The organism is Microbispora catharanthi (assembly GCF_006334915.2).
GTDB classification, from domain to species: domain Bacteria; phylum Actinomycetota; class Actinomycetes; order Streptosporangiales; family Streptosporangiaceae; genus Microbispora; species Microbispora catharanthi.
In genome coordinates this window covers 399,142-455,104 of sequence record NZ_VDMA02000004.1, presented here as the reverse complement: position 1 = coordinate 455,104, position 55,963 = coordinate 399,142, and the positions used below count along the sequence as shown (strand labels likewise).

At 71.1% G+C, this 55,963-nt stretch carries 58 protein-coding genes (2 of these 58 running past the window's edge); 23 read left to right on the top strand and 35 right to left on the bottom strand.

Annotation, left to right across the window (positions count from 1 at the left end):
• The 4 genes from FH610_RS10385 to FH610_RS10370 form a co-directional block, all read right to left on the bottom strand.
• Positions 1–683, bottom strand: the 5' portion of a protein-coding gene (locus FH610_RS10385; protein ID WP_139574076.1) for a cytochrome c biogenesis CcdA family protein. It extends 49 nt beyond the left edge of the window; only the first 683 of its 732 coding nucleotides appear in the window; the start codon lies at positions 681–683; the stop codon falls past the left edge of the window.
• Positions 676–1,293, bottom strand: a complete 618-nt coding sequence (locus FH610_RS10380) for a TlpA family protein disulfide reductase (RefSeq protein WP_338104528.1) — start codon at positions 1,291–1,293, stop codon at positions 676–678. Before FH610_RS10380 ends, FH610_RS10385 begins: the two co-directional genes overlap by 8 nt.
• 76 nt (positions 1,294–1,369) lie before the next feature.
• The gene (locus FH610_RS10375) at positions 1,370–2,110 is read right to left on the bottom strand and encodes a histidine phosphatase family protein (RefSeq protein WP_139574075.1); all 741 of its coding nucleotides are present in this window, start codon (positions 2,108–2,110) and stop codon (positions 1,370–1,372) included.
• Positions 2,111–2,122: 12 nt separating this feature from the next.
• The gene (locus FH610_RS10370; RefSeq protein WP_139574074.1) at positions 2,123–3,031 is read right to left on the bottom strand and encodes a LysR family transcriptional regulator; all 909 of its coding nucleotides are present in this window, start codon (positions 3,029–3,031) and stop codon (positions 2,123–2,125) included.
• Between the two features lie 223 nt (positions 3,032–3,254).
• Between FH610_RS10370 and FH610_RS10365 the strand changes: the two genes are divergently transcribed.
• Positions 3,255–4,148 (top strand): EamA family transporter, encoded by an 894-nt coding sequence (locus FH610_RS10365; RefSeq protein WP_139574073.1) that lies wholly within the window; start codon positions 3,255–3,257, stop codon positions 4,146–4,148.
• Between the two features lie 52 nt (positions 4,149–4,200).
• Positions 4,201–4,797 carry a Uma2 family endonuclease gene (locus tag FH610_RS10360; protein ID WP_240808874.1) on the top strand — a complete coding sequence of 199 codons (597 nt, stop codon included), beginning with the start codon at positions 4,201–4,203 and terminating at the stop codon, positions 4,795–4,797.
• A 1-nt stretch (position 4,798) separates the two neighbouring features.
• Here the strand turns inward: FH610_RS10360 and hemL are convergent, their stop codons facing one another.
• The 7 genes from hemL to FH610_RS10325 form a co-directional block, all read right to left on the bottom strand.
• Positions 4,799–6,094, bottom strand: a complete 1,296-nt coding sequence (hemL, locus tag FH610_RS10355) for a glutamate-1-semialdehyde 2,1-aminomutase (protein WP_139574071.1) — start codon at positions 6,092–6,094, stop codon at positions 4,799–4,801.
• A 45-nt stretch (positions 6,095–6,139) separates the two neighbouring features.
• Positions 6,140–6,784, bottom strand: a complete 645-nt coding sequence (locus FH610_RS10350; RefSeq protein WP_139574070.1) for a bifunctional DNA primase/polymerase — start codon at positions 6,782–6,784, stop codon at positions 6,140–6,142.
• 121 nt (positions 6,785–6,905) lie between these two features.
• Positions 6,906–7,892 carry a porphobilinogen synthase gene (hemB, locus tag FH610_RS10345; protein ID WP_139574069.1) on the bottom strand — a complete coding sequence of 329 codons (987 nt, stop codon included), beginning with the start codon at positions 7,890–7,892 and terminating at the stop codon, positions 6,906–6,908.
• A 67-nt stretch (positions 7,893–7,959) separates the two neighbouring features.
• Entirely contained in the window at positions 7,960–9,549 is a 1,590-nt protein-coding gene (locus tag FH610_RS10340; RefSeq protein WP_139574068.1) for a bifunctional uroporphyrinogen-III C-methyltransferase/uroporphyrinogen-III synthase, read from the bottom strand.
• On the bottom strand, positions 9,546–10,418 hold the full coding sequence (hemC, locus tag FH610_RS10335) for a hydroxymethylbilane synthase (RefSeq protein WP_205825678.1): 873 nt from the start codon (positions 10,416–10,418) through the stop codon (positions 9,546–9,548). The genes FH610_RS10340 and hemC overlap by 4 nt, the downstream gene beginning before the upstream one ends.
• Positions 10,419–10,453: 35 nt before the next feature.
• A complete protein-coding gene (locus tag FH610_RS10330) occupies positions 10,454–11,752 on the bottom strand; it encodes a glutamyl-tRNA reductase (RefSeq protein ID WP_139574066.1) in 1,299 nt (432 codons plus the stop codon).
• 25 nt (positions 11,753–11,777) lie between these two features.
• The gene (locus FH610_RS10325) at positions 11,778–12,476 is read right to left on the bottom strand and encodes a redox-sensing transcriptional repressor Rex (RefSeq protein WP_139574065.1); all 699 of its coding nucleotides are present in this window, start codon (positions 12,474–12,476) and stop codon (positions 11,778–11,780) included.
• A 193-nt stretch (positions 12,477–12,669) separates the two neighbouring features.
• Between FH610_RS10325 and FH610_RS10320 the strand changes: the two genes are divergently transcribed.
• Together FH610_RS10320 and FH610_RS10315 are read left to right on the top strand one after the other, a co-directional pair.
• Positions 12,670–12,918: a glutaredoxin family protein gene (locus FH610_RS10320; protein ID WP_139574064.1), complete on the top strand. Its 249-nt coding sequence runs from the start codon at positions 12,670–12,672 to the stop codon at positions 12,916–12,918.
• A 125-nt stretch (positions 12,919–13,043) separates the two neighbouring features.
• Positions 13,044–14,138, top strand: coding sequence for a serine hydrolase domain-containing protein (locus FH610_RS10315; protein WP_139574063.1), 1,095 nt, complete (start codon positions 13,044–13,046; stop codon positions 14,136–14,138).
• Positions 14,139–14,148: 10 nt separating this feature from the next.
• Here FH610_RS10315 and FH610_RS10310 read toward each other — a convergent pair whose 3' ends face one another.
• On the bottom strand, positions 14,149–15,786 hold the full coding sequence (locus FH610_RS10310; RefSeq protein ID WP_139574062.1) for a hypothetical protein: 1,638 nt from the start codon (positions 15,784–15,786) through the stop codon (positions 14,149–14,151).
• A gap of 295 nt (positions 15,787–16,081) precedes the next feature.
• Here FH610_RS10310 and FH610_RS10305 point away from each other — a divergent pair, with 295 nt between their 5' ends.
• The 3 genes from FH610_RS10305 to FH610_RS10295 all read left to right on the top strand — a co-directional run bounded on the left by FH610_RS10305 (position 16,082) and on the right by FH610_RS10295 (position 18,456).
• Positions 16,082–16,621: a sigma-70 family RNA polymerase sigma factor gene (locus FH610_RS10305; protein ID WP_240808873.1), complete on the top strand. Its 540-nt coding sequence runs from the start codon at positions 16,082–16,084 to the stop codon at positions 16,619–16,621.
• A gap of 154 nt (positions 16,622–16,775) precedes the next feature.
• Complete coding sequence (locus FH610_RS10300; protein ID WP_139574060.1) at positions 16,776–17,531, top strand: DUF5667 domain-containing protein; 756 nt, start codon at positions 16,776–16,778, stop codon at positions 17,529–17,531.
• A 55-nt stretch (positions 17,532–17,586) separates the two neighbouring features.
• Positions 17,587–18,456, top strand: coding sequence for an HAD family hydrolase (locus FH610_RS10295; RefSeq protein ID WP_139574059.1), 870 nt, complete (start codon positions 17,587–17,589; stop codon positions 18,454–18,456).
• A gap of 50 nt (positions 18,457–18,506) precedes the next feature.
• Here FH610_RS10295 and FH610_RS10290 read toward each other — a convergent pair whose 3' ends face one another.
• Positions 18,507–19,970 carry an MFS transporter gene (locus FH610_RS10290; RefSeq protein WP_139574058.1) on the bottom strand — a complete coding sequence of 488 codons (1,464 nt, stop codon included), beginning with the start codon at positions 19,968–19,970 and terminating at the stop codon, positions 18,507–18,509.
• A gap of 126 nt (positions 19,971–20,096) precedes the next feature.
• Here FH610_RS10290 and FH610_RS10285 point away from each other — a divergent pair, with 126 nt between their 5' ends.
• Positions 20,097–21,095, top strand: a complete 999-nt coding sequence (locus FH610_RS10285) for an Lrp/AsnC family transcriptional regulator (protein WP_139574057.1) — start codon at positions 20,097–20,099, stop codon at positions 21,093–21,095.
• A gap of 7 nt (positions 21,096–21,102) precedes the next feature.
• On the opposite strand, the gene FH610_RS10280 is transcribed toward FH610_RS10285, so the two are convergent.
• The 12 genes from FH610_RS10280 to FH610_RS10225 all read right to left on the bottom strand — a co-directional run bounded on the left by FH610_RS10280 (position 21,103) and on the right by FH610_RS10225 (position 32,308).
• The gene (locus FH610_RS10280) at positions 21,103–22,137 is read right to left on the bottom strand and encodes an alpha/beta fold hydrolase (RefSeq protein WP_139574056.1); all 1,035 of its coding nucleotides are present in this window, start codon (positions 22,135–22,137) and stop codon (positions 21,103–21,105) included.
• A 93-nt stretch (positions 22,138–22,230) separates the two neighbouring features.
• Entirely contained in the window at positions 22,231–23,121 is an 891-nt protein-coding gene (locus FH610_RS10275; RefSeq protein WP_139574055.1) for a lysophospholipid acyltransferase family protein, read from the bottom strand.
• Complete coding sequence (locus FH610_RS10270) at positions 23,121–24,197, bottom strand: NAD-dependent epimerase/dehydratase family protein (protein WP_420813670.1); 1,077 nt, start codon at positions 24,195–24,197, stop codon at positions 23,121–23,123. The genes FH610_RS10275 and FH610_RS10270 overlap by 1 nt, the downstream gene beginning before the upstream one ends.
• 41 nt (positions 24,198–24,238) lie before the next feature.
• Positions 24,239–24,337, bottom strand: a complete 99-nt coding sequence (locus tag FH610_RS10265) for a 30S ribosomal protein bS22 (RefSeq protein WP_018654693.1) — start codon at positions 24,335–24,337, stop codon at positions 24,239–24,241.
• A gap of 155 nt (positions 24,338–24,492) precedes the next feature.
• Entirely contained in the window at positions 24,493–24,696 is a 204-nt protein-coding gene (locus tag FH610_RS10260; protein WP_030456159.1) for a helix-turn-helix domain-containing protein, read from the bottom strand.
• A 312-nt stretch (positions 24,697–25,008) separates the two neighbouring features.
• Positions 25,009–25,785 carry a phosphatase gene (locus FH610_RS10255; RefSeq protein WP_139574054.1) on the bottom strand — a complete coding sequence of 259 codons (777 nt, stop codon included), beginning with the start codon at positions 25,783–25,785 and terminating at the stop codon, positions 25,009–25,011.
• 42 nt (positions 25,786–25,827) lie between these two features.
• Positions 25,828–26,991 carry an acetoin utilization protein AcuC gene (locus FH610_RS10250; protein ID WP_139574053.1) on the bottom strand — a complete coding sequence of 388 codons (1,164 nt, stop codon included), beginning with the start codon at positions 26,989–26,991 and terminating at the stop codon, positions 25,828–25,830.
• Between the two features lie 89 nt (positions 26,992–27,080).
• Positions 27,081–28,265 (bottom strand): ABC transporter permease, encoded by a 1,185-nt coding sequence (locus FH610_RS10245; RefSeq protein ID WP_139574052.1) that lies wholly within the window; start codon positions 28,263–28,265, stop codon positions 27,081–27,083.
• Positions 28,262–28,921, bottom strand: coding sequence for an ABC transporter ATP-binding protein (locus FH610_RS10240; RefSeq protein ID WP_205825677.1), 660 nt, complete (start codon positions 28,919–28,921; stop codon positions 28,262–28,264). Before FH610_RS10240 ends, FH610_RS10245 begins: the two co-directional genes overlap by 4 nt.
• Before the next feature lie 80 nt (positions 28,922–29,001).
• On the bottom strand, positions 29,002–30,399 hold the full coding sequence (locus tag FH610_RS10235; protein WP_139574050.1) for an efflux RND transporter periplasmic adaptor subunit: 1,398 nt from the start codon (positions 30,397–30,399) through the stop codon (positions 29,002–29,004).
• Positions 30,400–30,526: 127 nt separating this feature from the next.
• Positions 30,527–31,321: a pyrroline-5-carboxylate reductase gene (gene proC / locus FH610_RS10230; protein ID WP_139574049.1), complete on the bottom strand. Its 795-nt coding sequence runs from the start codon at positions 31,319–31,321 to the stop codon at positions 30,527–30,529.
• A gap of 96 nt (positions 31,322–31,417) precedes the next feature.
• Positions 31,418–32,308: an NAD(P)H-binding protein gene (locus tag FH610_RS10225; RefSeq protein ID WP_240808872.1), complete on the bottom strand. Its 891-nt coding sequence runs from the start codon at positions 32,306–32,308 to the stop codon at positions 31,418–31,420.
• A gap of 27 nt (positions 32,309–32,335) precedes the next feature.
• On the opposite strand from FH610_RS10225, the gene FH610_RS10220 reads away from it, so the two are divergent.
• Positions 32,336–33,307: an AraC family transcriptional regulator gene (locus FH610_RS10220; protein ID WP_139574048.1), complete on the top strand. Its 972-nt coding sequence runs from the start codon at positions 32,336–32,338 to the stop codon at positions 33,305–33,307.
• 40 nt (positions 33,308–33,347) lie between these two features.
• Here FH610_RS10220 and FH610_RS10215 read toward each other — a convergent pair whose 3' ends face one another.
• A complete protein-coding gene (locus FH610_RS10215; RefSeq protein WP_139574047.1) occupies positions 33,348–34,082 on the bottom strand; it encodes an ABC transporter permease in 735 nt (244 codons plus the stop codon).
• Positions 34,079–34,807, bottom strand: a complete 729-nt coding sequence (locus tag FH610_RS10210) for an ABC transporter ATP-binding protein (protein ID WP_225898203.1) — start codon at positions 34,805–34,807, stop codon at positions 34,079–34,081. Before FH610_RS10210 ends, FH610_RS10215 begins: the two co-directional genes overlap by 4 nt.
• A gap of 85 nt (positions 34,808–34,892) precedes the next feature.
• Between FH610_RS10210 and FH610_RS10205 the strand changes: the two genes are divergently transcribed.
• From FH610_RS10205 to FH610_RS10175, 7 genes are all read left to right on the top strand, one after another.
• The gene (locus FH610_RS10205) at positions 34,893–35,351 is read left to right on the top strand and encodes an RAD23 family protein (protein WP_139574046.1); all 459 of its coding nucleotides are present in this window, start codon (positions 34,893–34,895) and stop codon (positions 35,349–35,351) included.
• Positions 35,352–35,539: 188 nt separating this feature from the next.
• Positions 35,540–37,405, top strand: coding sequence for a molecular chaperone DnaK (gene dnaK, locus FH610_RS10200; protein ID WP_139574045.1), 1,866 nt, complete (start codon positions 35,540–35,542; stop codon positions 37,403–37,405).
• Positions 37,402–38,043 (top strand): nucleotide exchange factor GrpE, encoded by a 642-nt coding sequence (gene grpE, locus FH610_RS10195; protein ID WP_139574044.1) that lies wholly within the window; start codon positions 37,402–37,404, stop codon positions 38,041–38,043. The genes dnaK and grpE overlap by 4 nt, the downstream gene beginning before the upstream one ends.
• A gap of 113 nt (positions 38,044–38,156) precedes the next feature.
• Positions 38,157–39,326: a molecular chaperone DnaJ gene (gene dnaJ, locus FH610_RS10190; RefSeq protein WP_139574043.1), complete on the top strand. Its 1,170-nt coding sequence runs from the start codon at positions 38,157–38,159 to the stop codon at positions 39,324–39,326.
• Between the two features lie 4 nt (positions 39,327–39,330).
• Positions 39,331–39,678 carry a heat shock protein transcriptional repressor HspR gene (locus tag FH610_RS10185; RefSeq protein ID WP_139574042.1) on the top strand — a complete coding sequence of 116 codons (348 nt, stop codon included), beginning with the start codon at positions 39,331–39,333 and terminating at the stop codon, positions 39,676–39,678.
• Positions 39,679–39,701: 23 nt separating this feature from the next.
• The gene (gene clpB, locus FH610_RS10180; RefSeq protein WP_139574041.1) at positions 39,702–42,293 is read left to right on the top strand and encodes an ATP-dependent chaperone ClpB; all 2,592 of its coding nucleotides are present in this window, start codon (positions 39,702–39,704) and stop codon (positions 42,291–42,293) included.
• A 160-nt stretch (positions 42,294–42,453) separates the two neighbouring features.
• Positions 42,454–43,851: a hypothetical protein gene (locus FH610_RS10175; RefSeq protein ID WP_139574040.1), complete on the top strand. Its 1,398-nt coding sequence runs from the start codon at positions 42,454–42,456 to the stop codon at positions 43,849–43,851.
• Positions 43,852–44,175: 324 nt separating this feature from the next.
• Here the strand turns inward: FH610_RS10175 and FH610_RS10170 are convergent, their stop codons facing one another.
• A complete protein-coding gene (locus tag FH610_RS10170; protein WP_205825663.1) occupies positions 44,176–44,715 on the bottom strand; it encodes a tetratricopeptide repeat protein in 540 nt (179 codons plus the stop codon).
• 163 nt (positions 44,716–44,878) lie between these two features.
• Here FH610_RS10170 and FH610_RS10165 point away from each other — a divergent pair, with 163 nt between their 5' ends.
• A complete protein-coding gene (locus FH610_RS10165; RefSeq protein WP_139574039.1) occupies positions 44,879–45,277 on the top strand; it encodes a hypothetical protein in 399 nt (132 codons plus the stop codon).
• A gap of 140 nt (positions 45,278–45,417) precedes the next feature.
• Here the strand turns inward: FH610_RS10165 and FH610_RS10160 are convergent, their stop codons facing one another.
• The gene (locus FH610_RS10160; RefSeq protein WP_139574038.1) at positions 45,418–46,068 is read right to left on the bottom strand and encodes a TetR/AcrR family transcriptional regulator; all 651 of its coding nucleotides are present in this window, start codon (positions 46,066–46,068) and stop codon (positions 45,418–45,420) included.
• 200 nt (positions 46,069–46,268) lie between these two features.
• The gene (locus FH610_RS10155) at positions 46,269–47,357 is read right to left on the bottom strand and encodes a CapA family protein (RefSeq protein WP_240808871.1); all 1,089 of its coding nucleotides are present in this window, start codon (positions 47,355–47,357) and stop codon (positions 46,269–46,271) included.
• Between the two features lie 118 nt (positions 47,358–47,475).
• Here FH610_RS10155 and FH610_RS10150 point away from each other — a divergent pair, with 118 nt between their 5' ends.
• The 3 genes from FH610_RS10150 (at position 47,476) to FH610_RS10140 (ending at position 50,349) form a co-directional block, all read left to right on the top strand.
• Positions 47,476–47,919: a Fur family transcriptional regulator gene (locus FH610_RS10150; RefSeq protein WP_139574036.1), complete on the top strand. Its 444-nt coding sequence runs from the start codon at positions 47,476–47,478 to the stop codon at positions 47,917–47,919.
• 69 nt (positions 47,920–47,988) lie between these two features.
• The gene (locus FH610_RS10145) at positions 47,989–49,437 is read left to right on the top strand and encodes a catalase (protein ID WP_139574035.1); all 1,449 of its coding nucleotides are present in this window, start codon (positions 47,989–47,991) and stop codon (positions 49,435–49,437) included.
• Between the two features lie 189 nt (positions 49,438–49,626).
• The gene (locus FH610_RS10140) at positions 49,627–50,349 is read left to right on the top strand and encodes a DUF6082 family protein (RefSeq protein WP_139574034.1); all 723 of its coding nucleotides are present in this window, start codon (positions 49,627–49,629) and stop codon (positions 50,347–50,349) included.
• On the opposite strand, the gene FH610_RS10135 is transcribed toward FH610_RS10140, so the two are convergent.
• Together FH610_RS10135 and FH610_RS10130 are read right to left on the bottom strand one after the other, a co-directional pair.
• Positions 50,346–50,552, bottom strand: coding sequence for a DUF397 domain-containing protein (locus tag FH610_RS10135; protein WP_205825662.1), 207 nt, complete (start codon positions 50,550–50,552; stop codon positions 50,346–50,348). The genes FH610_RS10140 and FH610_RS10135 overlap by 4 nt on opposite strands.
• A gap of 63 nt (positions 50,553–50,615) precedes the next feature.
• On the bottom strand, positions 50,616–51,473 hold the full coding sequence (locus FH610_RS10130) for a helix-turn-helix domain-containing protein (protein ID WP_139574032.1): 858 nt from the start codon (positions 51,471–51,473) through the stop codon (positions 50,616–50,618).
• A gap of 520 nt (positions 51,474–51,993) precedes the next feature.
• Between FH610_RS10130 and FH610_RS10125 the strand changes: the two genes are divergently transcribed.
• From FH610_RS10125 to FH610_RS10115, 3 genes are all read left to right on the top strand, one after another.
• Complete coding sequence (locus FH610_RS10125) at positions 51,994–52,200, top strand: hypothetical protein (RefSeq protein ID WP_139574031.1); 207 nt, start codon at positions 51,994–51,996, stop codon at positions 52,198–52,200.
• A gap of 296 nt (positions 52,201–52,496) precedes the next feature.
• Positions 52,497–53,048, top strand: coding sequence for an HD domain-containing protein (locus FH610_RS10120; RefSeq protein WP_139574148.1), 552 nt, complete (start codon positions 52,497–52,499; stop codon positions 53,046–53,048).
• Positions 53,049–53,151: 103 nt separating this feature from the next.
• The gene (locus tag FH610_RS10115) at positions 53,152–54,060 is read left to right on the top strand and encodes a Rieske (2Fe-2S) protein (protein WP_139574030.1); all 909 of its coding nucleotides are present in this window, start codon (positions 53,152–53,154) and stop codon (positions 54,058–54,060) included.
• A gap of 59 nt (positions 54,061–54,119) precedes the next feature.
• On the opposite strand, the gene FH610_RS10110 is transcribed toward FH610_RS10115, so the two are convergent.
• The 3 genes from FH610_RS10110 to FH610_RS10100 all read right to left on the bottom strand — a co-directional run.
• The gene (locus FH610_RS10110; protein WP_205830246.1) at positions 54,120–54,365 is read right to left on the bottom strand and encodes a hypothetical protein; all 246 of its coding nucleotides are present in this window, start codon (positions 54,363–54,365) and stop codon (positions 54,120–54,122) included.
• Positions 54,366–54,371: 6 nt separating this feature from the next.
• The gene (locus tag FH610_RS10105; RefSeq protein ID WP_139574147.1) at positions 54,372–55,121 is read right to left on the bottom strand and encodes a sulfite exporter TauE/SafE family protein; all 750 of its coding nucleotides are present in this window, start codon (positions 55,119–55,121) and stop codon (positions 54,372–54,374) included.
• Positions 55,122–55,299: 178 nt separating this feature from the next.
• Positions 55,300–55,963, bottom strand: the 3' portion of a protein-coding gene (locus tag FH610_RS10100) for an ABC transporter ATP-binding protein (RefSeq protein WP_139574029.1). Its footprint extends 125 nt past the window's final position; only the last 664 of its 789 coding nucleotides appear in the window; the start codon falls outside the window, past its right edge; its stop codon occupies positions 55,300–55,302.

The window sequence follows — 55,963 nt, the reverse complement described above, 5'->3', positions numbered from 1 at the left end:
ATCTCCGACCACTGCCCGGTCACGAGCAGCACGCCGACGGCCACGAGCATCGCGCCGCCGACCTTGGTGATCAGCGGGGTGTGGCGGCGCACCGCCTTGAACGTGTGGAGCGCCTTCCGGTAGGCCAGCCCCGCCAGCACGAACGGCAGGCCGAGGCCCAGCGCGTACGCGAAGGCGAGGGCGGCGCCGCGCAGCGCGCTGCCCTGGTTCACCGAGAGCGTCATCACCACCGCCAGCGTCGGGCCGATGCACGGCGTCCAGCCGAGGCCGAAGACGACCCCGAGCAGCGGTGCCGTCGCGATCCCTGCCGCGGGAAGCCGATGGATGCGCACGTCACGCTGGAGGCCCGGGACGATCCCCACGAAGGCCAGCCCGAGCACGATCGTCACCACGCCGAGAACCCTGGTGATCACGTCGGCGTTGCCGTGCAGCGCCGCGCCGAGGCCGCCGAACAGCGCGCCCCCCAGCACGAACACGACGGCGAACCCGAGCACGAAGAGCGCGCTGCCGAGCACCATCCGGCCCCGCTTCTGGTCGCCGCTCATGCCCGTGACGTACGACAGGTAGCCGGGGACCAGCGGCAGCACGCACGGCGAGACGAACGACACGAGCCCGGCGACCGCCGCGATCGGCGCGGCCAGCAGCAGCGACCCGGTCGCGACGGTGCTGCCGAGGTCACTCATCGGTCACCTTGGTGACGGCCGACAGCAGGTCGTCGTACTTGACCGCGCCGAGCGCGCGGGCGGCGATGCGGCCCTGGGCGTCGATGATCAACGTGGAGGGGATGGCGGCGGGCGGCACCGTGCCCTGGAACTGCAGCAGCACCTTGCCGCTCTGGTCGTAGATGCTCGGGTAGCCCGGCTTGACCGCCCGGTCGTACGCCTGCGCGGACGCCTCGAGGTCCTTGAAGTTGACGCCGAGGAACTCCACGCCCTTGGACTTGGTGGTCGCCGCGATGTCCTTGAGCGTGGGCGCCTCCGCCCGGCAGGGCGCGCACCAAGAGGCCCAGAAGTTCAGCACGTGGACCTTGCCCGCGGTCAGCGAGGCCGTGCCGCCGTCGAGGGTCTGCCCCTCGATCACGGGCGCCTTGTGGCGCTGCGCGGCGGCGAAGAACTCGACACGACCGTCCCCCGCGACGAAGCGCGTGTCGCCGGAGCGAGGCTGGGCCGCCTGACCGCCCGCGCAGCCGGCGAGGGTCGTCGCGGCCACGGCCGCGGCGACGAGCGCGGTCAGACGCTTGGCGGTGGCGCGGTTGGCGGTCACGCGGTTGGCGGACAGGCGCTTGGCGGACACGGGAGGAGGATCTCCTTGTACTACAACCGGTAGAGCTGTAAGCCTACCGACCGGTGCGGGTGCCCCGTTCGGCGGGTCACACGCCGGGGACGGATCGCGGTCCGGGCGTCTCCTCGTCCTCCGAGCCCGCCCGAAGGGCCTCCGGGAGCGCCTCGTCGGCCTTGTCGAACAGCGCGGCCTCACCCTGCGGCGGCGCACCGGCCCTGAGCAGCGCACCCGCGGGCTCGCTGTAGCCGACGCTGATGAGCCGATCGCCCTCGAAGGTCAGGCTGGTGAGGCTGGCGAGCGCGCACTGGCGGCGGCGTGGGTCATGCCAGAGCCGCCTGCCCTCGGCCGCCAGCCGGATGATCCAGATGGGCAGCTGGTGGCTGACGAGCAGTGCCTCGTGGCCGCGCGCCGCCGCCCGCGCGTCGTCCACGACCGCCTTCATGCGCGCCACGACCTCGGTGTACGCCTCGCCCCACGACGGACGGAACGGGTTCCTGAAGTGGCGGTAGGAGCGGGGGTCGCGGAAGACGTTGTCGCTCCCGGTCATCCGAAGACCCTCGAAGACGTTGCCCGCCTCGATCAGCCGCTCGTCGGTCGCCACCTCCAGACCCAAGGCCAGGGCGGCCGGCGCCGCGGTCTCCTGGGCGCGCTCCATGGGCGAGCTCCACACCGCGACGATGTCCCTGCCCCCGACGGCCTTGGCGACCACCTCGGCCATCCGGCGGCCGGTCTCGGACAGGTGGTAGCCCGGCAGCCTGCCGTACAGGACCCCACGGGGATTGTGAACCTCACCGTGCCGGAGCAGGTGAACGATGGTCATCTCTGTCATGACCTGGACAGCCTACCCGCCGAGCAGCTCTGAGCACGCGGAGCGCAGCGCGTCGGCGGCGGCGCGGATCGCGGGACGCCGGGCGGCGTCGGTGCGCCAGACCGCGTAGATGCGCCGCACCGGCGGCGGCTGGACGGCCAGGACGGCGACGCCCTCGGGCAGCGGTCCCCGGCCCAGCCGGGGGATGAGCGCGCAGCCGTGGCCCTCGGCGACCAGCGCGAGCTGGGTGGGGTACTCGTCGGCCATGCAGACGATCCGCGGCTCCCGCTCCTCGGAACGCAGCAGGAACACCAGGAAGTCGTGACACACCGTGCCGGGGGTCGAGCTGATCCAGTTGTCGCCGGCGAGGTCGCTCAGCCGCACCCGGTCGGCGTTCACCAGGGGGTGGTCGGCCGGCACGACGACGTCGGCCACGTCGTCGAGCAGCGCCGTGCGCGACAGGCCCTCGGGCAGCGCCATCGGCCGGTTGAGCCAGTCCTGCAGGACGGCGAGGTCGAGGTCGCCGCGTGCCAGTTCGCGGATCTGCCGCTCCGGCTCCCTCTCGTAGACGAGCAGGTCGAGATCGGGATGCTGCCTCTTGAGCGTGGTCAGGGCGCGCGGCACGATGCCCCGGGCCGCGGTGGGGAAGGCGGCCATGGTCAGCTTGCCGACCACCGCCCCGCGCAGCGCCTCGAAGTCGGCCTCCGCCGTCTCCACGAGCGCGAGGATGCGCTCGGCGTGCTCGGCGAGCAGCCCGGCGGCGTCGGTCAGCTTGACGCCGCGCCCGTTGCGCTCGATCAGGACGGCGCCGGTCTCCCGTTCGAGCTTCGCGAGCTGCTGGGAGATCGCCGAAGGGGTGACCATCAGCGCCTCGGCCGCCGCGCCCACGGAGCCGTAGACCGACACGGCGTGCAGTGCCTTCAACCGGTTCAGGTCCAACATGTAGACAGTCTAAACCGTGCTGCTTAGAAAAACTTGTTTGCGCTCAACTGTTTAGCGATGCGACGATATAGACATGCGAATCTTCAACAAGCTCTTCACGAAGTCCACCCGTTCCGAGCAGACCTCCTATCTGGAGACGCTGGCGAGGCAGGCCAGGCAGACCCGCGAGCGCCGTCCCTCGCGCTGATCTCCCGCCGATCTCCCGCTGATCTCCCTCTGATCCATGCGCCCCCGCCACCTGGCCCTCGCCGTCGCGCTCGCGGCCGTCTGGGGCGTCAACTTCGTCGTGATGCAGACGGGCCTGAAGCACTACCCGCCGCTGACGTACGCCGCACTCCGGTTCCTGCTGGCCGCCTTCCCCGCCGTACTGGTCGCCGGAGGGCCGCGCGTGCCCTGGCGGTGGGTGCTGGCCACCGGCGCGTCGCTGGGCGTCGCCCAGTACGGCCTGCTCCTGCTCGGAATGCGCGCCGGGATGCCTGCCGGGCTGACCTCCTTGGTCATCCAGGTGCAGGCCGTGTTCACCGCGCTGTTCGCGACCGCGCTGCTGGGCGAACGGCTCGGCCCTCGGCGGATCGCCGGGATGGCGGTGGCCTTCGGCGGCCTCGGCCTGATCGCGGCAGGCGTCGCCGCGAGGTCGGGGGCGATCCCCTTCGGGGCGTTCCTGCTGTGCGTCGGCGCGGCGGCCGGGTGGGGGCTCGGCAACGTCGCCACCCGCAAGGCCGCGCCGCCCGACTCCCTGCGGTTCATGGTCTGGGTCAGCGCGGTCTCGGCGCCGCCCCTCCTGGTGCTTTCCCTGGTGACCGAGGGACCGTCCTCGCTGACGTCGTTCACGGCCGAGGCCGTGGGGGCCGTGCTCTACACCGCGTTCCTGTCCACGCTCGGCGGCTTCGCCGTGTGGGGGTGGCTGCTGGCGCGCTACGACGCCTCGGTGGTCGCGCCGTACAGTCTGCTCGTGCCGGTCTTCGGCATCGCCTCCGCCGCGCTGTTCACCGGAGAGCCGATCTCCCCTCTCACGGTCGCCGCGGGCGTCCTCATCCTCGCCGGCCTCCTGCTCGCCAACTCACGCCGCCGTACGGCTCCCGCCTCCCAAAAGCACCCCCTCCCCGCCTCCCGCTGACCCACCCCCGGTCTACACGCGGAGTGACGGTCTCGTCACTACACTGCCTGACGTGAGCAGCGCGTTCGAGTACTGGCCGGCACCGCCTCCCTGGGGGTGGAGCGTGGACGACCTCGATCATCTGCCCTGTGAGGGTCCGAACGGCGAGCCCGACTTCTTCCGGCACGTGGAACTGATCGACGGAGCGCTCGTCTTCATGGCCCCGCAACAGCGGTTCCACCAGCGCTTGATCCAGGAGTTCACCAAGCGCCTCGACGACCAGGCTCCCGGCTATCTGGCGGCAGTCCATCGCATGGACGTCAAGCTGGGCCCTCGGACGCGTCCGTGCCCGGATCTGATGGTCATCGACGCCGAGGCCGCGGCGGACAACGCGCGTACTTTCTACGAGTCGCGAGAGGTCCATCTCGTGGTCGAGATCGTCTCCCCCGAGTCGGTGGAGCGCGACCGCAAACTCAAGCCGCTGCGGTACGCCGAGGCGGGCATCCCGCACTTCTGGCGGGTGGAGGAGAGCGACGGGCGTCCCGTCGTCTACGTGTACGAACGGGACCCCGCCACGGGCGTGTACACGCCGACCGGGATCCACCACGGGCACCTGGCGGTGCAGGTGCCCTTCCCTTTCGAGGTGGATCTCGATCAGCTGGTGAAGTGAGTCAGACCCCGGCGGCCTGGGCGGCGGCCTTGGCGGCCAGGGGCAGGGCCTCGGCCACCCGGGTGAGCGCCTCGTCGTCGTGGGCGGCCGACAGGAACCACGCCTCGTACGCCGACGGCGGCAGGTAGACGCCCTGGTCGAGCATGCTGTGGAAGAACGCGCGGTACGCGTCGGTGTTCTGCGTCCGGGCCGAGTCGAAGTCGGTGACCGGGGTGTCGGTGAAGAAGATCGAGAAGAGGTTCCCGGCCCGCTGGAGGCGGTGCGGGACCCCGGCGGCGGCCAGCGCGTCGGAGGCGGCCCTGCCGATGACCAGCGCGGACGCGTCGATCCTGTCGTACACGTCGTCGTCGCAGGCACCCAGCGTGGCCAGCCCGGCCGCGCAGGCGAGCGGGTTGCCCGACAGCGTGCCGGCCTGGTAGACGGGCCCCTCGGGGGCGAGCGCGGCCATGACCTCCGCCCGCCCGCCGAACGCGGCGGCGGGCAGACCGCCGCCCATGACCTTGCCGAACGTCATGAGGTCGGCCTCGACGGGGTCGATGCCGTACCAGCCGGAGGCGGACACGCGGAAGCCGGTCAGCACCTCGTCGATGATCAGCAACGCGCCGTGCTCGGTGCACAGCTCGCGCAGGCGCCGGTTGAAGCCGTCCGCGGGCGGCACGACGCCCATGTTCGCCGGGCACGCCTCGGTGATCACGCAGGCGACCTCGAACGTGCGGAACGCCTCCTCTACCGCCTCGACCGAGTTGTACGGCAGGACGATCGTGTCGGCCGCCGAGGCGCCGGTGACGCCGGGGGTGTCGGGCAGGCCGAAGGTGACGACCCCGGACCCGGCCGAGGCCAGCAGCGCGTCCACGTGCCCGTGGTAGCAGCCGGCGAACTTCACGACCTTCGCCCGCCCGGTGAAACCGCGGGCCAGCCGTACGGCGGACATGGTGGCCTCGGTGCCGGAGCTGACCAGGCGGACCTTCTCGACGGGGGCGACCCGGGAGACGATCTCCTCGGCGAGCAGGACCTCGCCCTCGGTCGCGGTGCCGAACGAGAAGCCGCGCGAAAGGGCCTCCTCCAGGGCCTCCACCACAGCGGGGTGGCGGTGGCCGAGGATCATCGGGCCCCAGGAGCACACCAGGTCGACGTAGCGGTTGCCGTCCACGTCGGTGATGTACGGCCCCTCGCCGGAGGCCATGAAGCGGGGCGTGCCGCCCACGGCGCCGAAGGCGCGCACCGGCGAGTTGACGCCGCCGGGAACGATCCGGCGGGCGCGGTCGAACAGGTCCTCGGAGGTCTGCGTGCGAGTCACGCCCTCCAGATTACGGGCCCACCCGTGCGGAGCCCCTACCGGGAACTACTCGCAGAAGTCGGCGAGCAGGTCGAGCACGCGCAGCGGGTCGGGCAGCGGACGCCCGTCGGGGGGCCTGATCCAGCTCACGACCCCGCCCGAGGGCGTGGTGGACGGCGGCGCGAGCACGTAGCTGTCCCGGCAGTGCCAGCGCAGCCCCGGCGTGCTGTCGATCGTCTCGGGTCCCGCGTCGAGGCTGCAGGACCACCACTCGTCCTCGTCCTCGGGAGCCCCACGCGTGGCCACGAAAAAAAGCACCCGGTCGCCGTTCTCGGCGACCGGGCCCGTGTCGAAGCCTGCGGCGTCCATGGCGGCCAGGGCGGGACGGCCCGCCGAGGCCGGTACGTCGAACACGTCGAACACCCTGCCGGTGGGCAGGATCACGTTCGCGTCCGGATCCTGTTTCCACCACCGCGTGAGCAGCGCCGTGTCCGTCGTGGCCTGCATCTGCCACGCGGGCGACAGCGGGTGCATGCCGGGGTCGGGACAGCCGACCCGGTCGCAGGAGCACGCCCTGCCTCCCTCGCTCAGCGGGTGGGCGCCCATACAGCTCGCCCAGCCCAACTGCGCGTACTCGAGCACCGACGTCATCTTGCGCGGCGCGTGATGCGCGCGCCGTTTCGCACGTCGGGCCAGCGGTACCCCCACCATGGCGCTCCTCCCCACAAGCGTCACACCCGCTGCCCTCCTGCGATACGCAAGATGCTCGCGGTACGTACCTGATAATGCCTTCTGCCCGATTGCGGCTTGGCAGGACCCCCCTGATGAGGTGTCAGGATAGTCCGCGGGCGACCTCGGTGGCCCAGTAAGTGAGGATCATGTCGGCACCGGCGCGGCGGATCGCGATCAGCGACTCCATGATCACCCGCTCCCGGTCGATCCAGCCGTTGGCCGCCGCCGCCTCGACCATCGCGTACTCGCCGCTGACCTGGTAGGCCACGACCGGCACCTCGACGGTGTCGCGCACCTGCCGCAGGATGTCGAGGTAGGCGAGGGCGGGCTTGACCATGACGGCGTCCGCGCCCTCGGCCAGGTCGAGGCGCACCTCGCGCAGCGCCTCGCCGATCGGACCGGCCGGGTCCTGCTGGTAGGCGCTGCGGTCGCCGAACTGCGGCGCGCACTCCGCGGCGTCGCGGAACGGCCCGTAGAACCCGGAGGCGTACTTGGCGGCGTACGCCAGGATCGGGATCTCGGCGAAGCCGCCGGCGTCGAGGGCCGCCCGGATGGCGCCCACCTGGCCGTCCATCATGCCGCTGGGCGCGATCATCCTGGAGCCGGCCGCCGCCTGCGCGACCGCCGCCGACGCGTAGCGCTCCAGCGTCGCGTCGTTGTCCACCTCGCCGTCGGCCGTCAGCAGGCCGCAATGGCCGTGGTCGGTGTACTCGTCCAGGCAGGTGTCGGTCATCAGCACCAGCGCGTCGCCCAGGTCGGAGGCGAGGTCGCGCAGCGCCACCTGGACGATGCCGTCCGGGTCGTCGGCGCCCGAGCCCCGGGCGTCCTTGTGCGCGGGAATCCCGAACAGCATGATCCCGCCCACGCCGGCCTCGGCCGCCTCGTGGGCCGCCTTGCGCAGCGACTCGCGGGTGTGCTGGACGACCCCGGGCATGGAGCCCACCGGCTGCGGCTCGGCGATGCCCTCCTTGACGAACATCGGCAGGATGAACTCGGCCGGGTGCAGCCGCGTCCCCGCGACCATCCGGCGCATCGCGGCGGTACGGCGCAGCCGCCGGGGCCGCGCCACCGGGTATTGGGCGTTCACAATGGTCTCCCCGCTCCGGATCGCGCAAGCCCGCCGGATGTCCCCGGCGGGCCGCCTGCGAATCAATTCATTTCACGCGTCGCCGCGCGCCCCTACGCATCTGGGACGGACGACGGGGCACCTCGCCCGCCGAGACGGCGGCGTGCCGCATCTTGGCACCATAGTCAGCCAGCGCCGCGGCGAGAGCCGAAGCGGACGGCTTGTCGGCCATCACGTCGACCCGCAGGCCGAACTCCTCGGCCGTCTTCGCCGTCTGCGGACCGATGACCGCGATCACCGTGACGTTGTGCGGCTTCCCTGCGATGCCGACGAGGTTCCGCACGGTCGAGGACGAGGTGAACAGCACGGCGTCGAATCCGCCGCCCTTGATCGCCTCGCGGATCGGGGCGGGCGGCGGCGCGGCGCGCACGGTCCGGTAGGCCGTCACGTCGTCGCACTCCCAGCCGAGCTGGGTCAGCCCCGCCACCAGTGTCTCGGTCGCGATGTCGGCCCGCGGCAGCAGCACCCGGTTGATCGGGTCGAGCATCGAGTCGTACGGCGGCCACTCGGCCAGCAGGCCCTCGGACGACTGCTCGCCCGTCGGCATGAGGTCGGGCTTCACACCGAACTCCACCAGCGCCCGCGAGGTGGCCTCGCCCACGGCGGCGACCTTGAGCCCGGCGAACGCCCGGGCGTCCAGGCCGTACTCCTCGAACTTCTCACGCACCGCCTTGACCGCGTTGGCGCTGGTGAAGGCGACCCACTCGTAGCGGCCGGTCACCAGGCCCTTGATGGCGCGGTCCATCTGCTGCGGCGTGCGCGGCGGCTCGACGGAGATCGTCGGCACCTCCTCGGGCACCGCACCGTACGAGCGCAGCTGCTCCGACAGCCCCTTGGACTGCTCCTTGGTGCGCGGCACGAGCACCCGCCAGCCGAACAGCGACTTGGTCTCGAACCAGGACAGGCGGTCGCGCATGCCGACGGCGTCGCCCACCACGACCAGCGCGGGCTCGGTCATCCCGGCGTGCTTGAGGTCGGGACCGAGCCGCCCGAGCGTGGAGACCACCGTGTACTGCTCGGTGGTCGTGCCGTCGCTGGTCACCGCCACCGGCGTCGAGTCGGGCTTGCCGCCCGCGATCAGCGCCTTGCTGATCGGGACCGCGTCCGCGACGCCGTTGTAGATCACCAGCGTGCCCTCGCACGCGGCGTGCTTGGCCCAGTCGTCCACCTGCGCGGCGTCCACGATGCGGAACTCCGGCACCGACGCCGCCGGCGGGATGCCGGCGTACGTCAGCACGGCCGTGGCCGGCGGCACGCCGGGCACGATCTCGAAGTCCACGTCCGCCTTGGCGCAGGCGGCCACCTCGTCGGTGACGGAGGAGAAGAAGGACGGGTCGCCCGAGCACAGCCGCACGACCGTGCGGCCCGCCTTGGCGGCCTGGATGGTCTTCAGCGACACCGAGTTCTCCGCCGCGTCGGCGGAGATGTCCACGACCTCGGCGTCCTCGCGGCAGTGGCGCAGCAGCGCGCCGTACGCCTGCCGGTCGAGCACGACGACGTCCGCCCTGCCCAGCAGGTCGGCGCCGCGCAACGTGAGCAGGTTCTCGTCACCGGGGCCGGCGCCGACGAAGGCGACGAACCCGGACCGGGTCTGCGTGCTGTGATTCGCGGGGCTCAACGGGCCTGCTCCCCCATCAACGTGTCGGCCCCCTCGGCGATCATGGCTGCCGCGAGTTCGCGGCCCATCTCCATGGCCGTCGTAGAGGGTCCGGAGGCGGACTTGCGCACCGACCGCGCGCCGTCGACGGCGACGACGGTGGCGGTCAGATTGAGAATGTGCCCGTCACCGGAGGCGAAAGCACCTACCGGGGCCGCGCAACCGGCCTCGAGGGCGGCGAGCACCGAGCGCTCGGCGTCCACCGCGGCCCGCGTCGGCGGGTCGTCGACGGCGCGCAGCAACTCGATGAGATCGTCGCGGTCGGCCAGGCACTCGACCGCGAGGGCGCCCTGCCCGGGAGCGGGCAGCATCTCGTCGACCTCGAACACCTGGGCGATCTCCCCGTCCCGGCCGATCCTGACCAGCCCTGCGGCGGCCAGCACGATGGCGTCGAGCTCGCCCGACGTCACCTTGCCGATGCGGGTGTCCGCGTTTCCCCTGATGGGGACGTAGTCGAGATCCGGCCGGAGCAGGCGCAGCTGGGCCACCCGGCGCGGTGAGCCGGTGCCGACGCGGGCGCCGGCGGGCAGGTCGTGCAGCTTGACCGGGCCGACGAGCGCGTCGCGCGGGTCGTCCCGCCGGGTGATCGCGGCCATCGCGATCCGCTCGTCCGGCTTGGTCGGCAGGTCCTTCAGCGAGTGGACCGCGAAGTCGACCTCGCCGGCGAGCAGCCGGCCGCGCAGGTCGTTGACGAACACGCCGGTGCCGCCGAGCTGGGTCAGGTGGGCCCGGGACACGTCGCCGAACGTGGTGACGCCGACGAGCTCCACCTCCCGGCCGGTCAGGGCGGTCAGCCGGTCGGCGACGATCTGCGACTGCGTGGTCGCCATCAGGCTCTTGCGGGTGCCGAGCCGCAGGGGGACGGTCACTGTTCCACCTCCAGGCTCGCGACGGCTTCGGGCGTCTTCGGGTCGAGGCCGAACAGCTCGCGCAGCGCCTCCGCGTACTGGTCGCCGCCCGGGGATGCGGCCAGTCGCTTGACCCGTACGGTCGGCTCGTGGAGCAGCTTGTCCACGACCCGCCGTACAGTCTGGGTGATCTCGTCGCGCATCCGCCCGTCGAGGTCCGGCAGGCGGGACAGCAGCCGGCCCATCTCCGTCTCGACCACCCCGGCGGCCTTGCTGCGCAGGGCCACGACCGTGGGGGTGACGAGCGCGGCGCGCGCCGCGTCGAGATAGGCGGCGACCTCCTCGGCCACGATGCGCCTGACCTCGCAGATCGCCTCGGCCCTGCCGCCGTCGGAGACGTCGTCGCCCACGCCGTCCTGCTGCATCGACTTCAGGTCGACCAGCGTCACGCCGGGCAGGTCCCGTACGCCGGGGTCCACGTCGTGGGGCAGCGCGAGGTCGAGGACGAACAGCGGCCTGTCGCGGTCCCCGATCGTCTCCGGGGTGATGGTGCGGGTTCCCGCGCCGATGCAGGAGATGACCAGGTCGGCCTCCGCCAGCTCTGCGGGGACGTCGGCCAGGTCCGCGGCCCGCCCGCCGACCGTCTCCGCGAGCCGTTCCGCCCGCTCGCGGGTGCGGTTGGCGATGACGATGTCGGTCACGCCCGCGCGGGACAGCGTCGCGGCGGACAGCGAGCTCATCGAACCGGCGCCCACGACCAGGGCCCGCCTGCCGGTGATCGGGCCGAGCACCCGCTCGGCGAGCGTCAGCCCCACCCCGACCAGCGACGCGCCGGCCCGGTCGATGCCCGTGTCGGCGTGCGCGCGCTTGCCCACGCGCAGCGCGTGCTGGGCCAGCTCGTTGAGCGTGGTCCCGGCCGTGCCCTCCTCCTGCGCCAGGCGCAGCGCGGTCCGGATCTGGCCGAGGATCTGCCCCTCGCCGATCACCATGGAGTCGAGCCCGCAGGCGACGGCGAACAGGTGCTGGACCGCCCGGTCCTCGTAGTGCACGTACAGGTGCCGCGCGAGCATCTCCTGCGGCAGGCCCGAGTGCGCGGCGAGCATGTTCGTCACCGCGGTGACGCCGCCGTGGAACCGGTCGACCACGGCGTAGACCTCGACGCGGTTGCACGTCGAGACGACCAGCGCCTCGGACACGTTCTCGTCGGACTGCACGTCGTGCAGCAGCTTGACGAGCGCGTCCCCGCTGACCGTGACACGTTCGAGCAGCGCGACCGGCGTGGTCCGGTGGCTCAGGCCGACGACGAGGACACTCATGAGCTCGCTCCGATCGATGGCTCACTCACATGACCACCCCGTCCGGCCACTCCTCGGCCATGATGGGCCCTCCATTAGCCTTGCGCTGCTCGTGGAACGCAAGTATCTGCAGTTCGATGGATAAATCGACTTTACGGACATCCACGCCGTCAGGCACAGCCAAGACGACGGGGGCGAAGTTCAAAATACTGGTGACGCCGGCCGCGATGACACGGTCGCAGACCTGCTGCGCCGCCGTGGCGGGGGTGGCGAGCACCACGATCGAGACTCCGCGCTTCTTGATCACCGACTCCAGCTCGTCGGCGTGCTCGACGACGAGACCCGCGATGCGATCGCCCACGACGTGCGGATCCGCGTCCAGCAGGCCCGCGATCCGGAACCCGCGGGAGGCGAACCCGCCGTAGTTGGCCAGCGCCCGGCCGAGGTTTCCCACGCCGACGATGGCCACGGCCCAGTCCTGAGTGAGACCAAGCTCACGCGATATTTGGTAGATGAGGTACTGCACGTCGTAGCCCACGCCCCGGGTGCCGTACGACCCGAGGTGGGACAGGTCCTTGCGGAGCTTGGCGGAGTTGACGCCGGCGGCGAGTGCGAGATCCTCCGAGCTCACCGTCGCCGTGCCCCGCTCGGCCATCCCGTTGAGTGCGCGCAGATAGAGCGGCAACCTCGCCACCGTGGCGTCGGGGATGCCGCGGTCGCGGGCCTGCGGGATACGGCGGATCACTTGCCGGGGCTCCAGGGGGACGGACGGCCGGTTGCGCCCCCGGCCGCATAGCGGATGCGACGGATGAGTACCAGGCTAGTGCCTTTGTGAAGCTATGCACAAAGTCGATCGTGCGGCTTCCCTCGCACTCAAGGGTCCCAGGAGGGGGCGGCGGTCTCCATTCCGGGCCGGAGGGATCGCGATAATCGAGAGCATGGCTCCTCGAGACCACCGGATCACGCTGCTCGGCAAGCCCGGCTGCCATCTGTGCGACGACGCCCGCGCGGTGATCGAGCGCGTGGCCGCGGAGCTGGGCGTCCCCTGGGAGGAACGCGACATCACCGCCTCGCCGGAGGACCAGGCCGAGTACTGGGAGATGATCCCCGTCGTGCTGATCGACGGCGTGCAGCACGACTACTGGCGGGTCAACGAGAACCGCCTCCGCGAGGCCCTGCGGCGCTGAGGCCGAGGCCGGAGTCGTCGCGGCCACCCTGATCCGGCTCAGGGTCGTCTCGTCCGGACGGATGAGCACGACCTTGGTCAGTGGGGACGATGCCGAGCTCGTGAACCGCTGCGAACCTCCTGCTTATGTCCATACGAGCACTGAGCGCGGCGATCGCGGGATGCATCGCGGTCTCTCTTCTGCCCCTGCCGGCGGCGGCAGCCGAGAACCATCCAGGGTTACGCCAGGCCCTCCGGCAACTGACCACCGGCGACGACGTGCCGGGAGCGCTGGCGGAGATACACGACCGGCACGGAGACGTGACGATCACCAGTGGGGTGCGGGACACGGTCACCAGACGACCGGTGCCGGCGAACAGCAGGTTCAGGATCGGCAGCAAGACCAAGACGTTCGTCGCCACTGTGGCGCTCCAGCTCGTCGCCGAGGGCAAGATCGAGCTGGACGCGCCGGTCGACCGTTATCTGCCCGGCCTGCTGGCGCCCGACATCACCGTACGCCACCTGCTCCAGCACACGAGCGGCCTGCCCGACTATCTGGCGCTGCTGAACCCCGCCGACATCGTGGCGCACCGCTATGACCACTGGAACCCGATGGACCTGGTCGAACTCGCTCTGCGGCACCCCTCGGAGTTCCCCGCGGGCACCGACTGGAGCTACTCCAACACCAACTACCTCATCGTCGCCTTGATCATCGAGAAGGAGACCGGCAACACCTACGGCACGGAGATCCGCAGGCGCATCCTGCGCCCGCTGCACCTGAACGCCACCTCCGTCCCCGAAGACGCGCTCGGCATTCCCGGCCCTCACCCCAGCGGATACCTCAAGACCGGCGAGGGCCTGCTCGACATCACCCGCCTCAACCCCACGGTCGCCGGAGCCTCCGGCGGGATGATCTCCAGCGCGTCGGACCTCAACCGCTTCTACGGCGCCCTCCTCCGCGGCCGCCTGCTGCGTCCCGCCGAGCTGAAACAGATGATGACAACCCGTCCGATAGGCCCCGACGGCAGCGGCTACGGCCTGGGGCTGATGAGCACACCGCTGCCCTGCGGCGGGGTGCTCTGGGGCCACAGCGGCGACATGCTCGGCTTCAGGACCAGCGGCGGGGCGACCCTCGACGGCAGGCAGATAACGGTGATGACCAACCTGTACCGCATCGACGGCGTCCACAACGCCGACCTCGACTCAGTGGTCACCGCCGCCCTGTGCGAGACCCCCTCATGATCGAGGGGGCCTAGAGGATCTGGCGGGTGGGGAGGGGGACCACCTTGGCGGCGTTGACGCTGAGCTCGATCACGTTGGCCGCCAGCACGTACCTCACCCGCTCGGTCGCGAACCGCTCCATGTGCGGCTGCCGCTGGTGCTCGCCGTAGCCGACCTCGTCCCGGTAGAGCTCGTAGACGATGCGCTGGAGCGGGGCCGACTTGACCGCGTGGCAGACGAACAGCAGCGTGTCGGGCTCGTTGCGCTGGACGGCCTCCACCGTCTCCTCCGCCAGCTTGTCGAACGCCTCGCCAGAACCGTCGAGCAGCGTGAAGACGGTCAGCAGGCCGTAGATGCCGGGGGCCGGCTTCACCGAGCCCCCCTGACCGGCGGGCCGGCCCGCCTGCCGCGGCCCCTGCCGGTCCCCCTGCCCGCCGTCCTGGCTGCTCATGGCCGGGCGGGACCTGCCGCCGAACCCCACGCCGAAGCTCGCGGCGAGGTCGGCCGGGTCGGGGACCTCCGTCCCGGGATAGAGGGCCCCCGTGGCGGGCATCGCCCGGTCGGGCTCGGCCGGAGACGCCGCGGGCATGCCGTACTCGGGCCGGCGGGGCTGGCCGTACTGGTCGGCGGCGAGAAGCTGTCCGGTCGCGGGCCCGCCGAACTCGTCGGCGCGCGAAGGACCGTCCGAGGGCCGCATGCGGGCGGCGTAGTCGACCTCGCCCTGCTCTCCCGCCCGGTATTCGGCCACCAGGTCGCCGAGCCCGGAACGGCGCGGCGCCCCCGGACCCCCGGCTCCCGGAACCCCGGCCGCTCCCGGCATCCCGGGTGGAACCGCGCCCGGTCCGGCGGGGCGGCCGCCCTGAGCTCCGCGCGGCGGCGCGGGCGGCCCGGAGGGCGCGGAGGGCACGCGGGTCTCGGCCCGCAGGGCGCTGTCGGCCCGGCCGCCGCGCCGCCCCTGCCACTCCTCCTCCGGGGCCTCGTCGTCCTCGCCCTCGTCGTCGTACGGCGCGAGCGGCCGGGCCACGGCGTACCAGACGCCTCCGGCGGAGGCGGCCAGCGCCACGACGACGACCAGTCCCGGGAGCCCGAACTCGAGCACACCCGAGACCGCCATTCCCACCGGGGCGAGCACGACGGTCGCGTTCATGTTGTCGACGTCGTACTCGTCGCCGTCCCGCCAGGCCATCACCGCCATGGCGAGGCAGAGCAGGAGCATGAAGACCACCAGGCCGTGGACGCCCCGCAGCAGCCACTCCGGCCAGAGGTCCCAATGGGTCGGCCCGTCGGGCAGCGACTTGCCGAAGCCCGCGGTGACGACGGGGTCGAGCACCATGATCACCGTGCCCACGACCGTCAGCGCGGCGCCGAGGAGCCAGCCGGCGAAACGGGCGCCGCCCTTCTCCGCGAGGAGCTGCATGACGCCGATCGCCAGCCAGATCGGCGCCAGCAGCGAGCCGGTGATCTGGTAGACCCGGAACGTCACGGGCCCGAACCCGGTGAGATGGCCGACGGCGATGGCGCCGAGCGACAGCGCGAGCGCGCCCGTGGCGATGCTCCACGCGATCAGCCAACCGGCCGGCTCGTCACGGAGACGCCCGACGAGGACGCCGGTGGTGATGCCGGCGAGCAGTGCGCCGGCGAACGCGAGGAGAGCGACGAGGACTTCCATGGTGGCTCCCATGCTGCCGGACATCGGCTTCCCACCGGTAGCCGGTCACCCTGTCCGGGAATGTCACCACCCGCGTCTCCACTCCTGAAGTCGATTCCTCCACCCGAACGGATTGTGTAATCTCCCGTTGATTTCTAGAGTGTTCGAGCACGCCGACTCCCCTTCCCCCATGGGATAACGGATGCCGAACACGTGGCCGTTGGCCGGGCTTTCCCCTCCGGTCGCAGCAGGAGCAGCGCAACCCGCGCGTTCCGCCGATCTCTCCGATCGCGAGCACGAGCACGAGCACGACGAGATGCGAAGCCTCGTGCTGCGCGCCAAGACCGGCGACAGCGAGGCGTTCGGCGTGCTCTACGACCACTACCTGGAGCTGGTCTACCGGTACGTCTACTTCCGGGTCGGCAGCCACGCGCTGGCCGAGGACCTGACGAGCGAGACGTTCCTGCGGGCGCTGCGGGGCATCGCCGAGTTCACCTGGCAGGGCCGCGACTTCGGCGCCTGGCTCGTCACGATCGCCCGCAACCTCGTCACCGACCACTACAAGTCGGGCCGCAACCGCCTCGAGGTGACCACCGCCGAGATACTCGACACGCCCCTGGACGGCCCGCACATCCCCGAGAACGCGGTCGTCACGAACATGGTCAACGAGCGCGTGATGCAGGCGATCAAGCAACTCAGCGCGGAGCAGCAGGAATGCGTGATCCTGCGCTTCCTGCACGGGATGTCGCTCGCGGAGACGGCGGTGATCATGGGCAAGAAGTCCGGAGCGATCAAGGCGCTCCAGTTCCGGGCGATCAGGGCGCTCGCCCGGGCGCTCCCCGACGATCTCGGCTGAGACCCCCGTAACCATTACCCATACCCCATCGTTGGGCATGTGGCAGGTCGGATCTTCAGGCGGATCTCGCGGGCCGGCCGGGAGGTGACGAACGCTTCCCAGGCCCCGCGAGCGGATCTCCGCTGGCGTCAAGCGGGGGATGGCGGGAGCGGTGATGGGCTGGTGGCGACCCTCGCGCCGCACGGGCGGCCGGTCGTCGTCCCGCACCCGCAAGGACGCCGGTCGCCGCTTCCCGCTGCGCGGCCGGCCGTCGTCCCGCACCCGCCGGGTCGCCGCACGTGTGGCCGGCCTCCGCTCCCTGCTGGGCGGCGGCCCGAGACCGGAGTTCCGCGAGGGGCTGCGGGCCGAGCTGATGCGGGCCCACGCCGCCGAGCGCGCCGCGGGCAGGCACGCGGCGGGAAAGCACGCGGTGCCCCCCGCCGCACCCCCGCGGCCCCGCCGGCCCCTGCTCGTACGGCTGCGCCCCGTGCTGGTGTTCTGCGTGCTGCTGGCGGGGATGTTCGGCACCGGTGTGCGCACCTACCACTCCGTGCCCGGCGAGGTGCTGTACCCGCTGAAGAGGATGGCGGAGTCGACGGTGCTCGACCTCGCGTACGACGAGGAGGAGCTGGCGCAGCGACAGATGGTCGCGGCGCGGCAGCGGGCGGCCGAGACCGCCTCACTGGTGGACAGGTCCACCCCGGAGCGCCGCCGGCTCATCGGGCAGACGCTCGACGACATGGAGACGACCACCAGGGCCGCGCTGAGCCGCGTCGCCCGGCAGGGGCGCGCCGACGGCGATGCGCGCGAGTTCGCCCGTGAGCAGCGCCATCTCGTGGAGCCGCTGCTGCCGAAGCTCGACCGGGAAAATCGCGACAAAGCCAACCAATACCTGAGTTATATCGATTCGTTCACTGGTTCCGGACGTTGACACGTCATGTCCCGCTCCCGTTCCGTACACTCTCCGGCGGTTAAGCTGATGAGTCATGAGGCGGCTATTGCGACGGCGGGAAGAGGCGGAGATCGCCGGCGAGGTGGCGGCCGCCGCGGCGGTGTCCGTCCCCGAGGTCGTCCCCGACCTCACGGCGGCGGCGTTCTTCGACGTCGACAACACCATGATGCGCGGTGCCTCGATCTACCACTTCGCCCGGGGGCTGGCGGCGCGCGGCCTGTTCACCAGCCATGACCTCATGAAGTTCGCGCTCGGGCAGGCGTGGTTTCGCGTGCGGGGCAACGAGAACCCCGAGCACATCGCCAAGGCCAAGGAGATGGCCCTCGCCTTCGTCGCCGGGCTGAAGGTGGACGAGGTCGTCCGGCTGGGCGAGGAGATCTACGACGACGTGATGGCCGACCGCGTGTGGCAGGGCACCCGCGCGCTGGCCCAGGCGCACCTGGACGCCGGGCAGCGGGTGTGGCTGGTCACCGCCACGCCGGTGGAGCTGGCCCGGGTCATCGCGCAGCGGCTCGGGCTCACCGGCGCGCTCGGCACGGTCGCCGAGACCGCCGACGGCGCCTACACCGGAAGGCTCGTCGGCGACCTGCTGCACGGCCCGGCCAAGGCCGAGGCCATCCGGGCGCTGGCGCGCCGCGAGGGCCTCGACCTGGCCCGTTGCTCGGCCTACAGCGACTCGGCCAACGACCTGCCGATGCTCTCCCTCGTCGGGCGCCCACACGCCATCAACCCCGACAGCGAACTGCGCGAGCACGCCAGGGAGAACGGCTGGGAGGTCCGCGACTTCCGCACGGGCAGGAAGGCGACGATGATCGGCCTGCCGATCGCCGCGACCGCGGGGGCCATCGCGGGCGGCGTCGCCGCCGGGATCGCCCTGCGCCGCCACTACCGCTCCGCTCTCTGACGCCGTCGCTCCGCTCTCTGACGCTGTCGCTTCGCTCTCTGACCACCCGGTCAGTGGCCCGCGGACTGCGCGGAGGACTCGCGTACGCCCATCAACACGGTCGTGACGGCCGTGACGGCGACGAGCGCCACGGCGATCCACAACGTGAGCTGGATCGCCCCCAGGGCCGCGCTGCCCGCGTCCACGTGCGACCGGACGTCCGCGGTGAACCTGTGGAGGAACGCGGTGCCGAGAACGGCGACGCCGAGGGTGCCGCCGAACTGCTGGACCGCGTTGAGCAGGCCGGCGGCGGAACCGGTCTCGTGCGCCCGCACCCGTGACAGGGCCGTGGTGAAGAACGGGACGGTGAACAGGCCGTTTCCTGCTCCACTGAGCGACAGCGCCGCGAGCAGGGGCCAGGGGTAGCCGTCGGCGGGTGCGGCCCGGTAGACGGCGACGGCGCAGACCAGCCCGGCGAACAGAGCGGCGAGCCCGACCAACATGATCTTCGCTCCGTGGCGGGGCACCAGACGGGCGCCGGCGTACCAGGAGGCGAGGGCCATGGCGGCCGACCACGGGAGCAGGGTGAGCCCGGCGGTCAGGACGTCGCTGCCCAGCCCCAGCTGCACCTGAAGGACGATCGCCACCATCAGTCCGTTCATCACCGAGAAGAACAGCGTGGAGGTCGCCAGCGCGGCCGGGAAGGCCCGGTCGCGGAACAGGCTCGGTTCGATCAGCGGGCTGCGGCCCCGCCGGGCGCGGTGACGCTGGTGCCACCCCAGGACCGCGAGGACGACGACGCCCGCGGCGAGAGCGATCCAGACCCAGGCGGGCCAGCCGGCGGCGTCGCCCTGGATGAGGGGATAAACGATCAGGCCGGTGCCGAGCACGGCCAGCCCTGTGCCGGGCAGGTCGATGCGGGGAGGGTGCGGCGACCTGCTCTCCCGCAGGGCCGGCGCGACGGCCAGGACGACGGCGGCGAGGGGAACGTTGACGAGGAACGCCGCCCGCCACGACAGGCCGAACAGGTCGACGCGGGTGAGAACCGCGCCGAGCACGGGCCCGCAGACGGCGGCCAGGCCCATCACCGGCCCGATGGACCCCATGGCCTTGGCCAGTTCGTCCCCCTCGAACATGGTGCGGATCAGTCCGATGGTCTGCGGAATGATGAGCGCGGCCGCCGCCCCCTGGACCGCACGTGTGGTGATGAGCGTTCCCGGACCGGTCGCGCAAGCGCAGATCGCCGACGCCAGCGCGAAGAGGGCGACCCCGGCCGCGAACACCCGCTTCCTGCCGACGAGATCTCCCAGGCGGCCGCCGGGCACCAGCAGCACGGCGAAGGGCAGGGTGTAGGCGGCGCTGAACCACTGGATGTCGGACTCGGCGCCGCCGAAATCGCCGTGGATCACCGGCGCGACCACCGTCGTGATCGTGGCGTCCAGCAGGTTCATCGCTTCGGCGACCAGCAGCGCGAGCAGGGCCGCCCACCGCCGTCGATATGCCGTCGTGGCGACGGCGTCCTCCAAAACGGGCATGACTTGTCCTTCCGGGTCGCGTCGTGGGCACGCAGCAGCCTGAGGCGTACGAATAGGACGTTCCAGCCAGAGAGCCGAATCTGCGGATTTCTTCCATCAACGGCGAAACGGCGAGAGAATCCGTCGATGCTGGATGAACTTGAGCGGGGTCTCGTCCATGCCCTGCACGTCGACGGGCGAGCACCGTTCAGCCGGATCGCCGAGGTCCTCGGCGTGTCCACCCAGACCGTGACGCGGCGTTACCGGCGGCTGCGCGCCGAGGCCGGGCTGCGCGTCGTCGGCCTGCCGGAGCAGGACCGCACCGGCCAGGCGCAGTGGGTGGTGAGGCTCACCACGACCCCCACGGCGTCTCAAACCCTGGGGTACGCGCTGGCCCGGCGCCCCGACACCTCCTGGGTCAAGCTGGCCTCCGGAGGCACCGAGATCTTCGCGATCGTCCACACGGCGGACGACAGCCGCCTGTCACGGTCGCTGCTGCTGCACGACATCCCCCGCACGTCCGGGATCACGGCCGTCTCGGCGCACCTGCTGCTCCACACCTATCTGGGCGGTCCGACCGCCTGGCGCGGACGGCTGCGAACCCTCAGCGACGAGCAGCAACGGTCACTCGCAAGACCCCCCGCGACCGGTCACCTCGACCAGGTGAGCCTGACGGACGGCGACCGCGCCCTCATCGACGCCCTGCGCCACGACGGCCGCGCCGGCTACGCCGAACTCGCCGCGGCCACCGGCTGGTCCCCGGCCACCGTGGCGCGCCGCCTGGCCGAGCTTCGCGCCGCCGGAGCCGTCTTCTTCGACGTGGAGATCGACGTCGCCGGCTACGGCGTCACCGCCCAGGCCCTGCTGTGGATGGCCGTCGCGCCTGCGCATCTGGACCAGGTCGCGGCCACCCTGGCCACGCACGACGAGCTCGCCGTCGTCGCGGCCACCACCGGCGCCACCAACCTGCTCGCCCACGCGCTCTGCGCCGGCCCCGCCGACCTGCACCGCTACCTCACCCGCAAGCTCGGCACGCTCGACCAGATCCGCACCCTGGAGACGGCCCCCGTCCTGCACACGCTCAAGGCGGCCGGACACCTCACCCCCGTGGCCGCGCGGCCGGGGCTCCGCCCGGCACGCACCTGAACGGAGGTCAGGCCGCGAACCGGCCCGGTGGGAGGCTCGGCGCGGCCCGCTCGATCAGGCCGGCCAGCTCTCGATTCACCAGCTCGGGGCGTTCGAAGCCGATCATGTGCCCGGCGCCGGGGATCCGGACGAACCGGGCGCCGGGCAGCGCCTCGGCGATCCGGCGGCTGTGGGCGAGCGGGGTGAGCCGGTCTCGCTCTCCCACCATGACCAGCGTCTGCGTCCGCTGGAGCGCCTGCAGCGCGGCGAACTTGTCGTGCACGCGGAAGTCGCGGAAGAACCCGACCATGACCTCCGTCGGCGTCGCCGCGGCCATCGCGTTCACCAGACGGATGTGCCGGCGGCTCGCCCCCTTGCCGAAGGCCACGTACCGGGTCACCGGCAGGTTCGTCCAGTCCTTCACGCGGGGCCGCGCGTCGATGACCGCGGCGCGGGCCAGCATGTTCTCGAACAGCAGGGGCGTGACGCGGGGAGCCAGCCGCCCGAGCGGCCCGGGGAGGCCGAAGGTGGTGGCGTCGAGCCCGCCGGACGAGGTGCTGAGCAGCGCCGCGCCGGCCACCCGCGACTCGACCAGGGCGGGGTGCCGGTCCGCGAGCGCCATGATCGTCATGCCGCCCATCGAGTGGCCGACGAGGACGACGGGCAGTCCCTCCGGCACGGCGGCCTCGATGACGGCGGCCAGGTCGTCGCCCAGCCGGTCGATCGTGCACGCCTCCAGCGCCCCGGCCGAGGAGTCGCCGTGCCCGCGCTGGTCGTAGAAGACGAGCGTGCCCAGGCCCGCCAGGGCCTCGCGCTGGAGCTGCCAGCACTGCCGGTTCATCAGCCAGCCGTGCGCGAAGACGACGGCGCAGCGGGGATCGGGGTGGTCGTCGATCTCCACGGCCAGGCGGACCCCGTCGTCGGTCGTGACCGTCGTCCGGCGCCCGGACGCGCCGTCCGGAGTCACTGCGGCCTTCGCCCGCCTGGTCTGGATGCGTCGCGCGGTGCCGATCGCCAGGCCGAGGGCGAGCCCGGCGAGGGCGGCGTTCCGCCCCTTGCTCATGGTGCTCCTCCGGGGGTGAGGGTGAGCACACCATACCGACCAGTAGGTCTCTTTGTTAGACTCCGAGCCCAATAAGTTGCGGGAAGCGTGCTGTCACAGCACGATCGGGGGAAACGCGGGGCCCCGGCGCAGCCGCAGCGCGTCGAGCTGCCGTTGCATCGTCTCCCGGACGTGGTCGGTCAGGTCGAAGACCAGCATGGGGTCGTCGGCCTCCTCCGGGGCGTACTCGTCGGTCCGGATCGGCTCGCCGAACTCGATCAGCCACTTGGACGGCAGCGGAAGCAGGCCGAGCGGCCCGAGCCAGGGGAACAGCGGCGTGATCGGCAGGTAGGGCAGGCCGAGCAGCCGGGCGAGCGCGGGAATGTCGCCGATCTTGGGGTAGATCTCCTCCGCCCCCACGATGGCGCACGGGACGATCGGCACGCCGGCTCTGATCGCCGACGCGACGAACCCGCCCCGGCCGAACCGCTGGAGCCGGTAACGCTCGGAGAAGGGCTTGCCGATGCCCTTGAAGCCCTCGGGGAAGACGCCGACGACCTCGCCCTTGCGCAGCAGCCGGTCGGCGTCCTCCGGGCAGGCGAGCGTGTGCCCGGACTTGCGGGCCAGGTGCCCGAGCACGGGAAGCTGATAGACCAGGTGGGCCCCGAGCAGGCGCAGCGGCCTGCCCAGCTCGTCGTGCACCGCGACCTGCAGCATGAGCGCGTCCACGGGCAGCGTGCCGGAGTGGTTGGCCACGATCAGCGCGCCCCTGTCGGCCGGCACATTGCCGAGCCCGAGGGCCTCGGCCCTGAACCAGTGCCGGTAGAGCGGGCGCAACGCCTCCAGCAGCACCTTCTCGTTGAGCTCGGGGTCGAAGCCGAACTCGTCGATCTCGTACTCGCCGGTGACCCTGCGCCGCAGGAACGCGAACAGCTCGGCGAGCCGCTCGTCGGCCGTGCTCCCCTCCGCGCTTTCGTGCGTACGCCGGCCCTGGAAGTCGTCCATCAACGTCCCGTTACGAAGTCGGCCAGCCAGTCCACCAGGGCGCGCGGCAGGTCGCCGGGACCGCCGCGCGACCTGAGGAAGTCGTCGAACGCCGCCGCCGTGCTGTACTTCGGCCGCCAGCCGAGCTCGGCGGCGAGCCTGGTGGTGTCCACCGCCCGGCCGTGGCTCATGAGCGCGAGCTGCTCGGGCGAGAAGTCCACCAGCCGCGCGCCCCGGGCGAGCCCGCTGACGAAGCGGAAGGCGGGGGACGGCATCGGGATCACCGGCCGGCCCGTGCGCCGCGCGCACTGCGACAGCAGCAGGACGCCGTCGCCCGCGACGTTGAACACGCCAGGGTGGTCGGCCCGCGCCGTACGGCACAGCACCTCGACGGCGTCGTCCTCGTGGACGAACTGCAGCCGGGGATCGAAGCCGAGCACGGTGGGCAGCACCGGCTGTGAGAAATAACTCGTCAGCGGCGAGTCGACGCGCGGCCCCATGAGGGTGGCGAACCGCAGCGTCGTCGTCGTCACGTCGGGCCGGCGCCGGGCGAAGCCCCGCACGTACGTCTCGACCTCGGTGGCGTCCCTGGCGTACCCGGAGTGCGACACCTCGACGGGCTCGGTGTCCTCCGTGAACACGGCGGGAGCGTGCGGCGAGGAGCCGTACACGGCCGTGGTGGACCGCACGACCACCCGGCGCACCGTGGCGGAGCGCTGACATGCCGCGAGCAGCTGCATCGTCCCGATGACGTTGTGCTCCTTCATGGCCGGCCGACCTCCGCCGGTGCCACTCACCCGGCCGCCGCCGGGGCCGCTGACCAGGCTGAGGTGCACGACGGTGTCGACGTCGGCGTCCCTGATGACCTTGATCAGGTCGGGACTGCGCAACGCGACCCGGACGAACTCGGTGCGGCCGAGCACCGCGCCGTCCTCCCCGGCAGGGGATGGCGGCGGCGCTGTGTCCACGCCGATGACCCGGTCGATCTCCGGGTCGGCCGCGAGCGCGATCGCCACACGAGCGCCGATGTGACCGGAGACACCGGTGACCAGCACAGTACGAGTCATCGACGCCTCGCCGGGGGTGTGCGTGTTCACGGTCGCCCGGTCCCTGAGGACCGGTGCGCGCTCCGTCTCGGCTACTTCTTGTTGCGCCGCTGGATGCGGGTCTTCTTCAGCAGCTTGCGGTGCTTCTTCTTGGCCATGCGCTTGCGGCGCTTCTTGATCACAGAGCCCACGGGACCCCCAGGTGAAGGTGTGACTGTCAGACCGGCGCGCGAGCGCACACCGGCTCAACAGACTACCGGCGATCCGTGGTAGATCGCTCCCCCGGGGGACCCCGCGTCGGCCGGGAGTCGGCCACGCCGCCGTCAAGCGTGGTCGCCTGCGTGGTTCACCCTGCTTCGATGAACGCGTCCCGCAAGTAGTCGTGGACCGCCTGCTCGGGCACTCTGAAGGACCGGCCGACACGGATGGCCGGTAACTCCCCGGAGTGCACGAGCCGGTACACGGTCATCTTGGACACCCGCATGACGGTCGCCACCTCGGCCACCGTCAAGAACTTCACCTCGCTGAGAGGTCTTTCGCCTGCACCCATCGGACGCCTCTTCCGCACGTGTTTCCGGGTTATCCCCACTGGTGCCATTGCTCACGCACGTGTACTGCCGTCAGCGTAAGTCCGGACTCCGAGTAGGCAAACCCCTCATTTCATCAGTCAACGGAGCCGTGAGCCGTCAAAATCGGGAAAGTCGCTGGCAGCAGCCGGGCCGTGCCCCTCGCCTCAATCTTGGAACGGACCAACTTCTCTCACATTAGAGTCGCCCAGGCACACAAAAAAGTTGGCAAACGGTCGACACACAGGCGCAAAAACGGGCGCGAAATGCCCGGTTTGGGAGGTCCGGAAGGGGAGTCAGAGACTGCGCGCGACCCGGGCGAGCAGGTACGCCGTCAACGGAGCGTAGAAGCGGGGAAGCACATTGTCATCCAGGGGAACGGTGACGGCGATCTTCCCCTCGGCCTCGCCCACGAACAGCGCGGGGTCGTTGCTGTCGGCGAAGCCCACGGTCTCGACCCCGGCCTCGCCCGCGGCCCCCGCCCAGCCGTGGTCGGCGATCACGAAGTCGGGCCGCTCCTCGGCGAGCATCGCCTCCATCGGCGCCGCCTCGTGGGTGTGCACGAACGTGCCCCGGTCCTCCAGCATCGCCACGCCGTCGAGGTAGCGGATCCGCCTGCGGCGGCCGAGACCGCCGACGTACGTCCACCCCTCGGCCGGGAAGAGCAGGGTCGCTCCGTTCTTCGCGAGGAACCGCGCCAGCGCGAGGTGGACGGTGAGCAGGCCGGTGGGGTGACCGGTGGCCAGCACGATCCGGGGCGCGCTGCGCCGCAGCACCTTGGCGATCCGCTCGCCCATCTCCTCGACGGCGTCGATGGTCCGCTCGGGGTCGATGGTGTCGGGGCCCTCGCGGTGGCCGGGATCGGCCGTCACCCCCGCCTTGTCGGCCATGAGCGCCAGCACCTCGCGGTAGGACCACTCGCCCTCGAAGGTGAGCCCGAAGAGGTAGTGCGGGTCGCGCAGCGCGAGCGACCGGTAGTGGTCGAGGTTGTTCTCGCGGCTGGTCGCCACGTCACCCGCGATGGCGGTCCGGACGAGGTGTTCGCGCAACTCGGCTCGGGTGGGAGGGGTCACGACAGGTACAGCGCTCCTCGGCTCGGCGTGATTCCGTACTGCTCAGGGCATGGGGTCCAGGCCGTGGAAGGGGAACACCGCCTTCCTGGTCGCGATGACGGCCCGGTCGACGGCGTCGGCTGGATCGTACCCTTCCGAGATGTCCCGCCATTGCGGGTGTCGCCCGTCGGTCATCGTCAGGGGTGGTATCTCCCCGGTGCGCTCCTCCACGTACGTCCGCCAGGTCGCGGGTGTGGCGGTCGACGGCTCGACGGGGCGCCCCAGCGTCTCGGCGATCAGATGCGTCCACGCCCGCGGCACGACCTGCACCAGTTCGTATCCCCCGCCGCCCACCGCGATCCACCGGCCGCCGGCGGTCTCGTGGGCCAGCCGGTGCAGCGCGGCGTAGGCCGTGCGCTGCCCGTCCAGGCTCAGCATGAGATGGGCCAGCGGGTCGAGGGCGTGGCTGTCGCAGCCCTGCTGGGTGACCAGGATCTGCGGCGCGAAGGCGCGCAGCAGCGGTGGGACCACCGCGTGGAAGGCGCGCAGCCACCCGGTGTCGCCGCATCCGGCCGGCAGCGCCACGTTGACCGCGGTGCCCTCCGCGCCCGTCTCCTGCGGGAAACCGGTGCCGGGGAACAGGGTGCGCGGGCTCTCGTGCAGGCTGATCGTGAGCACCCTCGGATCGTCGTAGAACGCCGCCTGCACGCCGTCGCCGTGGTGCACGTCCACGTCCACGTACGCGATCCTCGTCGCGCCCTGCGACAGCAGCCACGCGATGGCGACCGCCGGGTCGTTGTAGACGCAGAAGCCGCTGGCGGCGCCGGGCATGGCGTGGTGCAGCCCGCCCGCGACGTTGATCGCGTGCTCGGCCTCGCCCGTCCACACCGCCCTGGCTGCGGCCAGTGACGCGCCGGTGACCAGGGCGGACGCCTCGTGCACGCCCACGAAGGCGGGGTTGTCCTCGGTGCCGAGCCCGTAGCGTATGTCAGGGCGGCCGTCCTTGGAGACGTTCTTGACCGCCTCGATGTAGTCCCGGTTGTGCACCAGCGCGATCTCGTCCTCGGTGGCGGGGACGCAGCCGGTCATCTCGGCGCCGTCGAGCACGCCCAGGTCGCGGGCGAGCGCCATGGTGAGTTCCACGCGTACGGGCGCGAGCGGATGTCCGGGCCCGAAGTCGTACGAAACCAGAGCGTCGTCCCAGACGACCCGCACCGCCTGACTCATGCCGCGACGGTACCGCACGGGTCGTCACCGGCGTTCACCCGGGCGTCACACGCCCGATCAGTCCGTACCCCGTTCAGTCCGTACCCCTTTCAGTCCGTACGCAGCGCGACGACCGGGTCGAGCCTGGCCGCCCGCCGGGCGGGGGCGACGCCGAAGAAGACGCCGACGGCCGCGGAGACCCCGAAGGCGAGCACGATCGACCACCAGGTGATCGACGCGGGCACCGGCGAGACCGCCTGGATCAGCAGCGCCCCGCCGACTCCGGTGAGGATGCCGATCACACCGCCGATCGTGGTCAGCAGCACGGCCTCGATGAGGAACTGGCCGAGGATGTCGCGGCCCCGCGCGCCGAGTGCCTTGCGCAGGCCGATCTCCTTGGTGCGCTCCCTGACGCTGACCAGCATGATGTTGGACACCCCGACGCCGCCGACCAGCAGGGAGATCCCCGCGATGGCGGCCAGCACGCCGGTCAGCATGCCGAGGACCGTGCCGATCGTGCCGAGGAGCTGGGTCTGCGTGACGGCCGAGAACGTCTCGCCCGGGTAGCGGGCGTCCAGCGCGGCCACGACCCGCCGTCGCAGCGGTTCGATCTCGTCCGGGCCGGAGGCGCCGACGGCGATGCCGTTGATCCGCGGCAGCCCGATCAGCCGCTGGGCGGTGGTGACCGGCAGGTGCACCTCCTGGTCCCGCGCCACCCCGAACGTGGATCCGACGGTCTCGTAGACGCCGATCACCCGGAACCGCACCCCCGCGATCGTGACCTGGCGGCCGATCGGATCGACGTCCCCGAACAGCTTGGCCGCGACCTCCGAGCCGAGGATCACCACGCGCCGCCGCGTGTCCACGTCGGTCTCGGTGAGATAGCGGCCCCGGCGCAGCGGCCGGTCGAAGACGTGGGGCATGTTCTCGTCGGTCCCGGTGAGCGTGGCGAACACCTCCACGCGGCCCACCCGGACCGGCTCGCCGGAGTTCACCGCGACCGTCACCTTCGACGGGTCGCCGACCACGCGCCGCACGTACGCGACGTCCGCCAGGTCGAGGCGGCTCTGCGTGGGGGCCGCGCCCAGCCCCACCTGGCCGGGGACCACGAGGATGATGTTGCTGCCGAGCCCCGCGATCTCCTTTTCCACGGCGTTCTTGGCCCCGGTGCCGATGGCGACGAGGATCACGACCGAGAGCACGCCGATGATCACGCCGAGCATGGTCAGCATGCTGCGCAGCCGGTTGACCCGCAGCGCCTCCACCGCCATTCGCAGCGCCTCGGCGGTCCTCATGTGTCGCGCTCGATCCGGCCGTCGCGTACGCGGATCTGGCGGCGGGCCCGGGCGGCGACCTCGGCGTCGTGGGTGACGAGGACGACGGCGACGCCGCCCGCGTTGAGCCGTTCGAGCAGGCCCATCACCTCCTCGCCGTTGCGGGTGTCGAGGTTGCCGGTGGGCTCGTCGGCCAGCAGCACCCGAGGATCGCCCACCAGCGCCCGGGCGATCGCCACCCGCTGCTGCTCGCCGCCGGACATCTGGGACGGCCGGTGCGTGAGCCGGTGGCCGAGCCCGACCGCCTCCAGCGCCGCCCTGGCCCGCTCCCTGCGCTCGGCGCGGGACACGCCCCGGTAGACCAGCGGCAGCGCCACGTTGTCGAGCGCGGACGTGCGGGCCAGCAGATGGAAGGACTGGAACACGAAGCCGATCGTGCGGTTGCGCAGATCGGCCAGTCCGGCGTCGTCGAGCGTCGCCACGTCCACCCCGTTCACCCGCAGCGTGCCGGAGGTCGGCCGGTCGAGGCAGCCGAGCAGGTGCATCAGCGTGGACTTGCCCGAGCCGGACGGGCCCACGATCGCCGCGAACTCCCCCTGCCCGATGCGCAGGCTCACCCCGCGCAGCGCGTCGACCAGCACCCCGCCGTCCAGGCGGTAGGAGCGGGTGAGGCTGATCGCCTCGAACGCCGGGACGGGTGCGCCGGTCGCCCCCGGCGTCGCCGCTGTGGCGGGCCCGCCGGCACGCTCGTCGCGGCTCACGACAGCGACTGGCCGGGGCGTACGGCGTCGGCGCCCTTGACGACCACCCGCTCACCGGGGGACACCCCGCTGAGGATCTCCACGACCGCGTCGCCCTGCGCGCCCAGCCGGACGACCCGCCGCTCGGCCCTGCCGCCGCGCACCGCCCACACGATCGTCTCCCGGCCGCTCGTCACGATCGCCGACGCGGGCACGGCGGTGGCGTTCTCCGACCGGCGTACGGCCAGCCGCACCACGGCGCTCATCCCCGGCTTGGGCGCGGGGGCCGCACTCCCGTCGTCATAGGCGCCCCGGCCCAGGCGCAGCCGCACGGGATAGCTGACCCCGCCGGTCGCGCCCTCCTTGGGGGTGACCCCCACGCCCGTCACGCTGCCGGTGTACGTCGCGCCGGTCACCGCGTCGAACTCGACCTCGGCCGATGTGCCCCTGCGCACCAGCAGCACATCGGTCTCGTCCACGTCGGCGGACAACGTGAGCACCGACACGTCGGTCACCGTGACGATCGGATCCCCTGCGGCCACCGGGACCCCGGTGGCGATCGTCCCGCCGGAACGGCCCGCGGGAGCGGCCGCCGCGGCTCCCGCCTGACTCGCCAGCCCCGCCGGCAGCTGCGAGACCAGCGCGCCGAGGCCGGCCGCGCCCGCCGCCGGGGACGCGCCGCCGAGCGTGACCACGCCGCCGAACGGCGCCCTGACGACCAGGGCGTCCACGGTCTGCTCGGCCGCGTGCACGGCCGCCCTGGACTGCGACCTCGACGCGGCCCGCAGGGACGCCATGGACGCGCTCAGCCCGCTCATCCCCGCGCTCACCTGGCCGCTCACCTGCGACAGCGTCTGGTCGAGCGAGCGGGTCAGCCCGTCGAGCACCTCGCCGAGCGCCCGCCGCTGGGCCCGCTGACGCTTGTCCGCGGCGTCGATGGCGGCCAGCAGCCGCGCCCTGGCCGCATGGTCGCCGATCGACCTGGCCGCCTTCCTGGCCTGGGCGAACGACCGGGCGACGTGCGCGTCGAGCGAGCTCGGCAGCCGCGGGCGCGGCAGCCGTACGCTCACCGGGGCGCCGCCCGCGCCGCCGAAGGAGACCGGACGGGCGGCCTGCCTGTCGGCCTTCCGTGCGGCAGAAAGCTGCTGCCTGGCCTGGGGAGAGCTGATCCTGGCGAGGATCTGGCCCTTCTTCACCGTGTCGCCGTCCTGGACGTACAGGCGGGCGACCGTGCCGGAGGCGGGGGCGGTCAGGGTCGCCGTCGCACGCGCGCCCACCGTCGCCGGGGCCTCGACGACCTCGCTGACGGTGGTTCTGGTGACCACGGCCACCGGCGCTCTTTGTGGTTCTGAGGACGTGCACCCGGCGGCGAGCAGGACGGCGAGCAGCGGGACGACCCCGCGACGAGACGTCACCCGCCAATCGTAAAGCGATGGTCATCCGCCGTCCCGGGAATGCGGTCGGCACAGGGAATACCGGTCAGCACAGGGCATCAGCGCGGCAACCGGGGCACTGTCCGCGAACCGGGGTGAGCGTCTTGTGTCAGCCGGCGGCGAGACGGCGGCTGCGCTCGCAGGCCGCCTCGATGGCGTCGAGGAACGCGGCCCGCACCTTGTGGCGCTCCAGCTCGGCGATGGCGGAGATCGTGGTGCCTCCCGGCGAGGTCACGGCCTCGCGCAGGATCACCGGGTGCTCCCCGGAGTCGCGCAGCATGATCGCGGCGCCGACGATCGACTGGGTGACCATGTCGAGGGCGGCGGCGCGCGGCATGCCCAGCAGGATCCCGGCGTCGACCATGGCCTCGACCAGGTAGAAGAAGTACGCCGGGCCGCTGCCGGACAGGGCGGTGGCGGCGTCCTGCTGCGACTCGGGGATGCGCAGCACCTTGCCCACCGGGTTGAGCAGTTCCTCGGTGCGCTTGAGGTGCTCCTCGGAGGCGTGCGCCCCGGCCGAGATGACGCTCATGGCCTCGTCCACCAGGACGGGCGTGTTGGACATGACCCGGACGACCGCCACGCCGTCCCCGAGCCTCGCCTCCACGAACGCGGTCGTGATGCCGGCCGCCACCGAGATCACCAGCCGGTCGGCGGCCACATGCGGGGAGATCTCGGTCAGCAGCGCGCCCATGTCCTGCGGCTTGACCGCGAGGATCAGGGTGTCGGCCAGCTTGGCGGCCTCGGCGTTGCTCGCGACCCGCACGCCGTACCGCTCGCGCAGCGCCTCGGCCCGCTCGGGCCTGCGGGCCGTCGCCACGATCTCGTCCGGCCGCAGACCGGCGCGTACCAGCCCGGAGAGCAGGGCCTCGCCCATCTTTCCGGTCCCGAGAATCGCGATCATTCCTGCACCTCTTCTGGGCTTGGCCGGGATCTCCCCGCAGCTTACCGACCCTGCCGGACGGAGCCGAACGCGCTGCCCACGCGTCGGCGGAAAGGGTCAGTTCCAGTGTCCTGCGGCGGCGGCCTCGGCGACGTAGTCCTCGAACCTCCTGGGCGGCCGGCCGAGGGCGTGTTCCACGCCGTCGGAGGGCGCGGCGCCCCGCCCGTCGCGGATGTTCACGAGGAGGCCGGTGAGCAGCCGCGCGACGTCGGACGGAACGCCGTTCGCGACCTGGCGCTCCACGAAGACCTCGGGATCGACGTCGACGTGCCGGATCGTACGCCCCGTGGCCCTGCCGATGAGGTCGGCCGCCTCTCCGAAGGCGATGGCCCGCGGGCCGGTCAGATAGTAGATCCGGCCGCTGTGGCGCTCGTCCGTCAGCGCCGCCGCCGCGACCTCGGCGATGTCCTCGGCGTCGACGAAGGGGGTGCGTCCGTCGCCGGTGGGCAGGGCCAGGGTTCCGGCGAGGATCCCCTGCCGCCAGAAGGCCTCGCTGAAGTTCTGCGAGAACCAGTCGGGTCGCAGGAGGGTCCAGCCGACGCCCGACTCGCGCACGGCCTGCTCCGCGGACTTCAGAGGGTGATCGTCACCGGCCTCGCCCACGCCGTGGGCGGACAGCAGCACCAGCCGCCGCGCGCCCGCGGCCACCGCCTCGGCCACGAGAGCGGGGACGCGCGCCCGGCGGTCCAGGCCCGGCCGCAGGTCGGGCTCGACGATGTAGACGGCGGCGGCCCCGTCGAGCGCGCGAGCCCAGGTCTCCGGTCTGCCCAGATCGAAGGCGACGTCCCCGCCGGTGCGGGACGCCGCGCTCACCGGCATGCCGGCGGCCTTCAGGTGCCGGACGACGCGGCGACCCGTTTTGCCGGTGCCGCCGAGAACGAGAATCTTCTCCATGCCCTCCAGGAAACCGGGGGAAGCGCAGACGATCCATGGGAGAACGTCGTCCATCCATTTGTGATCGTCTACCGTCACGGCATGGACGTGCTGAGCGATCTGCTCCACCGGGCTCACGCCAGGAACGCTCTGGTCAGGCAGTTGATCCAGCGGCCACCGTGGGCGCTGGCCTTCACCGGTGCCCCTCCTCTCACCGTCGTGGCCGCGCTCGGCGGCCACGCGTCGGTCCGGCTCGACGACGCCGGTGTCGCCCCGGCGCGCCTGGCGCCCGGTGACATCGCCCTCATCGGCGGCGCACACGCGCACACGATCGCCGACAGTCCGGCCACCCCGCCGCAGGCCGTGATCCACGGGGACAGGAAACACGTCGTCGGCGGAGGCGAGGGGGCGGCCGGGGTCGGGGCGGCCGGGGTGGGGGCGGCCGTGCAGCGGAGTCTGGGCCCGCGCACCTACGGCGACGGCCTGCCCGGGGCCACGATCATGCTCAGGGGCGCCTGCGAACTGCGCGGCGAGGCCGGCGTCCGGCTGCTGCGCATGCTGCCGCCGCTGGCGGTCGTGCCGGCCGGGCCGCGCACCCGGGCGGCCCTGGATCTGCTCGCCACCGAGGTCGCCCACGACGAACCGGGCCAGGACGCCGTCCTCCACCGGCTGCTCGACCTCGTGCTCGTGCTGGCGTTGCGGGCCTGGTGCGCCGGACCGGAGGCTCCGCTCCCCTCCTGGCACCGGGCGCTGGCCGATCCCGCCGTCGGCGAGGCGCTGCGCCTGTTGCACGGCCGTCCCGCTCATCGGTGGACGGTCGCCGAGCTGGCCGCCGGGGTCGGCATGTCCCGCGCCGCTTTCGCCGCGCGCTTCATGGGCATGGTGGGCGAGCCCCCGCTCACCTACCTCACCGGCTGGCGGATGACCCTGGGAGCCGATCTGCTCGGCGACACCGATGCCACCGTCGCCGCCGTGGCCCGCGAGGTCGGCTACGCGGACGCGTTCGCCTTCAGCGTGGCGTTCAAGCGCGCCCACGGGGTCAGTCCCTCGGCCTGGCGCCGCCGAACGCGCTGAGCCCCTGCCCACGGCGTACGGCGGCACTCAGAGGGTTCACTCAGGAGGTTCGGCGACGCAGCGTGGCGGCGCCGAGCAGAAGGGCCAGCACGGCCGACCCCGCCACCACGACGACGTCGCGCCAGAACTCGCCGCCCGGGTCGGCGTCCGCGACCGCGTGCGCCATCGCCTCGATCGCGTACGACATGGGCAGCACGTCCGAGATCCATTCCAGCACGGTCGCCATCTGCCCACGCGGCACGAGGATCCCGCCGAGAAGGATCTGGGGGATCATCACGAGCGGCATGAACTGCACGGCCTGGAACTCCGTACGGGCGAACGCGCTGCACAGCAGGCCGAGCGCGGTGCCGAGCAGGGCGTTGAGCAGGGCGACGAGCACCAGCGGCCACAGCGGGCCCGGCAGGTCCAGGCCCAGCCAGGTGAGGGAGACGGCCAGCGCCAGCGCCACCTGGGCACACGCCGCCAGCCCGAACGCGAGGCCATACCCGAGGAGGAGGTCGAGCCGGCCGAGCGGCATCGCCATGAGCCGCTCCAGCGTGCCCGACGTGCGCTCGCGCAGGGTCGCGATCGAGGTGATGAGGAACATCACCAGAAAGGGGAAGACGCACAGCAGGATCGGCGCCCAGCGGCCGAACGACCGCTCGTCGTCCATCACGTAATAGAGCAGGATCATCACCAGCGTCGGCACCAGGACCATCAGCGCGACCGTCCGCCGGTCGTGGCGGAGCTGGGTCATGATCCGCCTCGCGGTGGCGAGGGTGATCGCGAAACTCATGCCGCCGCCCTCTCCTCGATCAGGCGCAGGAACGCCTCCTCCAGGTCGGTCGTGCCCGTGTGCGCGCGCAGGGCGCCGGGGGTGTCGTCGGTGAGGATCTCCCCCTGGCGCAGCACGATCAGCCGCTCGCACCGCGCGGCCTCGTCCATGACGTGACTGGAGACCAGGATCGTGGTGCCGCCCTCGGCCAGGCGGTGGAAGAGCGTCCACAGCTCCTGCCGCAGCACGGGGTCGAGCCCAACCGTCGGCTCGTCCAGCACGAGCAGTTCCGGACGGCCGAGCAGGGCCACGGCGAGCCCTGCGCGGCCCAGCTGGCCACCGGAGAGCGTGGACCCGAGCTGGTGGGCGGCGCCGGCGAGCCCCACCTCCGCCAGCACCCGCTCGGGGTCGTCCTTCGGCGCGCCGAGCACGGCGGCGAAGTAGCGCAGGTTCTCCAGCACGGTCAGGTCCCGGTAGACCGCCGGGCTCTGTGTCGAGTAGCCGATCCTGCGGCGCAGGCCCGCACTCCCGGCCGGCTCGCCGAGCACCCTCACCTCGCCGCCGGACACGATCTGGACGCCCACGATCGCCCGCATGAGCGTCGTCTTGCCGCAGCCACTCGGCCCGAGCAGGCCGGTGACCTGCCCTCGCGGCACCTCGAAGGTGAGGCCGTGCAGGACCTCCGCCCCGCCCCTGGCCACCCGCAGATCCCGTACGGCGATCGCGGGATCCGATAAATTCATCATGCGTTGAAATTAGAGCCTCGACGGGGGTGCGTCAACGCGCAGCCCGCCAGTCGAACCGGGGGCTCTTCACAGCCGTGTAAGGGGCATGAGAAAGCTCTGGCTCGTGGCCCTCCTCTTCCTGGCGGTCGCCTGCGGAGGGACCTCCTCCACCTCGGCATCACCCGAGCAGCCCGAGGGCTCCCCCTCCGGCGCCGGGGCCGATCACAGCTCACCCGCACCGGCCTCGCCGGCCGGCACGGCACCGTCTCCCGTGACCCCGGCCGGCCCCACCCTGAACCCGCGCAAGGTGCCGTGGGAGAGCGCCACCCCCACGGAGGACGGCAGGGCCCTCGACGTCGCGTGGTGGTCCGGAGTGGAGCCCTGCAACGTGCTCGACCGCGTCGAGGTGACCGAGACCGCGCGCGAGGTCACCGTCACCCTGTACGAGGGGCAGGACCGGCGCTCGCCCGACGCCGTCTGCATCGCGATTGCGATCATGAAGACCACGAAGGTGCGGCTCAAGGCCCCCCTCGACGAGCGGAAGGTCGTGGACGGCGCGAAGTAGACGACGCCCCCGTCCGGAGGCCCAGCCCCGGACGAGGCAGACAGGACAGTTCACACAGGTTCGCGATGAAGGGATGAAATCCGCGCGCTCCAGGGTTGAGCCCCATAGACTCAAGCTGTTTGACAGACCCCTCAGCGGGGCTAGTATTTGAGTCTGACCGACTCAACTTTGACTACAAGGACGTACTCATGGCACGTGCGGTAGGTATCGACCTGGGGACGACCAACTCCGTCGTCTCGATCCTCGAGGGCGGCGAGCCCACGGTCATCGCGAACGCCCAGGGCTCGCGGACCACGCCGTCCGTGGTCGCGTTCGCGAAGAACGGCGAGGTTCTCGTCGGCGAGGTCGCCAAGCGGCAGGCGGTGACCAACGTCGACAGGACCATCCGCTCGGTCAAGCGCCACATGGGCACGAACTGGTCGATCGAGATCGACGGCAAGAAGTTCACGCCCCAGCAGATCAGCGCGTTCGTCCTGCAGAAGCTCAAGCAGGACGCGGAGGCGTACCTGGGCGAGAAGATCACCGACGCGGTGATCACCGTCCCGGCGTACTTCAACGACGCCCAGCGGCAGGCCACCAAGGAGGCCGGCCAGATCGCGGGCCTCAACGTGCTGCGCATCATCAACGAGCCCACCTCCGCCGCCCTGGCCTACGGCCTCGACAAGGAGAAGGACCAGACCATCCTGGTCTTCGACCTCGGCGGCGGCACCTTCGACGTGTCCCTGCTCGACGTCGGCCAGGAGGACGGGCACGGGTTCGTCGAGGTCAAGGCCACCAGCGGTGACAACCACCTCGGCGGCGACGACTGGGACCAGCGGGTCGTCGACGAGCTGGTGACGCGCTTCAAGAACGCGCACGGCGTGGACCTGTCCAAGGACAAGATGGCCCTCCAGCGCCTGCGCGAGGCGGCCGAGAAGGCCAAGATCGAGCTGTCGGCCCAGACCGAGACCACGATCAACCTGCCCTACATCACCGCCTCCTCCGAGGGCCCGCTGCACCTGGAGGAGAAGCTGACCCGGGCGGAGTTCCAGCGGATCACCGCCGACCTGCTCGAGCGCTGCAAGGGCCCCTTCCACCAGGTCATCAAGGACGCGGGGATCAAGATCTCCGACATCGCCCACGTGGTCATGGTCGGCGGCTCCACCCGCATGCCGGCCGTGTCCGACCTCGTGAAGGAGCTGACCGGCGGCAAGGAGCCCAACAAGGGCGTGAACCCGGACGAGGTCGTCGCCATCGGCGCCGCGCTCCAGGCCGGCGTCCTCAAGGGCGAGGTCAAGGACGTCCTGCTGCTCGACGTCACCCCGCTCAGCCTGGGCATCGAGACCAAGGGCGGGATCTTCACCAAGATCATCGAGCGCAACACGACGATCCCGACCAAGCGCTCGGAGGTCTTCACCACGGCCGAGGACAACCAGCCGTCGGTGCAGATCCAGGTCTACCAGGGCGAGCGCGAGATCGCGGCGTACAACAAGAAGCTGGCCACCTTCGAGCTGACCGGCATCGCCCCGGCCCCGCGCGGCATCCCGCAGATCGAGGTCACCTTCGACATCGACGCCAACGGCATCGTGAACGTCTCGGCGAAGGACCTCGGCACGGGCAAGGAGCAGTCGATGACCATCACCGGCGGCTCGGCCCTGGGCAAGGAGGACATCGAGCGCATGATGCGCGAGGCGGAGTCCTACGCCGAGGACGACAAGCGGCGCCGCGAGGAGGCCGAGGTCCGCAACAACGCGGACGCGCTGGCCTACCAGACGGAGAAGTTCCTCCGCGAGAACGACGAGAAGGTCCCGGCCGACGTGAAGACCGAGGTCAACGACTCGCTCGCCGAGCTGAAGAAGGCGCTGGAGGGCACCGACATCCCCGCCATCCGCACCGCCGCGGAAACGCTCGCCACGGTCAGCCAGAAGATGGGCTCGGCCATCTACGCCCAGTCGCAGGCCGGCGCCGAGGGCGCCGCACCCGGCGCGGACGCGGAGGGCGCCCAGGCGAAGGCCGACGAGGACGTGGTCGAGGCTGAGATCGTCGACGACGAGCGGGAGGGCGGCCGCAAGTGAGCCCGCGTGAGAACGGCTCCGAGGAGGAGCCGGTGATCCGCGACAACCGCAAGATCGACCCGGAGACCGGCAAGGCCCGCGAGTCCGCCGAGGACGCGCCCGAGGGCGCCCTCGGAGACCAGGGCACGCAGACGGCGGCGGCGCCCGCCGAGGGGTCCGCGACGGACCTGCTCGCCGAGCGCACCGCCGATCTGCAGCGGCTCCAAGCGGAGTTCAGCAACTACCGCAAGCGGGTCGAGCGCGACCGGATCGCCGTCAGGGAGCAGGCCGTCGCGAGCGTGCTCACCGAGCTGCTGCCCGTGCTCGACGACATCGGCCGCGCCCGCGACCACGGCGAGCTCACCGGCGGCTTCGCGAAGGTGAGCGAGTCGCTGGAGGCGGCCGTCGGCAAGCTGGGCCTGACCGCGTACGGCACGAAGGGCGACCTCTTCGACCCGACCGTGCACGAGGCCCTGCTGCACAGCTACTCGGCGGAGGTGACCGAGCCGACGTGCGTCGAGATCCTCCAGCCGGGTTACCGGATCAACGAGCGGATCCTGCGCGCCGCCCGCGTGGCCGTCGCCGAGCCGAGCGAGGAGGCGGCGCCGGAGGAGACGGCGACCGGCTCCGGCGAGTCCGGCGGACCGGACGACAACTGAAACCGCGGAGGTCTCTCCCGATCGGCGAAGATCGGGAGAGGCCCGCGAGGGCACCCGCGACGCCAGCCGCGGGAACACTGAATCACTCCCCTTTCGTGCGAAGGAAGCAATAGATGAGCACCAAGGACTACTTGGAAAAGGACTACTACGCCGTCCTTGGTGTGCCCAAGACCGCGAGCGCCGAGGAGATCAAGAAGGCGTACCGCAAGCTCGCCCGCCAGTACCACCCCGACGCCAACCCGGGGAACAAGGAGACCGAGGAGAAGTTCAAGGAGGTCTCCGAGGCGTACGACGTGCTCTCCGACGTCAAGCGGCGCAAGGAGTACGACGAGGCGCGCACGCTCTTCGGGTCGGGGCTCGGCGGCTACGCGGGCGCGGGCGGGACCCGGGCCGGCGGCGGCTTCAACTTCGACCTCGGCGACCTGTTCGGCGGCTCGGGGTCGGGCGAGCGGATCGGGGACCTGTTCGGGGGATTGTTCAACCGGGGCGGAGCGGGCACGCGCACGACGACTGCCCGGCCACGGCGCGGCCAGGACGTCGAGTCGGAGGTGACGCTCGCCTTCGGCGAGGCGGTCGACGGCACCACCGTGTCCCTCCGGCTCACCAGTTCGGCCGCCTGCACCGCCTGCGGCGGCACGGGGGCGAAGGCGGGCACCACCCCACGGGTCTGCCCGACCTGCGAGGGAACCGGGGCGGCCAGCCGCAACCTCGGCAACTTCGCCTTTTCCGAGCCGTGCCGCGACTGCCGCGGCCGGGGCCTGGTGGTCGACGACCCCTGCCCCGTCTGCGAGGGCAGCGGGCGCGGCAAGAGCACCCGTACGATCCAGGCCCGCATCCCGGCCGGGGTCGGCGACGGCCAGCGCATCAGGATCAAGGGCAAGGGCGCGCCCGGTGAGAACGGCGGCCCGGCCGGCGACCTCTACGTGCTGGTCCACGTCAAGCCGCACCCCGTGTTCGGGCGCAGCGGGGAGAACCTGACCGTCACGGTCCCCGTCACCTTCCCCGAGGCCGCGCTCGGCGCCGAGATCAAGGTGCCGACGCTCCGGGGGATGCCGGTGACCCTGCGCATCCCGGAGGGAACGCCCAACGGGCGGACGTTCCGGGTGCGCGGCCGGGGGGCCTCCCGCAAGGACGGCACGAAGGGCGACCTGCTGGTCACCGTCCAGGTCACGGTGCCCCAGAACCTCGACGACAAGGCCCGCGCGGCCCTCGAGGAGTTCAGGAACGCCACCGAGGGCCAGGACCTTCGCGAAGAGCTGATCAAGCAGGCCAGAAGCGAGTGAGCCGATGGATGCCAGTTTTTTCGACATCTCCGACGACACCCCCGTCTATGTGATCTCCGTAGCCGCCCAGCTGTCCGGGCTGCACCCGCAGACGCTCCGCCAGTACGACCGGCTCGGGCTCGTCAGCCCCGGCCGTACGGCGGGGCGGGGGCGGCTGTACTCGACCAGGGACATCGTGCTTCTGCGCGAGGTCCAGCGGCTCTCCCAGGAGCACGGCATCAACCTCGCCGGCATCAAGCGCATCCTCGAACTCGAAACCGAGAACATGCGCATGCGCGAGGAGGTCACCCGGCTCAGGGGTGAGCTCACGATGTTGCGGGCACTGGTCCGCTACGAACTGCCACCTGCCTGATCGGCGAAACGAGGCATTCACATATGGACTACAAGTTCACCCAGAAGAGCCAGGAGGCCCTGTCCGCGGCCGTCCGGCGCGCCGCGGCCGACGGCAACCCCGAGGTCGCGCCCGCGCACCTGCTGACGACCCTGCTGGGGCAGAACGGCGGCATCGCCGGGTCGCTGCTGCAGGCCGTCGGCGCGGACCCCCGGCAGCTGCGCGCCCAGGCCGAGGAACTGCTCGACCGGCTGCCGAAGGCGCAGGGCTCCACCGTGAGCGCGCCGTCCAGCTCCCGCCAGCTGCTGACCGTGCTCAACACCGCGGCGCAGCGGGCCAAGCAGCTCGAGGACGAGTACGTCTCGACCGAGCACCTGCTCGTCGGGCTCGCCACCGACGGCGGGCAGGTCGCCGACCTGCTGAAGGCCGCGGGCGCCACCCCGAGCGCGCTGCTCGAGGCGTTCGAGAAGGTCCGCGGGCACGCCAGGGTGACCAGCGAGACGCCCGAGGACACCTACCAGGCGCTGGAGAAGTACGGCGTCGACCTCACCGAGGCGGCGAGGGCGGGCAAGCTCGACCCGGTGATCGGCCGTGACGGCGAGATCCGCCGGGTCGTCCAGGTGCTGTCGCGCCGCACCAAGAACAACCCCGTGCTGATCGGCGAGCCCGGCGTCGGCAAGACCGCCGTGGTCGAGGGTCTCGCCCAGCGGATCGTGGCGGGCGACGTGCCCGAGAGCCTGCGCAACAAGCGCCTGGTCGCGCTCGACCTCGGCGCGATGGTCGCGGGCGCGAAATACCGCGGCGAGTTCGAGGAGCGCCTCAAGGCCGTGCTCACCGAGATCAAGGAGAGCAACGGCCAGATCGTGACGTTCATCGACGAGCTGCACACGATGGTCGGCGCGGGCGCGGCCGAGGGCGCGATGGACGCGGGCAACATGCTCAAGCCCATGCTGGCCCGCGGCGAGCTGCGCATGATCGGCGCCACCACGCTCGACGAGTACCGCGAGCGCATCGAGAAGGACCCGGCCCTGGAGCGGCGGTTCCAGCAGGTCTACGTCGGCGAGCCCACCGTCGAGGACACGATCGCGATCCTGCGCGGGCTCAAGGGCCGATACGAGGCCCACCACCAGGTGCAGATCTCCGACAGCGCCCTGGTCGCCGCCGCGACGCTCTCCGACCGCTACATCACGGCGCGCTTCCTTCCCGACAAGGCGATCGACCTGGTGGACGAGTCGATGTCGCGGCTGCGCATGGAGATCGACTCGCGGCCGGTGGAGATCGACCAGCTCCAGCGGAGCGTGGACCGCCTGAAGATGGAGGAGCTCGCGCTCGCCAAGGAGACCGACGAGGCCAGCCGGCAGCGCCTGGAGAAGCTCCGCGAGGAGCTGGCCAACCGCCAGGAGGACCTCAACGCCCTGGTCAGCCGGTGGGAGCGGGAGAAGGCCGGCCTCAACAAGGTCGGTGAGCTGAAAAAGCAGCTCGACGAGGCGCGCGGCGCGGCCGAGCGGGCCCAGCGCGACGGCGACTTCGAGGCCGCGTCGCGGCTCATGTACGGCGACGTCCCCCGCCTGGAGAAGGAGCTCGACGAGGCCACCAAGGCCGCCGAGACCGCGGAGGCCGAGGCCGAGCCGATGGTGAAGGAGGAGGTCGGCCCGGACGACATCGCCGAGGTCATCTCCTCGTGGACCGGCATCCCCGCCGGGCGGCTGCTGGAGGGCGAGACCGCCAAGCTGCTGCGGATGGAGGACGAGCTGGGCGAGCGCCTGATCGGCCAGCGCCAGGCCGTCCAGGCCGTCTCCGACGCCGTACGGCGTGCCCGGGCCGGCATCGCCGACCCCGATCGGCCGACCGGCTCGTTCCTCTTCCTCGGCCCGACCGGTGTCGGCAAGACCGAGCTGGCAAAGGCGCTCGCCGAGTTCCTGTTCGACGACGAGCGGGCCATGACCCGCATCGACATGAGCGAGTACGGGGAGAAGCACAGCGTGGCCCGTCTGGTCGGCGCGCCGCCCGGCTACGTCGGCTACGAGGAGGGCGGCCAGCTCACCGAGGCCGTGCGGCGCAGGCCGTACACCGTGGTGCTGCTCGACGAGATCGAGAAGGCCCATCCCGAGGTCTTCGACATCCTGCTGCAGGTGCTCGACGACGGCCGGCTCACCGACGGGCAGGGCCGCACGGTCGACTTCCGCAACACGATCCTGATCCTCACCTCGAACATCGGCTCGCAGTTCCTCGTGGACCCCACGATGGAGAGCGAGGCCAAGCGCGACGCGGTGATGAACGCGGTGCGGGCGTCGTTCAAGCCCGAGTTCCTCAACCGGCTCGACGACATCATCGTGTTCGACGCGCTGGGCACCGAGGAGCTGTCGCAGATCGTGGACCTGCAGGTCGCCCGGCTCGCGCGGCGCCTGTCGGACCGGCGGCTGAAGCTGACCGTCACGCCCGCCGCCCGCGACTGGCTCGCGCTGACCGGCTACGACCCGCTGTACGGCGCGCGCCCGCTGCGCCGCCTGATCCAGTCGGCCATCGGCGACAAGCTCGCCAAGGAGCTGCTGTCGGGGGCCATCAGGGACGGCGACGAGGTAATCGTGGACTTTGACGAGGCAGGTGACACGCTGACGATTCAGCCCGCTCGGTAAGGTCTTCCCCACCATTGGGGCAAGCGCGCCCCGCTCTTTCCCCTCGCTGCTACGTTCGGCGTTCGTCGGACTACCGTACGCGATCAGGGGGACGTGGATGTCCAGGACATCACGAAGTATTCGAGGGCGGTGCGTTGCGCTTGCGGCGGTCACTGCCGGAGTGAGCTGGCTGACCGGGGGCCCGGCGATGGCGGAGGACGGCGCGCTCGCCGACGCCTGCCGGGCCCAAAGCCACGACATCACCGGCCGCGACGTCACCGGCCATGACGCCACCGGCCGCGACCTCACGGGAGGACTGACCACCCTTCCGGCGGCGGGCGTGCTGAGCATCGCCGACGCGGCCGGAGCGGCCGCCGGGCAGGGGCGCAACTCGCTTCCCACCGGCACTGCCACGGTCGCCCGGACCGTCCCGGGGCCCGCGGCGCTGCCGGCCGTCCCAGGCCCCCGTACGCTGCCGGGCACGATGCCCGGCGCGGCAACCGGCGCGGCACCCGGCACGGCCAAGGCCGCCCCCGCCGTTCCCGGCGGCACGACGGCACTGCCCGCACCGGCGGGCGCGAAGACGCTTCCCGCCGACGCGACGACCCTCTCGGCGCCCGCGAAGGCGGTCTCCGCCCCGGTGCACAACGCCGTGGCGGGCGCCACGGCCGTCTCCGAACCGCGCCGCGCGCCCGCCGTTCCCGTGGCGGACGCCAAGACCCTGTTCCCGGCCAGGAGCACCGTGCCCCTCCTCGCCGCCGCACCCGCCAAGCCCAGCGCCGCGAACGCCTGCACGCCCCAGGCGCTGCGGACCGCACCGGCCGCCCAGGAGCGGGAGCACCCCGTCGCGCAGGGGCATCAGAAGAAGAGCCACCGGCATCCCAAACCGCAGGACGAGCAGGCGGGCTCGGCGTCCCGGGGCGACTCCGCCCAGGGCTCGGTGCCGCAGAAGCCGGGCGCGCAGAAGCCGGAGGCGCAGAAGCCCGGCGCGCAGAAGCCGGAGGCGCAGAAGCCCGGCGCGCAGAAGCCGGAGGCGCGGAACCAGGGCACACAGGATGCTTTCGCGCCCCAGGGCGAGTCCCACAGCACCAGTTCGCAAAGCGGTGCGTCGGGCCAGAAGCAGAGCACGCAGACCTTCCCCGTGAAGGACCGCCGCCACCGCAAGGCGCACCACCCCCACAAGCAGTCCGGGGTCGTGGCGCCCGCCCAGGCCGCCGACCAGAGTGCCAAGCAGAGTGCCAAGCAGAGTGCCGACCAGGCGGCCCCGCAGGCGGGTCAGGCCGGCCGGCCCATGACCGGCACGCGCAACGCCTCCCTCCCGGAGGGTGAGCGCAAGAAGGGGGCCAAGGACAAGCGTCAGCGGAACGACGACGCGCGCGGGCGCGGGGCCGCCGCAGCCGTGCAGCCCGACGCCGCGGACGGCCGGCACGTGCCGCGGCTGCGGCCGCGCGAGTACCCCAAGGCGGTCTCGCGCCAGCAGAACGGTGACATCACCGCCCCGGCCGCCCTCACCAAGGCGACGGGCACGCGCGCGGTGACCGATTTCGCCACCGCGACCGGCAAGAAACTCCTGCCGTAACCCTCCGTCCGCCGTACGACGCGCAAGGACGGCGCCCTCGCGGCCGACGGCCCGGGTTCGGCGACCGGGCCGCACGAGGAGGGAGTCCGCCGGGCGGGGAGAGAGGCGAGCACCGGCCGGGACGGCCTGCACGGGCCGGCCCGGGTGATCGGCGTCGCCCCGGCTCCCCCGCGGCTTCCATCCGGTCTCGTCCGCCGGAACACGGAAGACAGCGAAACCGAAGACGACGTGACCAAGGGGCCGTGATCCACGGCCCCTTTTTCCATGTCCTCACGCCACCTGACCGGGTGAGACCCTCAGCCGTATCCGGGGTGCTGAGAGGACTCAGCGGGAAACGTCGAGGAGGGCGTCGAGGTCGTCCTCCGGCAGGCCGAGATCGACCCTGATGCGGTAGCGAGTGCGCAGCAGCGAGTCGCGGATGCCCGACCCCGTCGTGCCGCAGGCGCGGATGCCGTCGGTGGCCCACTCGTGCGCCGCGTCGAGGTCGCCGTACGCCACGAGCGTCTCGGCGACGGTCAGCGCGGTGGCCGGGTTCCAGTCCCCTGACCTGATCGCGGCGATCACCGCCCTGGCCTCCTCGGGCCGGTCGAGTTCGAACAGCGTGTCGGCGATGCCCGCACGCGGGTCCACCGGCACCTCCCCGCCGTCCTCCAGAGCGCTCTGATAACGGTCGAGGGCGGTCGCGGGCTGACCGGCCTGGCGCCACTCCTCCGCGGCGAGCACGAGGATCGCCGCCCTGGATATCTCTCCCGACTCGTACCCCTGGGCCAGCACGTCGAGGCGGCGGGCGAGGGCACCGTGGTCATCGAGCAGCAGGGCCTGTTCGAGCAGTCGGTCCACCTGCTCATTTGTCACATGTGCCACAGAGCCGAGGCTACCGATCCCTGCCTGTTTTCGCAGGACAACACCAGGCATTGCCGAAGCAACAGTTAGTACACGTTTGGCTACTATGCGCTTTTCTCGGCAGATAGTCGGGCATATCGCAGCATGCCTGTGCCAATCAAAGCTCGGCGAGGAGCGTTACAGCATGTCCAAGCGGGTGATACTGACTCTCGCCTCCACAACAGTGCTCGCCGCCGTGGTTCCGGGGTTCGCCGGCTTCGTCACGGCCCAGTACGAGGCGCTCGACCAGGCCCGCGCCGAGCTGGCCCGGCTGCAGGCCAAGCTGCAGATGATGGAGCTGAGGGTCGAGCCGGCGGCGAGTCTGCGATGCCGCGCCGGCGCGACCGGGAAGAGACAGCCGAGCCTGACGGACGAGGACGACACGCGGGAGCTGACGATACCGCCGCGCACCCGCACCAGGTCCTGGCAGAACACCGCCTACGTCCAGGGCACCGCCACACCGGGGCTGTGGCCCTCGATCGGCGTCCCCCGCGCCGTACCCGGCCCGCAGGCGCCGGGCGATCCCCGCCGCCCGCACGAGTGAGCCGCCCCGCGGATAAGCCCGCACGGACAAGCCCGCACGAACACCGCCACCCGCCGCGAGCCGCTCCGCCCGCCTCAGGCGGGGGCGGGTGCCTACCCGCCTGCCGGAACGGAACACCCACGCCACGTGGGCGCGCGTCGTCACCCGCGTCGCGAGACGGCGGAGGCGAGCTGGCGGGACAGATATCCGCGGACGAGCTGTTTGGCTTCGGCCACGATTCCGGGGTCGCCGTTCGGGTCGTGCCGGAAGGCGAGCTTCAGCACCGCGTCCCCGGCCTCGACGGCGACGAGAATGGCACGATCCAAATCCTCGCTGTCCGCCAGCCCGAATTCGGCGAACAGCAGCGCGCGCAGCCGTCCGGCGATCACGGTGTTGTTGTCGGCCACGGAGTCGAGGAGGTCGAGATCGAAGACCTCGCCGAAGTGCAGCGAGCGGAACCCGGGCACACTGCGGTGCATCTCGACGTACTCGTCGATGATGGCGTCGACGGCGTCCCACCAGCCGGCGTAGTCCTCGACCATGAAGCGACGCCCGACCCGCGCGACGAACAACTCGACGTTGCGCCGCGTCAGGGCCTGGCTGAGCGCCCGTTTGTCCGGGAAGAACTGGTAGACCGAGCCGATCGCCACCCCGGCCCGCTCGGCCACGCGGGTGGTCGTCAGCGCGTCGTACCCTCCCTCGTCGAGCAGCTCGGCGCAGGCGTCGAGCATCCGCTCCACTCTGCGGGCGCTGCGACGCTGCGAAGGACGCCGTCGCAGCGGCTCATCGGGATGCGGCGAGCGCGGCGACATTCCCTCACCACCCCCACGGACCCATTTCTCGGCGGCGGCACAGGTCTCTACGGCAGCACAGTGCTCGACGGCGACAGCGGGGCCGCCTGCTTCCCTCACGTACCGGCTGGACACCCACCCATCTTGCCTGTTTCACGCGCCGTGGTCAGCGCTTATCGACCAGTCGTCTGATTTGCGGCAAGAATCCCCTCGCACTGCCGTCAGGAGTCGGCGGGTGCGGCCGACAGGCCGGTGCAGCCGCGCAGCGCGCGGTACGCGCCGAGCGCCTGCTGCTTGGCGCCGCCCGTCACGGGAATCGGCACGCCGCCGTTGATCCGGGCGGGGGTCCACTGGTCCTTGAGCACCTTCCTGCCGTTGATCGTCAGGGTGAGCACACCGGTCGTCCCGGTGTCCGGGCCCCAGTTGTAGAAGGCGAAGTTGCCCAGGCCGTACTGGACGTACGCCTGGCCGGAGTAACCGCCGCCCAGCAGGATGTGCGCGTGGCTGCCCACGATCACGTCGGCGCCCGCGGCCGCGAGCTTGTCCGCCAGGCTCCGCTGCACCGGCGTCGGGCACTTGACCAGCTCGGTGCCCCAGTGCAGGAACACGATGACGGTGTCGGAGTTCTTGCGGGCCTGCCGCACGGCACGCAGGAGCCGGGGCTCGTTCTTCGCCGAGGCGAGCCCGCCCTTGTCCCCGGAGGCGGTCCACGCCTGGATGAACTGCTCGTCGAGCACCTGGGTCGCGCCGATGATCGACACCCGGTTGCCGTTGACCGTCCGGCGATAGGGCCGGTATGCCTCGGTCTCGTTCGCGCCGATGCCGATGACGGGGAACTTCGAGGACCTGATCGCGGCGAGCGTGTCCCGCAGGCCGCTCTCCATGTAGTCCATGCCGTGGTTGTTGGCCATCGTGACGACGTCCACCCCGGCGGCCTTGAGCGCGGCGAACGCCGTGGCCGGGGCGCGGAAGGTGAACTGCTTGCCCGGCGCGGGCGTACCGGCGGTGGTGATGGCCGTCTCGAGGTTGAGCGCGGTGAGGTTGGATTTGCGCAGCACGGCGGCGATCGGGCCGAGCGCCGTACGGGGGTCGGCGTTGAGCCGGTTGCGCAGGACGCCCTCGAAGTGCACGTCGCCCGCGAAGGAGATCGTGAAGGGCCGCCGCTGCGGCTTGGGAGACGGCGTCGCGGTCTTGACCTCCGGTTGCGACGCACCGGGGACGGGCTCGCTCTCCGCCGGGCTGCACCCCGCGACGAGAAGGGGAGCCGCGAGGAGGGCGAACAGGGACAGGGCGAGGGGCTGACGTCTCACGGCACCCGAGCATGCCATCTTCCGCCGACATCCGGGGAGCCCGCGGGAGATCCTGGGGCAAATAACTGGGAGAGTTCCTTTACTTGAACCGTTCAAGTTTGCTGCTAACGTGGGGGCTGTGGACGACGCCGGGCGCCTTCGCCAGGCCGGACTGAGGGTGACCGCGGCCCGGCTGGCGATCATGCAGACCGTGAGCGGAGGCGACCACCTCGACGTGGAAGCCATCCATCGCGGTGTGTGCGAACGCGTCGGCCAGGTGTCCCTGCAAGCCGTCTACGACTCGCTGAACGCGTTGCAGCGCGGCGGACTGCTCCGCCGCATCGAGCCCGCGGGCAGCCCGACGCGGTACGAGACGCGGGTGGGCGACAACCACCACCACCTCGTCTGCCGCAGTTGCGGAAGAGTCACGGACGTCGACTGCGCGGTGGGGCACGCGCCCTGCCTGGAGCCGGCGTCGGACGCCGGCTACCTGGTGGACGAGGCGGACGTCATCTACTGGGGCCTGTGCCCCCCGTGCCGGGCCGAGGCCGGCAGCGCCCAGCCCGACTCCGCCCACGTCTGAGTCTCGCGTCCCTGCTTTCCGCTGCTTTCCGCACGCAGGTTCCATGAAGTGACCCCGGAGGACGGCCCCATGACCGACAGGCCCATCACCACCACCGACGCCGGGATTCCCGCTCCCAGCGACGAGTTCTCGCTGTCCGTCGGCCCCAACGGCCCGCTGCTGCTGCAGGACCACTACCTGATCCAGAAGATGGCCCACTTCAACCGGGAGCGGGTCCCCGAGCGCGTGGTGCACGCCAAGGGCGGCGGCGCGTACGGCGTGCTGCGGATCACCGAGGACGTCAGCCGGTACACCAAGGCCAAGCTGTTCCAGAAGGGCGAGGAGACCGGGCTCTTCCTGCGGTTCTCGACCGTCGCCGGCGAGCTGGGCAGCGCCGACACCGTACGCGACCCCCGCGGCTTCGCGATCAAGTTCTACACGGAGGACGGCAACTACGACATCGTCGGCAACAACACGCCGATCTTCTTCATCCGCGACCCGTCGAAGTTCTCCGACTTCATCCACTCGCAGAAGCGCCGCGCCGACACCCACACACACGACCACAACATGCAGTGGGACTTCTGGACATTGTCGCCCGAGTCGGCCCACCAGGTGTCGTTCCTCATGACCGACCGCGGCACGCCGCGCTCATGGCGGCACATGCACGGCTTCGGGTCGCACACCTTCCTCTGGTACAACGCCGCGGGCGAGAAGTTCTGGGTCAAGTACCACTTCAAGACCGAGCAGGGCATCGAGAACCTCACCGACGCCGAGGCCAGGGCGCTGGTGGCGGAGGACCCGGACTTCCACATCCGCGACCTGCACACCGCCATCAGCAACGGCGACCACCCGGCGTGGAAGGTCAACGTCCAGATCATGCCGTTCGAGGACGCGGCGGACTACCGGTTCAACCCGTTTGACCTCACCAAGGTCTGGCCGCACTCCGACTATCCGGAGATCACCATCGGCCGGTTCGTGCTGAACCGCAACCCGGAGAACTACTTCGCCGAGGTCGAGCAGGCGGGCTTCGAGCCGGCGAACCTGGTGCCGGGCGTCGGCCCCTCTCCCGACAAGATGCTCCAGGGCCGCCTGTTCTCCTACCCGGACGCACACCGCTACCGCATCGGACCGAACTACCTGCAGCTTCCGGTAAACGCGCCGAAGGTGCCGGTGCACAGCTACAACCGCGACGGCCGGATGCGCTACCGCAACCCGGGCGACCCGGTCTACGCGCCGAACAGCGTCAACGGCCCGGCGGCCGACCCGTCGCTCTACGAGGGCGAGAACTACCAGGTCACCGGTGAGATCATCCGGAGCGCCCACGTCAGGCACCGCGAGGACGACGACTACGTCCAGCCGCGCGCGCTGTGGGAGCACGTGCTCTCGGACGTCGACCGTGACCACATGGTGAGCAACATCGTCGGCCACGCCTCGGCTCCCGAGGTCACCGCCGACATGAAGAAGCGCGTGGTCGACTACTGGACCAACATCCACAAGGACCTCGGCCAGCGCGTCGCGCAGGGGCTCGGCGTCGCCTGACCCCCTTCCCCTCACGTACGGCTCGCGCCCCTTTCCAGGCGCGGGCCGTACGCGCTTGTTCGTTTCTCCTGGACCGCGGCACTTACTTCCAAGTGCCTGTCCAATGAGGAATTGACATGGCATTATTGCGGGGTGTCACGACTCCGTCGTCGCAGCACTCATACGCCGGTCCACCTGATCTCAATAACGGTGACGGTGCTTACCGTGGTAGTCGGAGCAGCGCTGACCATCGCCTCCCCCGTCGCCATGAGCAAGATCGCTACCTCCGCGGATGTGGACTGGGAGCAGCTCAGCTATATCGGACAGACGTACGGTGCCGCTTCAGCGATTTTTTCGGCCCTCGCCCTCGCAGGAGTCGCAGCCTCCCTGATATTGCAGGCCAAACATGCCCGCGCGGCAAGAAAAGAAATTGAACGGAACCATCATTTCCAGTTGATGGAAATGGCTATCAACAATCCCGAGCTTCTCACCTGCTGGGGCGCCATCGACTCAGAACGCGAGGCGCGAACATTACGGCAGCGGCTCTACTTGAATCTGATAATCTCTTACTGGGAGATGATGTATGAGGTCGGGGAAACCTCTACTCGAATGCTTCGGTCGCACGCGCAAACCGCGCTCTTTTCCCAGCAATTGGGATACGACTTCTGGACGGACACACGTATGGCTCGCCTCGCAGTCGCAAACAACGCACGCCAGCGCCGGTTTTGGAAGATCCTAGACGAGGAATACAGAACTATCCGATTTCCGCGTGTCATTCCTTTAAAGACAAGCCAGCCTCGTCGCAACAGGCCGTCACCCTCAGCCCTTGCGTCAATAGCCGTTGTAGCCGCCACCGTCATCTGCTGGACGATAGGGATGTCCAGGAAGAAGAAGGGCCTGGCCGCCGGACAGGTCGGCCAGGCCAAGGACTAAAGGTCGAACTCGCCGTCCTTCACGCCGCCGATGAACGCGTCCCATTCCGCGGAGGTGAAGACGAGAGCGGGACCGTCCTGGTTCTTGCTGTCGCGCACACCCACATGGCCGTCGGGCAGTACGGCCACTTCCACACAGGCGCAGTTGTTAGCGCTCCGGCTGCTCTTCCACCAGGCGGCGCCGGACAGGTCACTCGAGTTCATGGACAATGTTTTTCTCCCCCCGGAAAGCATGTCGCGCGGGTTTCCGAGGCGGTCTAGAGCTGGCTAACGCCAGTGACGGACAGTTTTCTCCAAGAACCGGCGGGAGTCGTCCACGTCGAGGGCCTTCGTCTCCAGGTAGTCGAATGCCACCTCGTACCGGTAGACGATCGCCTCGTCCTCGACCAGACGCCCGCCCAGGAGTGCCTCCAGGTACACGACGTCGTGGAACTCGGGCACCTTGAGGTGACAGAACGCCCCGGTGTTGATCGGGTGGTCCGCGTCGAGCGGCAGGATCCGCAACTCGACGTTCGGCAGCTCTGACACCTCGATCAACCGCCTGAGCTGTTCCCGCATCACCTCGTGGTCGCCGAACCGGCGCAGCAGGACCGACTCCTCCAGAACGGCCGAGATGGCCAGCGGGCTCTCCGCCCTGAGAACCGCCTGCTGGCGCGCCATCCGGACCTCGATCCGGCTGCGGACGCCGCCCGGCGCCTCAAGGGTGCTCCGTTGTCCGCTCTCCATCATGGCTCGGACGTACGCCTCTGTCTGGAACAGACCCGGCACCACCTGGGGTTCCCAGTCGCGTGCCGCCGTGGCCTCGGCCTCCAGGCCAAGGAACGTCGTGTATTCCTTGGGCAGGGAGTCGCGGTAATCCTCCCACCAGCCCTTCCGGGTCGCGTCCCGGTGCAGGGCGAGCAGCTCTTGGCGTTGGCGGGAATCTACCATGTAGATCACCAAAAGTGCCTCAACATCGCTCGTGCGAGGCGAGGTGCGCGCCGTCTCGATTCTGCTGATCTTCGCTGCCGACCAGCCGAGCCGGGCGGCGACCTGGTCGCCCGTCAGATCGGCGCGCTCGCGTAACCGGCGCAGTTCCTGCCCCAGCCGACGGCGGCGGACGGTGGGACTGCCGTGCTCGGGCACCCCTGCCGACCTCCTTCATCCGGTGAATCCGGTGGTTGCGGTGGACGCACGGATGGTGGGCGCGCCCTGGCGGATCGGGCGCGCGGATGAGGGGCGCCCTGTTCGAAGATTACCGCGCCCGCTCGTGCAACTTGCACCGTAATTTGCAGCGTATCCGCACAAGATTCTTGCGGATTTCTTTTCGTCAAGTATTGCAGGGCATTGCGTCCTGGGTCACGATCGATACGGGAAGGGTCTTCCGGAGTGTGGGGGCGCCGGCGGTCGCCGGCGAAATACTCCGAGACCCGCTTCCCCATCCGGGGCACGCGCCCGGCGAGGGGCGCCGGCCGCTTCGGGTGCGCGTGAAAACGGGAGGCATCCGGGCCAGCGGGATTTCGACATTCGGCGGGCGTCGCGGCGCTCGCATCGCATCGCACAGCGAACACCGAATAGGCCGTTCCGGGTATGGAACGCGCCCTCCGTATGACGAATTCAGGACGACGAGATCTCCGCTTGGCACCCCTCCGAAAGGAGTCTCCTGGTGAATCCCCCCGGTGCCGCCTGGTTATCACTGATCAAAACCCGGATGACGATGGCCGACCTGGCGCTGTGCGCCGACCAGGACAGGTGGGCGCGCGAACTGAAATGGACCGTGAGCCGCACCGGCTTCGGCGCCCGCCACTACCGCGACCCCCGCTTCGACCTCGTACGCGAACTGGAGGAGGTCGGCCGCCTCTTCACCGTTTGACGCCCAGTTCACCGTCCGACACCCTCTTCACCTTCTGACGCTCCGCGAGAACCTCACAGGTCCGCCATAGGCCCCGGGGGCGGGTCAAGCACCACCACGCGCCGAACACCCCTCCGGTCACCGTGACCGCGTACGACAAGGCGGGACGCGTCGCCGGACGGGAGAAGGGCTTGCGTTTGACAAGCCTGACGGCACGCGGCGCCGGATCGGGGACGAACTGATCGTGACCGGTTAGGCTTGCGCGGGTGACGACCGCGCTCATCCACGAACGGCTGCAGTCTCAGCTCGCCTTCCACATGGAGATCGACAAGCTGAAGCGCGTCATCCGCCGGAACTCGCTGATCGACGGCTCGCGCCGGGAGAACGACGCCGAGCACTCCTGGCATCTGGCCATGATGGCGATGACGCTGGCCGAGCACGCGCCCCCGGAAACCGACATGTCCAGGGTGGTCGCGATGCTGCTCGTCCACGACATCGTGGAGATCGACGCCGGCGACACCTTCGTCTACGACCCCGTCGCGGTCGAGGGGCAGGCCGCCCTCGAAGGCGCGGCGGCCGACCGGATCTTCGGGCTGCTGCCGGAGGACCAGGGGGCGCGGCTGCGCACCCTGTGGGACGAGTTCGAGGAGCGGCGCACACCGGAGGCGAGGTTCGCCAGGGCGCTCGACCGGCTCGCGCCGATCATCGCCAACCACCACAACGAGGGCGGCACCTGGCCGCTCTACAAGGTGACGGCCGACCAGGTCATGGAGAAGGTGCGGCTCATCGAGGAGGGGTCTCCCACACTCGGCGAGTACGCCGCGGGGCTGGTCGCCGGCTCGGTCGCCCGGGGTCATCTGGCGCCCTGACCAGGAGCGTGCCGACACCAGCGACTCGCATATACCGTCTCATGCCTGTCCATGTTCACACCTGTGACGCGGGGGTACGTGATCCCCTGTTAGGGGGCGAAACATGGAAGAGACGACCAGGCCGCGTGCGGGCCGGACGGCACGGAGGGTCCCTTCGGCAGAGCTCCTCGACGGGCTCGAGCGGGCCACCGTGCTCGACCGGCCGATCACCGTCATATCCAAGAAGGTGCGCCGCAGACTCGGCCCGGGCAAGCTGCGAGACGTCCTGCACGGGGTGCCCATGGGACACCCGCTGCACCCGGCGCTCGCCGTGACGACCTTCGGCTGCTGGCTGTCGGCGAGCGTGGTGGACATGACCAACACGGGCTCACGCGCGGCGCGGACGCTGATCCTGGCGGGACTCGGCACCGCCGTTCCCACGGTGGCGGCCGGCCTCACCGACTGGTCCACCCTGCACCGCGAACAGCAGCGCGTGGGCCTGGTGCACGCCATGACGAACGCCGCCGCGGCGCTCTGCTACACGGGCTCTCTCTTCTTACGGGTGACGGGACGTGAACGCGCCGGGCGCATGCTCGCGTACGCGGGACTCGCGGCGGCCTCCGCGGGTGCGCACCTCGGCAGCCACATGTCCTATCGCCAGGCCGCCGGGGCCAACCACGCGGAGTCGGTCAGCCACCTCATGCCGCTCGGCTGGCACGACCTGTGCGCGCTCAAGGACCTGCCCAACGGACGGCCGGTCCGGCGGCGGCTCGGCTACATCGACCTCTTCGTCCTGCGCCTCGGCGACGACGTGAGCGTGCTCGCGGACAACTGCTCCCACCTCGCCGGCCCTCTCCACCAAGGCCGGGTCGCCATGGAGGAAGGCCAGGCCTGCATCGTCTGCCCGTGGCACGGCAGCGCCTTCCGCATCTCCGACGGCCGGGTCATGCACGGTCCCGCGACGTCGCGCCAGCCGGCCTTCCAGACCCGGCTGCGGCAGGACGGCGTCATCCAGGTCCGTCCCGCGGAGTAACCCACAGTGACTCACCACAGTGACTCACCACGGCGGCGCGTTCCGCGCCCGGGCCCGGGTCAGCCGGTGTCCGGGCCGCGGTCGTCGGCGGGATGTTCGACCAGCGCGAGGACGCGGTTGGACATGAACCTCGCGGTGCGGACGGGAGTGCCCGCCCGCGTGACCTCGGTGACCTCGACCACTCCGCGGCCCGTCGTGATCTCGATCCGGCGGCCCGCCCTGGTCGCGACCACCTCGTAGGTGCGCGGGGTGCCCCCCGCATCGATGACGATCTCCACCCGGTCGCCCTTCACAAGGGCAGACATACCCTTTCAGGACACCAGCTTCACTATCGCCACGATTCCCACGACAACAATGAATCCCCGCAGCAAGGGTGCGGGCAGCCGGCGGCCCAGGCGGGCGCCGAGGAAGCCGCCGACGGCCGAGCCGAGCGCGACCATCAGCACGGCGGCCCAATCCACCGGCGCGATGAACGCGAACAGCACCGCGGCCGTGGCATTGACCAGCAGCGACAGCAGGTTCTTCGCCGCGTTCACCCGTTGCAGGTCCTCGTCGAGGAAGCTGCCGAGCAGGCCGATCAGCACGATTCCCTGGGCGGCGCCGAAGTAGCCGCCGTACATGCCCGCGCCCAGGACGCCCAGCCACAGCCACGGCCCGCCGTGAGGGTGCGGCCTGCGCCGTACGGCCAGCCACTCGTTGATCCTCGGCTGGAACACCACGAGGAGGCAGGCGACCGCGATGAGCACCGGGACGATGACCTTGAACGCCTCGGCGGGCAGGCGCAGGAGCAGCACCCCGCCCGCGAGCGAGCCGATCACGGACGCGACGCCGAGCCGGAGCAGCCGCTCGCGCTGGCCCTTGAGCTCGGCGCGGTAGCCGAGCACTCCGGTCACGCCGCCGGGCACGAGGCCGATGTTGTTGGACACGTTCGCGACGATCGGCGGGAAGCCGACGGCCAGCATCGTCGGGAACGTGATGAGCGAACCCGATCCCACGACGGCGTTGATGGCCCCGGCCCCGACACCGGCCGCGAAGACCGCGGCCGCCTCCCACGGCGTCACTCGCACCTCTCCCTGTTTACCTGCCTCGCTTCGCTCGGCTGCTCGGGGCGCTTTGAGGCCGTGTCTTCCCTCGTCGCGCTTGGTCGCTTCGCTCCCGCGCGCTCCTCAGTCCAGAACACGGCGCGCCCCTCGCTGTACGGCTATCCGCCAAGGGTAGGCGCCGGGCTCCGCGTGGAGGTCAGAGGGGACGGGCGTACCAGCGGCCCTCCTGGCCGCGGTCGAGGTGCAGCGGCACGCCGAAGGTCGCGGACAGGTTCTCCGGCGTCATCACCGAGTCGATCTGCCCCTGGTCGACCACCGAGCCGTGCCGCAGCAGCAGCACGTGGGTGAACCCGGCCGGGATCTCCTCGACGTGGTGGGTGACCAGCACCATCGTGGGCGACTTCGGGTCCCGGGCCAGCGCGCCGAGGCGGCGTACGAGGTCCTCGCGGCCCGCGACGTCGAGCCCGGCGGCGGGCTCGTCGAGCAGCAGCAGCTCGGGGTCCGGCATGAGCGCCCGGGCGATCTGCACCCGCTTGCGCTCGCCCTCCGACAGCGTGCCGAAGCGCCGCCGGATCAGGTGGGCGCAGCCGAGCTGGTCGATGAGCTCGACCGCCCGGGTGACGTCGTGGGAGTCGTACTCCTCCGTCCACCGGCCCAGGATCGCGTACGACGCGGTGAGCACGAGGTCGATGACCTTCTCGTCCGGCGGGATGCGCTCCGACAGGGCCGCGCTGGCCAGGCCGATCCGGGGCCGCAGGTCGAACACGTCCGTCTGGCCGAGCCGCTCGCCGAGGATCTCCACCGAGCCCTCGGACGGGAACAGCAGCGATGCGGCCACCTGGAGCAGCGTCGTCTTCCCC

Excerpts from the sequence above, each read along its gene's own strand:
- FH610_RS10310 (WP_139574062.1), bottom strand. The coding sequence starts at position 15,786 with ATGGAAGTCCTCGTCGCTCTCCTCGCGTTCGCCGGCGCACTGCTCGCC.
- FH610_RS10120 (WP_139574148.1), top strand. The coding sequence starts at position 52,497 with ATGGAGATCGACAAGCTGAAGCGCGTCATCCGCCGGAACTCGCTGATC.
- FH610_RS10295 (WP_139574059.1), top strand. The coding sequence starts at position 17,587 with ATGAGGCGGCTATTGCGACGGCGGGAAGAGGCGGAGATCGCCGGCGAG.
- FH610_RS10285 (WP_139574057.1), top strand. The coding sequence starts at position 20,097 with ATGCTGGATGAACTTGAGCGGGGTCTCGTCCATGCCCTGCACGTCGAC.
- FH610_RS10305 (WP_240808873.1), top strand. The coding sequence starts at position 16,082 with ATGCGAAGCCTCGTGCTGCGCGCCAAGACCGGCGACAGCGAGGCGTTC.
- FH610_RS10215 (WP_139574047.1), bottom strand. The coding sequence starts at position 34,082 with ATGAGTTTCGCGATCACCCTCGCCACCGCGAGGCGGATCATGACCCAG.
- FH610_RS10160 (WP_139574038.1), bottom strand. The coding sequence starts at position 46,068 with ATGTCGCCGCGCTCGCCGCATCCCGATGAGCCGCTGCGACGGCGTCCT.
- FH610_RS10115 (WP_139574030.1), top strand. The coding sequence starts at position 53,152 with ATGGAAGAGACGACCAGGCCGCGTGCGGGCCGGACGGCACGGAGGGTC.
- FH610_RS10245 (WP_139574052.1), bottom strand. The coding sequence starts at position 28,265 with ATGAGGACCGCCGAGGCGCTGCGAATGGCGGTGGAGGCGCTGCGGGTC.
- proC (WP_139574049.1), bottom strand. The coding sequence starts at position 31,321 with ATGATCGCGATTCTCGGGACCGGAAAGATGGGCGAGGCCCTGCTCTCC.
- FH610_RS10110 (WP_205830246.1), bottom strand. The coding sequence starts at position 54,365 with ATGTCTGCCCTTGTGAAGGGCGACCGGGTGGAGATCGTCATCGATGCG.
- FH610_RS10250 (WP_139574053.1), bottom strand. The coding sequence starts at position 26,991 with ATGAGTCAGGCGGTGCGGGTCGTCTGGGACGACGCTCTGGTTTCGTAC.
- FH610_RS10315 (WP_139574063.1), top strand. The coding sequence starts at position 13,044 with ATGTCCATACGAGCACTGAGCGCGGCGATCGCGGGATGCATCGCGGTC.
- dnaK (WP_139574045.1), top strand. The coding sequence starts at position 35,540 with ATGGCACGTGCGGTAGGTATCGACCTGGGGACGACCAACTCCGTCGTC.
- FH610_RS10275 (WP_139574055.1), bottom strand. The coding sequence starts at position 23,121 with ATGGACGACTTCCAGGGCCGGCGTACGCACGAAAGCGCGGAGGGGAGC.
- clpB (WP_139574041.1), top strand. The coding sequence starts at position 39,702 with ATGGACTACAAGTTCACCCAGAAGAGCCAGGAGGCCCTGTCCGCGGCC.
- FH610_RS10135 (WP_205825662.1), bottom strand. The coding sequence starts at position 50,552 with ATGAACTCGAGTGACCTGTCCGGCGCCGCCTGGTGGAAGAGCAGCCGG.
- FH610_RS10210 (WP_225898203.1), bottom strand. The coding sequence starts at position 34,807 with ATGATGAATTTATCGGATCCCGCGATCGCCGTACGGGATCTGCGGGTG.
- hemC (WP_205825678.1), bottom strand. The coding sequence starts at position 10,418 with ATGGCGACCACGCAGTCGCAGATCGTCGCCGACCGGCTGACCGCCCTG.
- FH610_RS10165 (WP_139574039.1), top strand. The coding sequence starts at position 44,879 with ATGTCCAAGCGGGTGATACTGACTCTCGCCTCCACAACAGTGCTCGCC.
- FH610_RS10145 (WP_139574035.1), top strand. The coding sequence starts at position 47,989 with ATGACCGACAGGCCCATCACCACCACCGACGCCGGGATTCCCGCTCCC.
- FH610_RS10370 (WP_139574074.1), bottom strand. The coding sequence starts at position 3,031 with ATGTTGGACCTGAACCGGTTGAAGGCACTGCACGCCGTGTCGGTCTAC.
- FH610_RS10375 (WP_139574075.1), bottom strand. The coding sequence starts at position 2,110 with ATGACAGAGATGACCATCGTTCACCTGCTCCGGCACGGTGAGGTTCAC.
- FH610_RS10220 (WP_139574048.1), top strand. The coding sequence starts at position 32,336 with ATGGACGTGCTGAGCGATCTGCTCCACCGGGCTCACGCCAGGAACGCT.
- FH610_RS10290 (WP_139574058.1), bottom strand. The coding sequence starts at position 19,970 with ATGCCCGTTTTGGAGGACGCCGTCGCCACGACGGCATATCGACGGCGG.
- FH610_RS10300 (WP_139574060.1), top strand. The coding sequence starts at position 16,776 with ATGGGCTGGTGGCGACCCTCGCGCCGCACGGGCGGCCGGTCGTCGTCC.
- FH610_RS10205 (WP_139574046.1), top strand. The coding sequence starts at position 34,893 with ATGAGAAAGCTCTGGCTCGTGGCCCTCCTCTTCCTGGCGGTCGCCTGC.
- FH610_RS10185 (WP_139574042.1), top strand. The coding sequence starts at position 39,331 with ATGGATGCCAGTTTTTTCGACATCTCCGACGACACCCCCGTCTATGTG.
- FH610_RS10350 (WP_139574070.1), bottom strand. The coding sequence starts at position 6,784 with ATGGTGGGGGTACCGCTGGCCCGACGTGCGAAACGGCGCGCGCATCAC.
- FH610_RS10365 (WP_139574073.1), top strand. The coding sequence starts at position 3,255 with ATGCGCCCCCGCCACCTGGCCCTCGCCGTCGCGCTCGCGGCCGTCTGG.
- FH610_RS10330 (WP_139574066.1), bottom strand. The coding sequence starts at position 11,752 with ATGAGTGTCCTCGTCGTCGGCCTGAGCCACCGGACCACGCCGGTCGCG.
- FH610_RS10225 (WP_240808872.1), bottom strand. The coding sequence starts at position 32,308 with ATGGACGACGTTCTCCCATGGATCGTCTGCGCTTCCCCCGGTTTCCTG.
- FH610_RS10280 (WP_139574056.1), bottom strand. The coding sequence starts at position 22,137 with ATGAGCAAGGGGCGGAACGCCGCCCTCGCCGGGCTCGCCCTCGGCCTG.
- FH610_RS10260 (WP_030456159.1), bottom strand. The coding sequence starts at position 24,696 with ATGGGTGCAGGCGAAAGACCTCTCAGCGAGGTGAAGTTCTTGACGGTG.
- dnaJ (WP_139574043.1), top strand. The coding sequence starts at position 38,157 with ATGAGCACCAAGGACTACTTGGAAAAGGACTACTACGCCGTCCTTGGT.
- FH610_RS10320 (WP_139574064.1), top strand. The coding sequence starts at position 12,670 with ATGGCTCCTCGAGACCACCGGATCACGCTGCTCGGCAAGCCCGGCTGC.